The sequence below is a fragment of the Terrabacter tumescens genome, from assembly GCF_014646815.1.
GTDB classification, from domain to species: Bacteria; Actinomycetota; Actinomycetes; order Actinomycetales; family Dermatophilaceae; genus Terrabacter; species Terrabacter tumescens.
In genome coordinates, this window is record NZ_BMNZ01000005.1 from 414,444 (window position 1) to 472,114 (window position 57,671).

The following is a 57,671-nucleotide window of genomic DNA, read 5'->3' on the forward strand; positions in this document are numbered from 1 at the left end:
GTCTCGAACACCGCGGTAGAGCAGTGAGTTCGAGACCGAACGCCGCGTTCGATGAGTGCGGTGAGGGACGGTCAGGGGGCGGCGGGCAGGAGGAGGCTGAAGGTCGTGTCTCCCGGGCGGCTGTCGAGCTCGACACGTCCGCCGTGGGCCTTGCTCACGGCCGCGACGATCGACAGGCCCAGACCCGTGCTGCCACTCGCCCGCACCCGTGCCCCGTCACCTCGGGCGAACCGCTCGAAGACGTTGGGCTGCAACGACTCCGGCACGCCGGGTCCGTCGTCGTGGACGGCCACACGCACCCACTCGCCCTCGGGTCGCACCGACGTCGTGACACGGGTGCCGTCGGGGGTGTGCGTGCGCGCGTTGGCCAGCAGGTTGGCCACGACCTGGTGCAGCCGGGCCCCGTCGCCGGTCACCTCGACCGGCTCGGGCGGCAGGTCAAGGTCCCACCGGTGGCCGGGTGATGCGGCGTGGGCGTCGCTGACGGCGTTGATGACGAGCATCGACATGTCGACCGACGCCGCCTCCAGCGGGCGTCCGGCGTCGAGGCGCGCGAGAAGGAGCAGGTCCTCGACGAGCGAGCTCATGCGGTTGGCCTCGGACTCGATGCGGCCCATCGCGTGCGTGACTGTCTGCGGGACGACATCGGGCTCGCGCCGTGACAGCTCGGCGTAGCCCTTGATCGAGGCGAGCGGCGTGCGCAGCTCGTGCGAGGCGTCGGCGACGAACTGGCGCACCCGCTGCTCGCTCTGGTGCCGGGCGTTGAGGGCCTCGTCGACGTGGTCGAGCATCTCGTTGAAGGCGGCCCCCACCTGCCCGACCTCGGTGCGTGTGTCGGTGTCCGCCGGGGCGACGCGCTCGCCCAGGGCGACCCGACCCGACGCCAGCGGCGTCTGCGAGACCTTCGTGGCCGTGGCCGCGACCCGGCGGAGCGGCTCGAGGTTGCGCCGCACGAGCCAGGTGCCGAGCAGGGCCACGAGGATGATGCCGGCCGCGACGGTCGCGATCGCGATGACGATCATGCGCCCGACGATGACGTCGGTCGGTCCGGTCGAGATGCCGGCCACGTAGGTGCCGATCACCTGGTCGCCGGTCTGGAGGTTCCGGATCGGCCGGGTGGCCGCGACCGTGCGGTAGCGGCCGATCTCGCCGCCGAGGTCGAGCGTCTTCGGCGTCGACCCGAGCCCGGCCGCCTTGACGAGCGCGATCTGGGAGCTCGTCAGACTGGTGCGCACCCCGGATCGGTAGACGTAGCCGGCGTTTCCGTCCGCCGTGAGGTAGACCTCCATCCGGTCCGCCCCCGGGCCGCCACCCGGGCCTCCGTCGTCGTCACCACCCCGGCTGGGGCGGTTGAGGGAGTCGGACAGCTGCTGGTCGACCTGGCCGATGAGGGCCTGGTTGAGCGCGGTCACCGTGAACACGGCGGTCATCATGCTGAGCACGGTGAACAGGGCGAGCATCGAGGCGACGAGCTTGGCGCGCAGGGACCACGCCGACCACGGCCGCACCCGCTCGCGCGTCGAGTCCCACCGCTCGCGCAGCGTCGGCCCGCCCGTGTCCCTCGGACCGGACTTGGACGTGGCCCCGGCCGACCCGGCAGGTGCGGCGGCAGCGGTGCCCGGCGACACGGCATACGCCATCGTGTCGTCGGTGTCGCGAGCCGTACGGCTGTTCTCGTCGGTGAAGCCGACCCCGTCCGCGAAGAGGTCGGGCGCTGCGGAGCCGTCGGCCTCGGGGAGGTCGGCGGGGTCGGGGAGGTCCGTGACGGCGTGGCCGATGTCAGACGGCCGGCTTGAGGACATACCCAGCTCCTCGCATGGTGTGGATCATCGGCTCCCGTCCCGCGTCGATCTTCTTGCGCAGGTAGGAGATGTAGAGCTCGACGACGTTGGCCTGGCCGCCGAAGTCGTAGTTCCAGACACGGTCGAGGATCTGCGCCTTGGACAGCACCCGCTTGGGGTTGCGCATGAGGTAGCGCAGGAGCTCGAACTCCGTTGCGGTCAGGTGGATCTCCTCGCTGCCGCGCATCACCTCGTGGCTGTCCTCGTCGAGGGTGAGGTCGCCGACGACGAGCATCGAGTCCGAGGACGAGACGGCGATCGTCGTGCGGCGCATGAGCGCACGGACGCGGGCGACGACCTCCTCGAGGGAGAACGGCTTGGTCACGTAGTCGTCGCCGCCGGCGGTGAGCCCCGAGACGCGGTCCTCGACGGCATCCTTGGCGGTGAGGAAGAGGACCGGCACGTTGCTGTTGTCGGCGCGCATGCGGCGCAGCACCTCGAGCCCGTCGAAGTCGGGCAGCATCATGTCGAGCACGACCGCGTCGGGGTCGAACTCGCGCGCGGCGCGCACGGCCTCCATGCCGGTGCCGGCTGCGCGCACCTCCCAGCCCTCGTAGCGCAGCGCCATGCCGAGCAGCTCGGTGAGGTTGGCCTCGTCGTCGACGACGAGCACCCGCACCGGGGAGCCGTCGAGCCGCTGGAGTCGCGCTGCTGCGGGCTTGGTCTTCTCGCTCATGTCATCCAGTGAAACCCGAGGGCCTGTGCGATGACCAGTACCTCCCTGTGTGATTCCTGTGGAGCCTCTGTCCCGGTCGGCGCCAAGTCCCAGCCCTCCGACGGCTCTGCCACAGCGCTCGCACAGGCAGCCGCCGGACCGTGATCCCCATGAGCAACGAGTCCATGCCCCAGGTGCCGGCGGAGCAGCCGAAGCCGGCGCTCCCGCAGTTCGACCCGAGCGGCCCGGAGACCGCGGACGACACGCAGCACCTGCCGACGGCGGCGACGAGCGAGATCCCCGTGACCCCGCCGTCCACGCCGTACGCGTATGCCGTGTCGCCGGGTGCCGCGGCCCCCATCGCCGGGCCGGGTGTGCCGCTCTCGCCCACCGGCCTGCCTGTTCGCGAGAACGGGAACTCGGGCGACGGGTCGCGCTGGAGCGCGAAGAAGACGGCCGTGACCGCCGGGCTCGCCCTCCTGCTGACGTCGGCGGGCGCCGTCGCCGCGGCCGCCGCGATGCCGTCCGGTTCGACCGGGGACGACGGCGGCTTCCGCGGTCCGGGCGGGGGCCGCAACTTCCAGTTCCCGGGTGGTCAGCGTGGCCTGCAGAACCAGCAGGGCCAGCAGGGCCTCCAAGGCCTGCAGAACCAGCAGGGCACGACGCCGCAGCAGCTGCCGAACCTGCAGAACGGCGGGGGCCTGAACGGCATCGACCCCAACCAGCTGAGCCAGCTCGACCCGCAGGACCTGCTCCAGCAGCTGGGCCAGGGCGGACCAGGTTCGGACCCGTTCTCCGACGACCAGGACCAGGACGACTCCGGCTCGAGCACGCCCGACAGCGCCAGGACGACCTGACGCCAGGACCACGGCAGCCAGCCGCACACCCTGCAGCCAGCGGCACGCGGTGCACGGTGTGCCGCTGACCCGGCCGTGTGTCGGCCCGGACCTGCGGAGCAGGCGCGCCCCCGGTCTGGAGGCGACTCTCAGGAGGAGGCGCGCAGCGACCGGGCGTAGTGCTCGAGGGCGGTGACGGCGTGATCCGCCTCCTCGTCGAGGCGCGACAGCAAGGCGTCGTCGGCGAGCTGGCCCGCGGCGCCGAGGTCCTCGATGCTCAAGCACACCTCGGCGAGGGCCGTCGCCCCGAGGTTGGCCGCAGTTCCCTTGAGCGCGTGGGCGATCCGACCCTGGGTGCCGGCATCACCTGAGGCGCGCGCGTCGCGCAGCTCGGTGACCCGCTGGCGGGCGCCCACCCCGAACCGGTCGATGAAGCGCAGCAGCATGGATGGATCGCCGGGGTCGAGGTCGAGCAGCTCCTCGAGCCGTCCGTGGTCGAGGACTCCCGCGCCATCGCCCTTCTCGGGGGCATCGACGGGACCGTCGACGGACGCGGCTTGGTCGGGCGCACCGGGCGCACCGGGCGCACCGGGCGCACCGGGCGCACCCGTCGCATCGGTCGCGGCGCCGACAGCCGTCCGTGATCTCGGCCCGGCCTCGCCACCGGTCCACCGACGCAGTGTCGCCGCGAGCAGCGCGACGTCGATCGGCTTGGTGAGGAAGTCGTCCATACCGGCCTGCAGGCAGCGCTCGCGCTCGCCCGCGATGGCCGACGCCGTCATGGCGATGACCGGCACGCGCCGACCCGTCTGCTCGCGCTCGCGGATGGCGCGGGTCGCCGCGTAGCCGTCCATCTGCGGCATCTGGCAGTCCATGAGGACGGCGACGAAGTCGTCGCCGTGCGCACGGTGCGCCTCGACGCCCTCCACCCCGTTGCCAGCGAGCACGACGGCGTAGCCGAGGCTCTCGAGCACGCCTTGCGCGACGAGCTGGTTGACCTCGTTGTCCTCGACGACGAGGACCGTGCCGAGGTGCCCGTCGGACCCCGGCGAGGCGACCACCGGCCGCACCGTCTCGGCCGCGAGGTGCCGACCGGCGACGTCTGCCATGGCGTCGAAGAGCGAGGACGGCATGACGGGCGCCGTCAGGACCGCGTCGACCCCGGCCTCTCCCGAGCTCGCCGCGTCGGGTGGGGGCACGTGCGCGCAGACGAGCACGACGCGTACGCCCGCGAAGCGCTCGTCCGAGCGGATCATCCGCGCGACCTGGAGCCCGGCGGCGCCCGACGCCGGGTCGTCGAGCACGACGACGTCGACAGGACTGCCGCTGCGGTCGGCCCGGTCGAGCTGGACGAGGCCGTCGACCCCGGAGGCCGCCGACGTCACCGTCATCGCCCACGTGGTCAGCTGCTCCTCGACGCGTGCGCGGTGCAGCACGTCGGCCCCGACGACGAGGACCCGCAGCCCCGACACGGCGGCGGTCTGCGAGGCGGAGCGTCCGGCGGTGCGCGTCGAGGCCGTCCCGAAGCCGGCGGTGAACCAGAAGGTGCTGCCACGGCCCGGCTCGCTCTCGACCCCGATCTCGCCGCCGAAGGCCGTGACGATCTGGCGGCTGATCGCGAGGCCGAGGCCGGTGCCGCCGTACTCGCGCGTCGTCGATGAGTCGCCCTGCGAGAACGACTCGAACAGCCGCGAGCGCACCTGCGGAGCGATCCCGGCGCCGGTGTCGGTGACCTCGACGCGCAGCACCGGGCCCGTGGCCGTCATCCGCTCGAGGCCCAGGTGGATGGTGACGCTGCCCGCGTCGGTGAACTTCACGGCGTTGGTCGTGAGGTTGGCGACGACCTGCCCGAAGCGCACCGGGTCGCCCGACACCATGTAGGGCACGTCGGGACCGTGGGCGACCGAGAGGTCGAGGGACTTGGCGCGGGCCCGCTCGGCGAGCAGCGCGACGCTGCGCTCGAGCACCGCCGCGGGGTCGAAGTCGACGGCCTCCAGCTCGAGCCGACCGGCCTCGATCTTGGACAGGTCGAGGATGTCGTTGACGAGCCCGAGCAGCACCCGCCCGGCCTGGTCGATGCCGTCGGACAGGCGGCGCTGGTAGGTCGTCAGCTCGGTGCGTCCGAGCAGCTCGGCCAGCCCGATGACGCCGTTGAGCGGCGTGCGGATCTCGTGGCTCATCGTCGCGAGGAACTCCGACTTGGCACGCGAGGCCTCCTCGGCGGCGTCGCGGGCCTGCTCGAGCCGCTCGGCCGTCCACTCCCGGTCGACGACGCGCGCGAAGAGGGACGTGATCTGCGAGATCGTCGCGGCGTCGGTCTCGACCGGCGGGGCGGCGGTGCGCATGTCGAGCACGACGACGCAGGCCACGCGGCCCTCGTTGACGACGGGCACGGCGACGATCGTCGAACCCTCGTGCGACGGCCCGGCGACGACCGACGCGCTCGACACCGCCCGGGTCGCGAACTCCAGGCCCGCAGCGACGGACAGGCTGCTCACCTCGACGTCCTCACCCGGCCGGATCGGGTCGGCGAGTCGGCCCTCGACGTCGACGACCGAACCGAGCACCGGCCGCCACGTCGTGTGCCGGGCCACCTCCCGGAGGATCGCGGGGATGGCTTCGTCGAGCGTCGCGGACTCGTTGGCCGCGGTGGCCATGGCCGTCACGAGGCCGAGCGCCTGCTCGGCGTCCTTCTTCTCCGTGATGTCCTGCGTCGTGCCACCCATCCGGATCGCGCGACCATCGGGGTCCCGCGTGACGCGTCCACGACCACGGATCCACGCGATCTCGCCGTTGCTCTGCACGACCCGGGCGTCGAACTCGAAGGAGTCCTGGGACTCCAGCGCGGCGCCGACGACTCGTGCGACGAGGGCCCGGTCGTCGGGGTGGATGCGCGCGAGGAAGCCCTCGTAGGTCGGCGTGAGGTCGGTGCGGTCGAGGCCGTAGATGCGGTAGAGCTCGTCGGACCACGACACCCGGTCGGCGCCGACGTCCCACTCCCAGCTGCCGACCTTGGCGATCGACTGGGCCTCGGCCAGCTGGTCGAGCAGCCTGCGCTGGTCGCTGTGCTCGCTGACCCGGTGCATCCAGCCGCGTCGCGTGCCCGTCTCGTCGAGCAGCGGGGTGTGCGACACGAGCGCCCAGAAGCGGTTGCCGTGGGCGTCGAGCAGGCTGCACTCGATGTTGTCGCCCGCCACGCCCTGCTTCGCGAGCTCCTCGAGGTGGTGGCGGAACTGCTCCTTGCCGATGTCGTCGACCGCGTCGAAGACCGAGAAGCCGACCATGTCGTCGGGGTCGCGGCCGAGCAGCTCGGCCATCCGCCCGTTGGCGAAGAGCGTGTGGCCCGCCTCGTCGAAGACCCAGAGCCCGTCGGGGGAGGCCGCGACCATCCAGCGGTAGAGGTCGTCCCCCACCGTGCCGTCCTCGCCCCGAACGCCCGACATGTCCTGATCCTCGCGCATGTCGGGGCGCCGCGCGAATGTCGCCGTCATCGGCCCGGCCGGGTCGTCAGGTGAGCCTCACCTACCGTGACACCCCAGGGGCCGGGTGCGACGATCAGGGTCGAGCCAGCCTCACGCCAACGTCCCGCTGCCCGTCAGCGACCCCCAGTGAAACAGCGATCGGAGCATCACCCATGTCCGAGGTCCGCGCGTCCGAAGAGCCGACGCCCACCGACTCGAACCACGACCGCGCCGAGCCCCACGACGCGAACGTGGGCAGCCGGCTCAACTGGCTGCGGGCCGGTGTCCTCGGCGCCAACGACGGCATCGTCTCGACGGCCGGTGTCGTCGTGGGTGTGGCCGGTGCCACCGCGGACAAGGGCGCCATCGTGCTCGCCGGGATCGCGGCGCTGTCCGCCGGCGCCATGTCGATGGCCGCGGGCGAGTACGTCTCGGTCAGCACCCAGCGCGACTCCGAGCGCGCCCTCATCGAGCTCGAGACGCGCGAGCTGCGCGAGGACCCCGAGGGCGAGCTCGAGGAGCTGACCCAGATCTACGAGGCGAAGGGGATGCGCCGCGAGCTCGCCGAGGAGGTCGCCGGCGAGCTCACCGCGCACGACGCGCTCGCCGCGCACGCCGAGGCCGAGCTCGGCATCGACCCGAACGACCTGACGAACCCGTGGCACGCGGCCGGCGCCTCGATGCTGGCCTTCGTCGTCGGGGCCATCCTCCCGATGCTGACCATCACCTTCAGCCCGGCGACCTACCGCATCCACGTCACGGTCCTCAGCGTCGCCGCCGCCCTCGCCCTGACGGGCTGGGCCAGCGCGCGCCTCGGGCGCAGCCCCGCGACGCGAGCCGTGCTGCGCAACGTCGGTGGCGGTCTGCTCGCCATGGGCGTGACGTATGCCATCGGCGCGCTCGTCGGGGTCAACCTGGGCTGAGCGCGCCCTCCGTCCACGGCGCGCGCGGCACGGCCACACGGCATACGGCCCGATCCGTGCTGACGGGGCTGTAGAGTCGAGGTGTCCCAGCGCCCGTCCGTGGCGCGTCCGCCGGTCCGGCGCTCGGGGCATCGGGCGCGCGATGGCGCGTCCACCGGGACTCGAGCCGAGTCCGCCGCCGACACCCGCGTCAGGGTGTCGCCCGGGGGCCAGCCCGCTCGACGTCCTCCGCGTCATCAGGAGGAACATGGCAACGCGCGTCCGCCGCCGACCGACCGACGGCCAGGGCCCCAAGCAGGGGTCGAAGCAGGGCTCCAAGCAGGGCCAGAGTGCCGGCCCGCGCAAGACCACGCAGCGCCGGGACGAGCCGGCCCCGCTCATCCCCGTGCTCGCGCGCCGGGTCCGCGAGGTCGAGGCCCGGGTCTCGAGCAAGGGCAAGGCCAGCCCGACGAACCGGACGAAGTTCCTCGTCGTGGCGCTGCTCATGCGCTCGGAGCGCTCCCGCGTGCGTGAGGACACCTCGATCCCGTCGGCCACGCGCGCCGACCTGCTCAAGCGCCTCGACGGCATCGCGACGATCCTCGCCCAGGTCGCCGCCCGGGACACGAGCCTGCTGACGCTCCTCGACGCCAACGCCAAGCCGGGTCCCGCCGCGCAGCAGATGCGCCGCGACTGGCTCCTCGAGTCGGGCGCCGAGCTCGCCGAGGAGGACCTCGTCATCCAGGCCCCCGAGCCCCCGCGGCCGGTCGTCCCGCCGCAGATCGCCGCCCGCCAGGTCACGCCGCAGTCGGTCCCGTCCCGCGCGCTCGCCAACCCGTTCCTGACGCCCGACCTCACCCGCGGGCACAAAGACTACCTCCCCGGCCGCCTCGCCGGGTGGGACCTGCTCAGCCCGCTCTACCGCGCCTTCGAGCAGGGCGCCGGCGGCGAGGCCGCGTCGATGGAGCTGCCGCCGACGCCGCAGATCGACCGCTTCTCCCCGCCCGGCTCGCAGCTCATGGTCCACCAGTCCCGCTTCCTGCAGAGCGTCCAGGAGGGCCACCGCACCTTCCTGCTCGCCGACGAGCCCGGCCTCGGCAAGACGGCCCAGTCGGTCATGGCCGCCTCCATCGCAGGCGCCTACCCGATGCTCGCCGTCGTGCCCAACGTCGTGAAGATCAACTGGGCCCGCGAGGTCGAGCGCTGGACGCCGCAGCGCCGCGTCACGGTCATCCACGGCGACGGCAACGACGTCGACGCGTTCGCCGACGTCTTCGTCGTCAACTACGAGATCCTCGACCGGCACTTCGGGTGGCTCTCGAGCTTCGGCTTCCGCTCGATGGTCGTCGACGAGGCGCACTTCATCAAGAACCTCAGCTCGCAGCGCTCGCAGCAGGTGCTCGCGCTCGGCGACCGCCTGCGCGAGACGACGCCCGGCGGCGACCCGTTGCTCATCGCCCTCACCGGCACGCCGCTCATCAACGACGTCAAGGACTTCGACGCGATCTGGCGCTTCCTCGGCTGGATCAAGGACGGCAAGCCGACCGCCCCGATCCTGCGCCGCCTCGACGAGACCGGACACACACCGGCCGACCGCGCCTTCTACCCCGAGGCCCGCCGCGCCGTCATCGACATGGGCATCGTGCGCCGCCGCAAGGTCGACGTCGCGAAGGACCTGCCCGACAAGCGGATCGCCGACATCACCGTCGAGCTCGACGACGACCTCGGCCGCTCGATCCGCGAGGCCGAGCGCGCCCTCGGACGCCGTCTGGCCGAGCGCTACCGCGCCCTGCTGGCCCAGGGCGAGGGACGCGAGGAGGACGACGAGCCCGACACGGACCTCATGCGTCGCGTCGCCGCCGCCGAGCTGCGCTCGACCTCGGCCGAGAAGGGCACCGACAACGTCTTCTCCCTCGTGCGCCGCATCGGCCAGGCCAAGTCGACGCTCGCTGCCGACTACGCCGTGCAGCTGTCGCACTCGGTCGGCAAGGTCGTCTTCTTCGCCAAGCACATCGACGTCATGGACGCGGCCGAGCGGGTGCTGGCCTCGGCCGGACTGCGCACCGTGTCGGTGCGCGGCGACCAGACCTCCAAGCAGCGGCAGGAGGCCATCGACGCGTTCCAGAAGGATCCGGAGGTGGCCGTCGCCGTCTGCTCGCTGACGGCTGCCGGAGTCGGCCTCAACCTGCACGCCGCCTCCAACGTCGTGCTCGCCGAGCTGTCGTGGACCGCGGCCGAGCAGCAGCAGGCCATCGACCGCGTGCACCGCATCGGCCAGGACGAGCCGGTCACCGCCTGGCGCATCCTCGCCTCGGGCACCATCGACTCCAAGATCGCCGAGCTCATCGACGCCAAGCAGGGGCTCGCCGCTCGCGCCCTCGACGGCAGCGACGAGGACATCACCGCGGGCGACACCCTCCAGCTCGAGGCGCTCGTGCAGCTGCTGCGCCAGGCCCTGGAGTCGCCCCGCTGACGCCCGGCACCCCCCGGCGTGACCGGCGTGACCGGCGCGCCCGGCACGCCCGGCACGCCTGACCGGCCAGCTGCTGCCCCGGGCGACGCAGTGCCGCGGCGGTGATGTCGCTCTGCTCGCGCAGCTGCGCGTACGTCAGCTCCGCCGTCGGCGCCGTGCGGGCCAGGAAGCGGACCGCGACGGCGTGGGCGAGCTCGCCTCGCGCATGCCGGTCGACGGCCTCGTGGGCCATGTTGAGGTGGCCCTCGGCGTCGCCCTGCAGCCAGTCGCGCGCACCGTCCCAGCTGAAGGTCCGCCGCCGCTCCACGTAGTCGCCGACGAGCGGCGGCAGGGAGGGCACGTGCTCGATCGGCTCCCGCTGCGCGGTGCGCCCCTGCACTGCCATGTCGCCCATGAGACCACGGTCCCGCCGGGTCCCGAGGGCAGGTAGGGACCAACGGCCCTGTTTCTCGGGACTCTCGCCGACGTGCACTGGTGATGGCGCCGCGGATGCCGTGCGGCGCGACGACGAGGAGGAGACATGAGCACGAACACCGGGTCGAAGGCCCCTGAGCGCCGGGCCGTCCAGCCGCGGCCGGAGCCGTTCTCGTGGGGCGAGCTGGGACCGTGGGCCGGTCGGATGCAGGACCTCATGGAGCAGATGTGGTCGCCCGGCCTGGGCGTCGGCGACTTCGCACCCGGAGGCGAGCTGCGCGAGACCGACGACGCCTTCACGCTCGAGCTCGACCTGCCGGGCGTGGACAAGAAGGACATCACCATCGACTTCTCCGGTCGCCGGCTCAGCGTGCGCGGCACGAAGTCGACGGAGAAGGAGGGTCGGGGCACCCTGCGCCACACGACGCGCACGTCCGGCAGCTTCATCTACGAGGCGGTGCTGCCGGTCGCGGTCGACGAGTCGGCCGTGGCGGCCTCGCTCGCCGACGGCGTGCTGATGGTGACGATGCCCAAGGCCACCGAGGCCAAGACGACGCACGTCGAGATCAGCTGATCGCCATGGCCTCCAACGGATCCGTCATGCAGGCGCTCGTCTACCACGGCCCGGGCCAGAAGGCCTGGGAGCAGGTGGCCAAGCCGATGATCGAGGACGACACGGACGCGATCGTCAAGGTCGACACCGTCACCATCTGCGGCACCGACCTGCACATCCTCAAGGGTGACGTCGCCGCCGTGACCGACGGTCGCATCCTCGGGCACGAGGCGGTTGGGACCGTCGAGCAGGTCGGCGCCGGCGTCAAGAACGTCAGGGTCGGTGACCGCGTGCTCGTCTCCTGCATCACCGCGTGCGGTGCGTGCCGCTACTGTCGCGAGGGCAGCTACGGCCAGTGCATCGGTGGTGGCGGCTGGATCCTCGGCCACAAGATCGACGGCACACAGGCGGAGTACGTCCGAGTCCCCTTCGCGGACACGTCGACGTATGCCGTCCCCGAAGGAGTGACTGACGAGGAAGTACTCATGCTCGCCGACATCGGGCCCACGGGCTACGAGGTCGGTGTGCTGAACGGCCGGGTCCGTCCCGGTGACGTCGTAGCGGTGGTGGGCGCCGGCCCGGTCGGCCTCTCCGCCATCATGGGTGCCAAGCTCTTCAGTCCGGCGCACGTCGTGGCCATCGACCTGGCCGATGCCCGACTCGAGGCGGCCAAGCAGTTCGGGGCCGACATCACGGTGAATCCCTCGCGCGAGGACGCCGTCGCGATCCTCCGGGACCTGACGCAGGGTCTCGGGGCCGACGTCGCCATCGAGGCGGTCGGAGTGGCACCGACGTTCGAGCAGTGCACCGCCCTCGTCCGTCCGGGTGGCACTGTCGCCAACGTGGGGGTCCACGGCGGCCCGGCCACCCTGCACCTGGAGGAGCTCTGGATCAAGAACGTCACGATCACCACGGGACTCGTCGACACGTACTCGACCCCGACCCTGCTGCGGCTGCTGGCCGCCCACCACATCGACCTGGCGCGGTTCGTCACGCACCGCTTCCCGATGGCCGAGTTCATGGACGCCTACGACACGTTCGCCCGGGCGGCGGACACCGGCGCCCTCAAGGTCGTGCTGACGAGCTGAGCCCAGCTCGTCAGCCGGTCGACCCTCAGAGGTCGACGTGCATGATGCGCAGGCCCACGCGCTCCCCGCTCGGGAGCTCGTGGGCCCGCGGCACGGTGCCGACGACGGTGAAGCCGAGGCTCTCGTAGAGCTTGACGGCACCGGTGTTGGTGGCGACCACCGCGTTGAACTGCATTGCGGCATAACCGGACTCGCTCGCCCAGTCGAGGGAGTCGACGACGAGCGCACGCCCGGCGCCGCGTCCGCGCGCCTCCGCCGACACCATGTAGCTTGCCGTCGCGACGTGCGAGCCGGGCCCGGGGCGGTTGCGCCCCATCTTCGCCGTGCCGAGCACGCGGTCACCGTCGACCGCGACGGTGACACGGCCACCGGGGCCGTTCTCGAGCCAGATGGACCGGGCCTCCTGCTCGGTGAGGTCGAGGGGGAACGGGAAGGTGTCGCCGGCCCGGACGACCTCCTCGATGACCGGCCACACGGCGGGCCAGTCGGCGTCGTCGTAGTCGCGGACGATGATCTTCGATGCCACTCGGATCGCCTTACTTCTCAGGGACGTTCGCGTCGAGCTCGTTGAGCCACGCGACGGAGGTCGCGTCCGACGGCATGCGCCAGTCGCTCCGTGGGGACAGCGACCCGCCGGCGACGACCTTGGGACCGTTGGGCAGCGCGGAGCGCTTGAACTGGTTGGCGAAGTAGCGCTTGACGAACACCTCGAGCCAGTGCCGGATCGTCGCGAGGTCGTATGCCGTCCGCTCGGCCTCCGGGTAGCCCGCGGGCCACTCCCCCGCCTCGCTGTCACGCCACGCGTTCCACGCGAGGTAGGCGATCTTCGAGGGGCGGTAGCCGCGCCGGAGCACGTGGAAGAGCGTGAAGTCCTGGAGGGAGTAGGGGCCGATGACGGCCTGCGTGCTCTGGGGCTTCTCGCCGTCCTTGGACGGGACGAGCTCGGGGCTGATCTCCGTGTCGAGGATCGAGGTCAGGGTCTCACCGACGTGGTCCTCGAACTGGCCGGACGAGACCACCCAGCGGATGAGGTGCTGCATCAGAGTCTTGGGCACGCCGGAGTTCACGCCGTAGTGGCTCATCTGGTCGCCGACGCCGTAGGTGCACCAGCCGAGGGCCAGCTCCGAGAGGTCGCCCGTGCCGAGCACGATGCCGCCGCGCTGGTTGGCGATGCGGAAGAGGTAGTCGGTGCGCAGCCCGGCCTGGACGTTCTCGAAGGTGACGTCGTAGACCTCCTCGCCCCGGCCGAACGGGTGACCCATCCCCTGGAGCATCTGGGTCGCCGCAGGGCGGATGTCGAGCTCCTCCCACGTGACGTCGAGGCTCTCCATGAGGGCGATGGCGTTGGCCTTCGTGTGGCCGCTCGTGGCGAAGCCGGGCATCGTGAACGCGAGGATGTCGCTGCGCGGCCGGTCGAGCCGGTCCATGGCCTTGGCCGCGACGATGAGCGCGTGGGTGCTGTCGAGGCCGCCGCTGACGCCGATGACGACCTTGGGCTGGCCGATGGCACGCAGCCGCTGCTCGAGGCCGGAGACCTGGATGTTGTAGGCCTCGTAGCAGTCGAGCGCGAGGCGGTCCGCGTCGTCGGGGACGAAGGGGAAGCGGTCGACCTTGCGGAGCAGTCCGAGGTCGCCCGTCGGCGGGTCCAGCTCGAGCTCGACGGTGCGGAAGCCGTCGGTCCGGGCGGCGAGCGTGCGGCGGTTGTCGTCGAACGTGCCCTGGCGCTGCCGCTCCTGGCGCAGCAGGTCGAGGTCGATGTCCGCCACCGAGGCGCGAGCCCCCTCGGGGAAGCGCTCGCTCTGCGCGAGGAGGGCGCCGTTCTCGTAGACCATCGTCATGCCGTCCCAGGAGAGGTCGGTCGAGCTCTCGCCCTCGCCGGCTGCGGCATACAGGTAGGCCGCGAGGCAGCGGGCGGAGGCGCTGCGGGCGAGCAGGTGGCGGTCCTCGGCACGCGAGACCGTGATCGGCGAGCCGGAGAGGTTGGTCAGCACCGTGGCGCCGGCGAGCGCGGCCTCGTGGCTCGGCGGGACCGGCACCCACATGTCCTCGCACACCTCGACGTGCAGCACGAAGCCGGGCACGTCGGTCGCGCGGAAGAGCAGGTCGGGACCGAACGGGACCCGGTCGCCCGCGACGTCGATCGTCTGGCCGCGCTGGTCGTCGCCCGGCGCGAAGTGCCGCCGCTCGTAGAACTCGCGGTAGGTCGGCAGGTAGGACTTCGGGGCCACGCCGATGATGCGACCGCGATGGATCACGACGCCGCAGTTGTAGACGCGCGAACCCTTCTCGAGCGGCGCGCCGACGACGACCACGGGGCGCACGTCGGCGGTGGCCTCGGCGATGCGGGCCAGGGCGTCGTCGACGGCGTCGAGCAGCGTGTCCTGGAGGAACAGGTCGTCGATGGCGTAGCCCGACAGGCACAGCTCGGGGAAGATCGCGAGCCCCACGCCGTCGTCGTCGAGGTCGCGGAGCTGGGCGATGACGGCGTCGGCGTTGCGCTCGGGATCGACGGCGACGATCGGCAGCGTGCACGCTGCGACCCGCGCGAACCCCTGGGCCCACGAGCTGTAGAAGTCCATGGGCACAGTCAATCGCACGCCTCGTGTGACAGGGGACTCGTCACACGGCCGGGTGCGTCGGACGCAGTTGTTACTACCATGGGTAGTAGCCAGGCAGTCGCCATTCGGCATACCAAGGAGGTCGCCATGACTGACCACGACCCGGTCCACGTCCTTCACCCGGAGGAGTCCTGGGGCTTCCTGCGGTCGCACGAGTTCGGCCGGCTCGCCTTCCACCTCGTGGGCGAGGTGCACATCACCCCGATCAACTACGCGGTCGACGGGGACCGCCTCGTCTTCATGACCGCCGAGGGCAGCAAGCTCTTCGGCGTCACGGCCAACACCGACGTCGCCTTCGAGGTCGACGAGATCGTCGGCGAGCGCGCGACGAGCGTCATCTGCCGCGGGCGTGCCCGGACGCTCGAGGGGCAGGCCGCATACGTCGTCGAGCGCCTGCCGGTCCGCCCGTGGGTCGACACCCCGAAGTCCGTCGTCATCGCCATCGAGGTCGACGAGATCTCGGGACGCCGCTTCGACCTGACACGGCCCTGGCTGCGGGACCTGCCCACCGGCTGAGCCGGCTGAGCCGGACCGAGCCGGTCAGCCGACGGCGTCCCGGGCCGCGACGAACGCGTCGACGCACGCGCGCACGTCGGCCTCGGAGTGCGCGGCCGAGAGCTGCACGCGGATGCGAGCCTTGCCGCGCGGCACGACCGGGAAGCTGAAGGCGATGACGTAGACGCCGTTGCCGAGCATGTGGTCGGCGATCTGGGCGGCCTGCCGGGCGCCGTCCTCGCCGGGGAACATGACCGGCCGGATCGGGTGCGTGCCCGGCAGCAGCTCGAAGCCGGCCTCGGTCATGAGCGAGTGGAAGAGCGCCGTGTTGGCCTTGAGCGTCTCGCGCTTCTCGGCCGAGTTCTCGACGAGCTGGAGGGCGGCCATCGAGCCGGCCACGACCGACGGCGCCACGGAGTTGCTGAAGAGGTAGGGCCGCGAGCGCTGGCGCAGCAGGTCGACGATCTCCTGGTGCGAGCTGACGTAGCCGCCGGAGGCGCCGCCGAGCGCCTTGCCGAGCGTGCCGGTGAGGATGTCGACGCGGTCCATGACGCCGAAGAGCTCGGGCGTGCCACGCCCGCCGTCGCCGACGAAGCCGACGGCGTGCGAGTCGTCGACGAAGACGAGGGCACCGAACTGGTCGGCCAGGTCGCAGATCTCGTCGAGCGGGGCATACGACCCGTCCATCGAGAAGACGCCGTCGGTGACGACGACCTTGCGCTTGGCGCCCGCAGCGACAGCGGCCTCGAGCTGGGCGCGAAGGTCGGTCATGTCGGCGTTCCTGTAGCGGTAGCGCATCGCCTTGGACAGCCGCACGCCGTCGATGATCGAGGCGTGGTTGAGCTCGTCGCTGATGATCGCGTCCTCGGCGCCGAACAGCACTTCGAAGACACCGCCGTTGGCGTCGAAGCACGAGGAGTAGAGGATCGTCGCCTCGGTGCCGAGGAACTCGCTGACCTGGCGCTCGAGCGAGGTGTGCAGCGTCTGGGTGCCGCAGATGAAGCGGACCGACGCCATGCCGAAGCCCCACTCGTCGAGCGCCTTCTTCGACGCCTCGACGACGGTCGGGTCGTTGGCCAGGCCGAGGTAGTTGTTGGCACAGAAGTTGAGCGCCTCGGCCTTGAGGGTCGTGACGTGCGCCGACTGCGGCGAGGTCAGCTCCCGCTCGTTCTTGTAGAGGCCGGCGTCCTTGATCTCCTGCAGGGTCGCGGCGATCTCGTCCTTGACTGAGCCGTACATCGGTGTCCTTCGCGGGTCGGCGTGGAGGTGGCGCCACCCAGCGTATGCCGTGTGGCGTGGTCCTCAGCGGCCTGCCATCGCGAGCAGGTCGTCGAGGATGTCGCCCATCCGCATGAGCAGCGACACGTGTCCCTCACCCTCGACGAGGTGCGGTCGGGTGCCCGCGACGTGGGCCGCGAGCCACTGCGCGTGGGCGAAGGGGACCATGAGGTCCTCGGTGCCCTGCCAGACCGCCGTCGGCACCCGGACCGCGGCGAGGTCGAAGCCCCACGGGCGGGTGTGGGTGAGGTCATCGTCGCGCCAGCCGACGATGCCCTGGGCGCCGGCGTGGCGCGAGGCCGCGGCGAGGTACTCGCCGAGCTCACCCGTCATGGCGGCCCGGTCGACCGGCGGGAGCAGCCCACTGAGCTCGTCGACGATCTCGTCGGCGGTGGCCCGCAGGACCGGCAGGCCGTGCTCCTCGAGGAAGGCCGTCAGGGCGTCGGGGCCGGCGGCCACCGCGGCGTACTCCGCGACGTTCTCGGGTCCCATGCCCGCCGTGAGGTCGAGCCCCTCGGCGTCCGGCGGGGCGATGCCGACGCCGGACGTCGCGGCCAGACAGCGGCCCGGGAGCATGGCCGCGCACGCGAGCGCCCGCGGGCCACCCCCTGACCAGCCGAGGGTGACGAACGTGTCGTGGCCGAGGGCGTCGAGCACGACGGCCGTGTCGGCCGCGTCGTCCGCGACGGTCGCCGTCGTGGCCGCGTCGGCGCGCGGGGTCGAGCGTCCGTAGCCCGGCCGCGAGCTGGTGATCGTCCGCAGACGACGCTCGGTGGCCGGCCGCTCGAGGATGCCGAAGGGCACCGCAGCCTGCGGGGTGCCGTGGTGGAAGACGAGCGCCAGCCCGTCCTCCGGGCCGGTCACGAGGACCTCGAGGTCGCGGCCGTCGGGGGTGCGGACGAGGTGCCTCTCGTGCGTCTCGGGGGGCTCGTGCGTCTCGGGGATCGACATGTCCTCATGCAACCACGCCGGGCCTAGGCTCGGGCAGGTGGACGAGGACGCGCGGGCGCGGTTCGCGGCGGCACGGGTGGCGCGGCTCGCGACGGTGCGCCCCGGCGGGCGGCCCCACCTCGTGCCGATCGTCTTCGTCGTCAGCGGCGACGTCGTGTGGAGCGCCGTCGACGACAAGCCCAAGTCCACGCGCGCGCTGCAGCGGCTCGCCAACATCGAGGCCAACCCCTCCGTCGCCCTGCTCGTCGACCACTACGACGACGACTGGACGCAGCTGTGGTGGGTGCGCGCGGAGGGCCGGGCCGAGGTCGTCGAGCTGGGGGCCGCCGGGACGGCGGCGGCCCTGGACTCGCTCGCGCAGAAGTACCCGCAGTACGCCGCGCACCGGCCCGCCGGTCCCTTCGTGCGCGTCAACGTCACGCGGTGGTCGGGATGGAGCCACGGCCACTCCTCCTGAACCGGATGTATCAGCGGGCGGGGAGGAGAACACTGGTTCGCAGGGGCCGTCGCGCCTGCCGCACGGCCGCGGGTCGAAGGAGCTCACCATGTCCAAGCGCGCCCTGCTCATCGGCGTCAACGAGTACGCGATCCCGGGGGCGAACCTCCGCGGCTGCGTCAACGACGTGAACGACGTCGCCGCCGCCCTGACCGAGCTCTACGGCTTCGCCGAGTCCGACATCACCACGCTGCTCGACGGCGCGGCGACCAAGGCCGCGATGACCGGGGCGATCAGCGACCTCGTCGACTCGGCCGGACCGGGTGACGTGCTCTACCTGCACTACTCGGGACACGGGTCCAACGTGCCCGACACCAACGGTGACGAGACGACCGACGGCCGCGACGAGATCCTCTGCCCCCACGACCTCGACTGGAACGACCCGCTCACCGACGACTGGCTCCGGACGACGATCGACCGCCTCGACCCCGGGGCCTCGCTCACCGTCGTCATGGACTGCTGCCACTCGGGCAGCAACACCCGCGCGCCGGTCCGCCCGGACGCACCACCGCCCGAGATCCTCCCGCGCTTCCTGCCGAACCCCGACGACGAGGAGCGCGGCGGCGAGCACACGGGCACCCCTCGCCGCAGCCGGAGGCGTCGCCGCCAGGAGGACGTCCACGTCGTCGACATGCCCGAGACCCTCGTGAGCGGCTGCCGCGACGACCAGACCTCGGCGGACGCCTACATAGGCAGCACGTACAACGGCGCCCTCACCTACTACCTCGTGCGCGCCATGCGGGAGGACCCGCAGGCGACCTACCGGCGCCTGCACGCCCGCACCCTCGCGGGCCTCACCGGCAGCTACGACCAGGTGCCGCAGCTCGAGGGCCGCGCCCCGCGCCTCGACCAGACCTTCCTTTCCGCGGGGGACTGAGCCGTGTCGACCCTCGTGGGCGGCCCGTCCCCGACGCAGCCCGAGCCGTATGCCGTCACGCCACCCGAGGGAGCACCCGTCCTCCCCGAGCAGCTCCATCCCGAGCCCACCGAGCAGGCCGAGCTGTCGGAGCCGACCGGGGCGACGGAGCCTGATGGGCTCGCCAAGCTGCCCGGGGAGCGTGGGCCGAGGCCGGTGCCACCCGCGCTTCCGGCCCCAGCGGCTCCACCGCCGCCCGCGCCCCCGGCCGCAGCGGCTCCGCCCCCGCCACCTGCTGCTCCCCGGTCGTCCCGCCTGCCGCCCCCGCTCCTGCTCCGTCGGTGGCACCACCGGCCCGGACCGCGCCGGCGACCGAGGAGGTCGACCCCGACGCCGACCCGTCGCGACCCCTGACCCGCGTGCGGATCTCGCACGGCGACCTGCGCTTCGCCCGCCACCACGTCCTCGTCGGCCACTACCCGGGCAGCACCCTCGTCGGCGGCGAGGGGGCCCTCGACGAGCTGCTCGACGGCCGGCTGTCCCGCGCCGCGACGCTTGGGATCTACCCCGGGCCGATCGAGACCTGCCAGGTCTTCACCGACCCCGAGCAGTGGACCCGGCCGCCCGGCGCCGTGGTCGCGGGCCTCGGCCCGATCGGAGGCCTCAGCGCGGCGACGCTCGCACGCGCCGTCGCACATGCGTCGCTGACCGCGGCGCTCGGCCACCTCACCGGCGGGGCGTCCGCCACCCACACCGAGGTGCTCCAGCTGCGCCTCTCCAGCCTGCTCATCGGCACCGGTCAGGGCGGCCTGCCCGTGCGCGACAGCGTGCAGGCCCTGCTCACCGGCGTGCAGCGTGCCAACGACCGGCTGGCCGACACTCAGCTGGGTGTGCACATCGCCGAGCTCGAGGTCATCGAGCTGTGGCAGGACCGCGCGCTCCAGGCAGTCGAGGCGCTGGGGTCGTCCCTGACGAGCAGTGAGCTCGCCGACTCCTTCACGGCCGACCTTCGGCTCGAGGAGCGCCCCGGACGGCAGCGCCGGCTGCTCTTCTCCGAGCCATCCGGCTGGTGGCAGCAGGTGCGGGTGCGCAGCGAGGCCGACGGGAGCCTCACCTTCGAGGCCTCCACTCGCCGGGCGGGCACCCCGACGCGCACCGTCCCGACGCAGCGGGCCCTCGTCGACCGGCTCGTCGAGTCGCTCGTCGACTCGCCGTCGCCCGACCCGTCGGCGGCGCGGACCCTCTTCGAGCTGCTCTTCCCCAACGACCTCAAGGCGCAGGCCCCCGACACCGACAACCTCGTGCTCCTCGTCGACCGCGGCTCCGCGCACTACCCGTGGGAGCTGCTCGACGACCAGGGCACGCAGGAGGACCGCGAGCCGCTCGGCGTGCGCCGTGGCCTCGTGCGACAGCTCGAGGGCTCGTCGATGCGCAGCCACGTGCTCTCCGCCACGAGCAGCCGCGCCCTCGTCGTCGGCGACACGGCGAGCGGCCTCAGTGCCCTGCCGGCCGCCCAGAAGGAGGCGCGCAACGTCGCAGAAGCGTTGCGGGCCAGCGGGTTCGACGCCGAGCCGCTCATCGCCGAGAGCGGCACCAAGGTCGTCCAGGCGCTCTTCGCGTCGTCCTACCGCGTCGTCCACCTCGCCGGCCACGGTGTCTACGAGTGGCCGCTCGGCGACGGCACCGACGCCACGGTCACGGGCATGGTCCTGGGCAACGGGATGTACCTCACCGCGGGCGAGGTGGGCCAGATGAGGCAGGTCCCCGAGCTCGTCGTCGTCAACTGCTGCCACCTCGGGTCGATGGGCCCGGCCGCCCCGATCGGGGCCGTCGGCACCGGCGGCCCCGGCGGTCCCGCCGGCCCGGGAGGCGTGCCGGGCCCGGGTGGCACGAGCGGCCCGGCGCCGCGCACGGGCAACTACCACCGGCTCGCAGCGAGCTTCGCGACCGAGCTCATCGACATCGGTGTCCGCGCCGTCGTGGCCTGCGGCTGGGCCGTCGACGACGGTGCGGCGTCGACCTTCGCGACGACGCTCTACGACCGGATGCTCTCGGGACTGACCTTCGGCGAGGCCCTCGGCGCGGCCCGGTGGCAGACGTGGAACGACTACCCGGCCGTCAACACGTGGGGCGCCTACCAGTGCTACGGCGACCCGGACTACCGGCTGGCGCCCGACGCCGTCGTGCACCGGGCCACCACCGTCCGGCGGGCGCCCGCGAGCGCCGAGCAGGCGCGGGTCGAGATCGAGAACCTCAGCCAGTCGGTCGACGTCAGCCGCAACACCCGCTACGGCCTCGACCGCCTGCGCGAGCTCTACGAGGCGCTGACGCCCGAGGACCGCGAGGACGACGCGCTGCAGGTGCTCATCGCCCGGACCTACAACAAGTTCGGCGACTTCGCCCACGCCACGCAGTACTTCGAGCAGACCCTCGAGCGCGGTGGGACCGCCCTGACGGTCCGCGACTTCGAGGTCTGGATCGACCAGGTGGTGCGGGCTGCGGCCACGAGCGAGGACGCCGTCGACGACGCGGTCGCCACGATCGAGTCGGCCATCGAGCGCCTGCGCGCCCTGCTCGACAACCCGGCATCCCTCGTCCTCGGTGCCCACGCGCCGGAGCGGACGGCCTTCCTGCCGGGCGACACCCACCCGTCGCCCGGCGGGGTCGGCATCGACCGGCTGTGGCGGGTGGCCAGCGCCTACAAGCGGCTCGCGCTCGTCACCTGCCCCGAGCGCCCGGGCGGCCCGCACACCGGCGACTGGACGCAGACCCACCAGGCCCTCGTCGCGATGTCGGAGTGGTACGCCGCGGCGCGCACCGCCTCGGGGGCCACCGACCGGCGTCGCCACGGCGCGCTCGCCAACTGGCTGGCCGCCGAGCTGGCGCTGCGCTGGCGCCCGGTCGAGGGCCGGACGGCGCTCGACCGGTCCGAGGCCCGCGACCTCATCGACGACGCCCTCGAGGCGGCGCGCGAGGAGGCCTACCTCGCCCCGACCTTCTGGACCGTCGCGGTCTACGCCGACCTGCTCGTGCTCGCAGCCCTGTGGAGCCCGCGCGCCACGGCGGACGAGGCGCAGCAGGCCCTCGACCTCTACCGCCGCGCGAGCGAGCTGGGCAGCGAGGAGCAGCTGCGCCAGGTCCGCGACCAGGTCGACTTCCTGCTCGTCATGGCCGGCACCGAGGCGCACCGGCGCGTCGCCTTCCTGAACACGCTCCACGACGGACTCGTCGCCCTCGACACCCCCACCGACGGCACGACGGAGCCTGCGGACGGGGAGGGCGCGGAGGTCGCCGGGGGCACGGTCACCGCCTGACGGCATACCTCACGTACGTCGTGCCGCCCGCGAAGCGGCGCTCGTCGAGCAGCTCGAGGTCGAGGCGTATGCCGTCCGGCAGGGCCCGCGTGCCCCCGCCGACGACGACGGGCACCGTCAGCAGCTGCAGCTCGTCGACGATGCCGGCGCGCAGGGCCTCGGCCGCCAGCGTCGGGCCGCCGATGCTGACGTCGCGGTCGGCCGCGGCGACGAACCGGGCGACGGCCGTCGGGTCGAGGTCGCGCTCGAGCGTCGTCCGCTCGCTCGCGACCGCGTCGAGCGTGCGGGAGTAGACGACCTTGTCGGCGGCCTGCCAGATCCGGGCGTAGTCGTGCCCGATGTCGTCGTCGGGGTCGCCGGTGTCGTCGGTCGGGGCGGTCTCCCAGTAGACCATCGTCTCGTAGAGGCGCCGACCGCAGAGGTAGGTGCCGACGTCGCGCTCGAGGTCGTTGACGAAGGCGTGCACCTCGGCATCGGGTGCGGCCCAGGCGAATCCGCCCGACGCGTCGTTGACGTAGCCGTCGAGGGAGGCGATCGTCGTCATGCGCAGCCGGGCCATGTGTCGACTCTGTCACTCCCGCACGCTCAGGGGCACCCTTTCGAGTGGGGCCCGGGCGGCGCTGCCCTCTAGAGTTGTCGGCGCTCGCGTCCCGACCACCTCCGGGCGCGACCCCTCCATCCCCCACCCTCAGGGAACGCTCTCGTGCTTCGACGTCTGCTCCTCGCCTGCACCACGGCGACCGTCGCCCTCCCCCTCGCCGCCTGCGGCGCCAGCTCCCCGGCCTCCTCCCCCGAGGCCGGCGCGCACCCCACCTGGGCCGTCGTGGCCGAGCTCGTCTGCCCGTCGAGCGGAGACTCCGAGGGCTCGCTGGCCGACCACAAGATCACCTGCGCGAGCGCCGACGGCAAGCCGCTCGAGGCCGCCTTCTACGACGAGGCCGTCCAGCTCGACCGCCGGGTCAGCACGTTCGAGTGCAAGACCGGCACCAAGTCGGTGGCCGGCAAGGACTGGATGGTCCCGGCCGTCACCGACGAGAAGGTCGTCGCCAAGCTGCTCGACGCCGGCGGCATCAACCTCTGCTGAGCGCCCGGCTGGTCGACGGTGCCCGCGGGACGCCGGAGCGAGGCACTCAGTCGAAGTCGCGCAGGGCCCGGTTCTCGATGTCGCGCAGCACCTCGTCGGCGCTCACCGCGGCGACCTCGCCACGCCTCCGGGCGGTCAGCACGAGCTGGCGCTCGACGTCGCTGGCCCGACGCAGGACGGCCTCGAGCTCGCGGCCCGGCTGGCCGGGCTCGTCCGACGCCCCCGTGCGGGTGCGCACGATGGTCTCCTGGGCCGCGATGTAGCCCTGGTACTGGGCGATGGCCGCGCGGCGCACGGCCCCGTCGAGCTCGGGCCCCTCGCTCCTGATCTGCTCCAGCGCCGCCCGGCTGGCCCGCAGCCTCAGGCCGGAGATCTCAGCCCTCTCGTCGACGTCGCTGCCGACGTGGAGGTATCTCGTGAGGGGGGTCAGCGTCAGTCCCTGGACCACGAGCGTCAGCAGGACGGCGATGAGCGCGACCGTCACGACCTCGTCGCGGTAGGGCAACGCATCGCCGCTGGCGACGACCGTCGGCAGGGCCACCGCCGTCGCGACGGTGACGACGCCACGCATCCCGGCCCACGCGACGACGGTGGACTCGCGCCATCCCGTCGGGACGGGCACGTCGCGGCGCCGCGCTCGCAGGCGGCTCAGCCACGCTGCGGGATAGACCCAGGCGGCCCGGAAGACGACGAGGGTGCCGACGACGAGCAGCGCCAGCCTGATGGTGCCGGCATCCGTCGCGGTCGACCTGATCACCGCGACGAGCTCGAACCCGAGCAGGGTGAACACCAGGCTCGTGATGAGGAAGTCGGAGTAGGACCAGACCGCACGGCCGAGCAGCCAGCCGCCCGACGTCGTGGCGTCGTGGGCGTACGTGCGCAGGTACAGACCGAGCACGAGGACCGCGAGGACACCTGAGCCGTTGACCTGCTCTGCGCCGACATAGGCCACGAACGGCACGAGCACGGTGACCGTCGTCTCGGCATGGCCGTCGTGGATGCGGGACAGCACGAAGCGGGAGATGAAGCCGAGCAGGAGGCCGACGCCGAGCCCCAACCCCACCGCCTCCACGAGCTCGAGCGCGATGTCGCCGCCCGTGATGTCTCCCGTGACGGCCGCCACGATCGCGACCTTGTAGGCCACGAGCGCGGTCGCGTCGTTGAACATCCCCTCGCCCTCCAGCACCGTCACCAGACGGTGGGGCAGGCGCAGGCGCCGGGCCACGGCGGTCGCGGCCACGGGGTCCGGCGGCGAGACGATCGCACCGAGGATCCAGGCCATCGACCACGACAGCCCCGCGGCGTGGGCGACGATCGCGACGACCGCGACCGTGGCCAGCGTGAGGCCGACGGCGAGGACGAAGACGGCACCGGCGTGCTCTCGGAACTCGTTGACCGTGGTGCGCTGGGTGGCGGCGAACAGCAGGGGAGGCAGGACGACCGGCAGGATGAGGGCCGGGTCGAGGTCGAGCGGGTTGGCGGGGGTCGCCAGGGCGATCGCAAGACCGAAGATCGTCAGCAGCACCGGCTGGGGCACGCGGATGCGGTCGGCCACCGGAGTCAGCACGATCACGCCCAGCACCATCACGAGAGCCAGCACGAGTCCGTTCATCTTCGAGACCCTAGGCCAGCCGGTCGTGGCTGCGCAGCCGGGCGAACTCCCCCGTCCGTCAGGAGCGCCCGCTCACGGCTCCGGCCCGTCGAGGAAGGCGTGCGTGAGGTCGGCGAGCTCGCGCGCCGACTCGGTGTTGACCAGCGGTCCGGCACCGTCGATGACCTGGACGCGCGCATCGGGCAGCTGCTGCGAGAGCTCTTGTGCCGCAGCGACGCCCGCCTTGTCCTTGGACCCGGCGACGACGAGCGTGGACGCCGTGACCGAGCGCAGCGACTCCGTGCCGTCGAAGCCCTTGAGGGCGTCGAGCACCGCGAGCATCCGGGGGCGAGAGACTCCGGCGTCGACGAGCTTGCTCTCCGGCACGAGCCGCATCGCGAGCCGCTGCACGCGCAGCGCGCCCTTGGACGGTCGCACGAGCGCGCCGGCGAGCACGAGGCGCCCGACGAGCTCGGGCCGCTCGACCGCGAGGCGCAGCGCGACGCTCGCCCCGACCGACACCCCGACGAAGTCGGCCTGCCGCACCCCTTGCAGCTCGAGCTCGTCCGCGACGCCGGAGGCCGCGGCCCCGAGGTCGAAGCCGACGGGGTCCTTGGGCTTGAGGCCCTTCATCCACGGGGCCGTCATCGGGCGGCCGGCGCCGTAGGCCGAGACGAAGTCCTGCCACGCGATCGGTGACTGGCCGAGGCCGTGGAGGAGGACGAGCGGACGGGGACGATCCTGCGGGTCGGGAGCGGACGGCATACGAAAGCCCTTCAGCTCCAGTCGAGGACGACCTTGCCGCACTGGCCGGACCGCGCGGTCTCGAAGGCCTCCTCCCACTGTTCGGCCGGGAAGCGGTGCGTGATGACCTGCGAGACGGCCGACCGGAAGCGCTCGGACGTCGCGATCATCTGCGACATGGCGTACCAGGTGTCGTACATCTCGCGGCCGTAGATGCCCTTCAGCGTGATCATGTGGGTGATGACCTTGCCCCAGTCGAGCTCGTAGGACTGGTGCGGCAGCCCGAGGAGCGCGATGCGGCCGCCGTGGTTCATGTTGGCGATCATGTCGCTCACGGCCGGCGCGGCACCCGACATCTCGAGGCCGATGTCGAAGCCCTCCTTCATGCCGAGGTGGGCCTGCGCGTCGGCGAGGCTCTCGCGCGTCACGTTGATCGTCAGGTCGGCGCCGGCGTGCTCGGCGAGCCCGAGCCGGTAGTCGCTCGCGTCGGTGACGACGACGTAGCGGGCGCCGGCGTGGCGCGCGATCGCCGCGGCCATGACACCGATCGGCCCGGCGCCGGTGATGACGACGTCCTCGCCGACCATCGGCCACTGCAGCGCCGTGTGGGTCGCGTTGCCGAGCGGGTCGAAGACGGCGCCGAGGTCGGGGTCGAGGTCGGCGGGCTGGACCCACGCGTTGCTCGCCGGGATGACGACGTAGTCGGCGAAGGCGCCGTCGCGGTTGACGCCGATGCCCTGGGTGCGGATGCAGAGGTGGCGCCGACCGGCACGGCAGTTGCGGCAGCGACCGCAGACGATGTGCCCCTCGCCGGACGCGCGGTCACCGATCGCGACACCCGTCACGTCCTCGCCGACCTCGACGACCTCGCCGTAGAACTCGTGGCCGATGACGAGCGGCGGCTTCACGGTGGCCGCCGCCCAGTCGTCCCAGCCCGCGAGGTGCAGGTCGGTGCCGCAGAGGCCGGCCCGCATGACGCGGATCTTGACGTCCGCAGGCCCGCACTCGGGCTCGGGGCGGTCGACGAGCGAGAGGCCGGGGCCTGCGGTCAGCTTGGTGAGTGCGCGCACGGGGAGAGTCTGCCACTGCCGATAATGGGCAGGTGTCCCCGTCCCCCGAGAGCGCGCGCGACAGTTCGCGCGACAGCGCGCCCGACACTGCCCGCGTGGCCGGCGCCGTCTCCCGGCTGCGGTCCGCGGGTGAGCGCGTCACCCCGGCGAGGTATGCCGTCCTGCGCGTCGTCGACGCCGCCGACCTCGCCGACGAGCACCTGACGGCCGAGCAGATCGGCGCGCGCGTGGCCGACGTCGAGCCGACCGTGCACCGGGCCACCGTCTACCGCACCCTCACCTCGCTCGTCGAGACCGGCGTGCTCTCGCACGTGCACCTCGGCGGCGCGGCCACGGTCTACCACCTCACCGAGGCGCCGGCGGGCCACGACCACGACGCCGCCCACCAGGCCCACCTGGCCCACCACGCGCACGTCCAGTGCCACACGTGCGGTCGCGTGCTCGACGTGCCGCCGCACACGTTCGACGCGGTCGCGGCGCAGCTGCGGGAGCAGCTCGGCTTCGTCCTCGACACCGGGCACGCGGCCCTGCTCGGCACGTGCCGCGAGTGCGCCGACGGAGGCATCGCTCACACCTGAGCGCCGGGCCTCTCGGCACGGAGTTGACTGGAGGGGAGGCGCGCTCGCGCCCAGCAGCGCGCCACGCGGTCGACGGGATCGGGAGGCGAGGAGCATGGCCGCCATCGAGGTGCGCGGGCTACGCAAGGTCTACGGGGAGGTCGCCGCGGTCGACGGCATCGACCTGACGGTGCAGGAGGGCGAGGTCGTCGCCCTGCTCGGCCCCAACGGCGCGGGCAAGACCACGACGGTCGAGATCCTCGAGGGCTACCGGGCCCGAGACGGCGGCACCGTGTCGGTGCTCGGGCACGACCCGGGCTCCGGCGGCCGGGCCTTCCGCGAGCACATCGGGGTCGTGCTGCAGGAGGCTGGCTTCGAGGACAGCTTCACTCCCCGGGAGCTGCTCCGGCTGCACGCGGGCTACTACCCGCACCCGCGGCCGGTCGCCGACGTCATCACCCTCACCGGCCTCGAGGAGAAGGCCGACGCGCGCGTGCGCACCCTCTCGGGTGGCCAGCGGCGCCGACTCGACCTCGCGCTCGGCATCGTCGGCGACCCCGACGTGCTCTTCCTCGACGAGCCGACGACGGGCTTCGACCCGTCGGCCCGGCGGCGGGCGTGGCAGCTCGTCGAGGGACTGCGCGACCTCGGCGCGACGATCCTGCTGACGACGCACTACCTCGACGAGGCGGAGCACCTCGCGGACCGCGTCGTCGTCATCGACCACGGCAGGGTCCTGGCCGAGGGCACCCCCGACGAGCTGGCGGCGGCCGCCGGCGCGGCGACGGTCATCTCCTTCCGCCTCCCGACCGGCCTCGAGCCCGACGACCTGCCCCCGCTCGGCCTCGAACGCCGCGTCGCGGGCAGCGTCGTGGAGGTGCGCACCGAGACCCCGACGGCCGACGTCGCGGCCCTCGCCACGTGGGCGCTCGGCCGCGGCCAGGAGCTCGAGGCCCTGACGCTCATGCGCCCGCGGCTCGAGGACGTCTACCTCGACCTCGTCGGTGAGGCCGGCCGGAACGGTACCGAACCAGACCCCGACCCCGGCTCCGGCTCCGGCTCCGGCTCCGGCTCGGCAGACTCGGCCGACCCGGCAGACCCGGCCGTGCCGCTCACGCGAACCGGGGCCCGCACGGAGGCCCGGTCATGACCGCCCTCGCCGCGCGACCCGGCGCAGGCACCGGCACCGGCAGTCCGCACGTCGCGGAGGCCGCCATGCTCGGGCGCCAGACGCGGCACGAGCTCGTCAGCCTCGTCCGCACGCCGGTCACGCTCATCCTCAGCATCGGCCTGCCCCTGCTCTTCTTCGTCCTGCTGTCGGCGCTCATCGGCAACGAGGTGCTCGACCCGGTGCAGGGCGTGCGCCTCGTCCAGTTCCTCGCACCGGGCATGGCCTCGTTCGGGGTCGTCATGGCGACGTTCTCGTTCCTCGCCGTCGGGCTCGCCGAGGCTCGCGCCACCGGCGTCGTCAAGCGCCAGGCCGGCACGCCGGTCCCGCGCTGGGTCCTCGTCGGCGGCCGTGTCTGCGCGGCTCTCGTCCTCGGGCTCGTCGCCGCCGCGCTCGTGCTCGTGACCGGGGTCCTCTTCTACGGCCTCGTGCTGCCCGGGCGCTCGATGGTCGCGGTGCTCGTGACGATGCTGGTCGCGTCGGCCAGCTTCAGCGCGCTCGGACTCGCGCTGGCGACGGCCCTGCCGACGATGCAGCTGACGCTGGCCGTGAGCAACGGCGTCGTCATCCCGCTCGCCTTCGTCAGCGACATGTTCATGGTCGGCGCGCAGATGCCGCCGGCCCTCTCGACGCTCGGGTGGATCTTCCCGCTCAAGCACCTGACCGCGATCTTCTCCGACGCACTCAACCCCTACCTCACGGGCTCGGGCTTCCAGCTCGGCCACCTGGCCGTCATCGCGCTCTGGGGGCTGCTCGGGGCGGTGGTGGCCACGGCGCTGCTGCGCCGCGACGAGGACCGCAGCACCGCACGCGGTCGGCGCGCGGCCGACGCGACCGGCGCCCACGCGGACGCGAAGGTGGGTGCGCACGTGGGCGCCCGGGCCCGCCGCCGGGCTGCGGACGCCGTCCCCCGTCGCAGCGGATCGCCCTCTGTCGTCGAGCTGCTCGTCGACCAGCTGCGGCACGCGCAGGCGCTCCTGTGGCGCGATGCATCGGCCGTCTTCTTCGCGGTGGCGTTCCCCGTCGTGCTCGTCGCCATCATCCCGTCCGTCAACGGCGGCGGTGACCGGCTGATGGCGAGCGGACTGGCGCTCGGCACGTTCTACGCCGGAACGATGGCGGTCTACGGCGCGGCCGTGACGGCCTACGTCAACATGCCGCAGGGTCTGGCCGAGGACCGCGAGCGCGGCGTGCTCAAGCGCACCGGCGGCACTCCCCTGCCGGCGGCGGCACTCGTCACCGGGCGCGTCGCCGGAGCGGTCGGTGTCGCCCTCGTGACGGGTCTGGCCATCGCCGTGCTCACCGCGCTCGCCTACCGGCCCGCGTGGCCGCCTGGACTGGCGGCGGCCGTCCTGACCCTCGTCGTCGCCACGGTCTGCTTCGCCGTCGTCGGCCAGGCCGTCATGACGTTCGTCCGCTCGGCCCAGGCGGTCATCGGGGTCACCCTCGGCACGCTCCTGCCGCTCGCCTTCGTCTCCGACATCTTCGTCGTCGGAGCGAAGTTCCCGACCGTGCTCGAGTGGGTCTCGTGGATCTTCCCGTTGCGGCACGCCTCGGCGGCCATGGCCGAGGCGCTCGCGCCGGACGTCACCGGCACGGGCCTGGCGTTCGGCCACCTCGGCATGCTCGTGGCGTGGACCGCCGTTGCCGCCGTGGTGCTGTCACGCCGATTCCGCTGGGAGGCAAGGGAGTCCGGTCACACCGCCCGGACGTCGAGGAGGTAGCCCTGGGCCGGTCCGACGACCGGCACGGGCAGCCCCACGCCGACCAGGACCGAGCCCGGCACGACGAGGCCCTCGTCGGCGAGCGCCAGGTCCCACCACGGCGGACCCTGGTGCTGCACGACGGCGGGGAGCCCGGCCTCGGCACGGACGCGGACGGCATACGACCGGCTGGGGTCGAGGCCCGGGAGCGGCAGCGAGCCGGTCACCGCGTCGCGGCCCGTCACGAGCCGGGCGATCGTGTATGCCGCGTGGCTGCGGTCCGCGTCGACCGTGCCCGTCACGAGCACCGTGCCGTCAGGGCTCTCGGAGCGCACGAGGTCACCGGTGTGGAGCAGCGGACGCAGCTCGCGCGCGAGCGACGTCCACCTCGTGAGCGCCTCGAGCTCGTCGTCGGAGCACGTCGTGATGTCCCACTCGAGGCCCGGGTGACCCTGGAGCGCCATGAGCATGCGGAAGCCGAGGTCCACGGTGCGGTGCGTCGTGTGCGCCGTCCCCGGGCCGATGTGCGTGCCCATGAGCTCGGCCGGCACGAGCAGGCTCGTCCAGCGCTGGATGTTCGCCCGCTCGAGCGCGTCGTTGCAGTCGCTCGTCCAGATGCGGTCGGTGTGGTCGAGCACCTCGAGGTCGACGCGTGCGCCTCCGCTGCTGCACGACTCGATCTCGAGCCGCGTGTGACGGGCCCGGAGGTCGTCGAGGAGGCGGTAGTAGGCGAGCGTCTGCTCGTGGACGGCGACGGCGTCGATCCGCCGACCGCCGGGGGCACCGGGGTCGCCGACCGTGTGCACGGCCTCGAGGAGGTCGCGGTTGTGGTCCCACTTGATGTAGTCGATGCCGAGGTCGGCGACGAGTCCGCTGATCCGCTCGAGCAGCTGGTCATAGGCGGCGGGGTTGGTGAGGTCGAGCAGCTGCTGCCAGCGCCACTCGCGCGGCGCACCGGCGGCCGGGCCGAGCACCCACTCCGGGTGCTCGCGCACGAGGTCGCTGTCCTCGTTGACCATCTCCGGCTCGAACCACAGCCCGAACTCGAGGCCGAGTCCCTTGACGTGGTCGACGAGGGGGTGCATGCCCTCGGGCCACACGTCGGTCGAGACGACCCAGTCGCCGAGCCCGGCGCGGTCGTGCCGCCGGCCGCCGAACCAGCCGTCGTCGAGGACGAAGCGCTCGACCCCGATACGGGCGGCCTTGTCGGCCAAGGCCTTCAGCTGGTCGAGGTCGGTCTCGAAGTAGACGGCCTCCCACGTGTTGAGCACGACGGGTCGCGGTCGCGAGGGGTGTCCGGCTCGAGCGCGGAGGCTGCGGTGGAGGCGGCGCGAGAGGCCGTCCAGACCGTCGGTGGAGTGGACGAAGACGACCGTCGGGGCGGCATACGACTCCCCCGGCGCGAGACGGACCTCGCCGGGTGCGAGCAGCTCGCCGCCGCCGATGACGGCGTGGTGGCGGCCCGCGCCCTCGGGGAGCGCCTCGACGAGGTGCTCGTGGTTGCCGCTCCACGCGGTGTGCACGGCCCAGACCTCGCCACTGCCCCAGTCGAACCCGCGGGTGCCGGCCATGAGGAGCAGGGTGGCGTCGTGGCCGGTGCGACCACGACGGCTCGCCCGCAGGTGGGTGCCGTGGTCGAGGGCGCTGCGCTGCGGCGAGCGCTCGCGGCACCAGCGACCCGTGAGGTCGAGGATCTCGTCGGCGCGCAGCGGCAGCGGCAGGAGCGCCCGCAGCGCGGCGACGTCGAGCGGGGCGGAGTCCTCGCCCGTGTTGGTGACCGACGCGTCGACGCGGAGCACGCCGTGCTCGTCGAGCGCGTGCCGCAGCTCGAGGCGTATGCCGTCCGGCGAGCTCGCGCGCGTCACGATCGCGCCGCCCTCGGCCACGCAGGTGACGTCGTTCCAGCGCACGGCGCCGGCGCTGCCGGCCCGGTGGCCCGCCCAGCCGGGCGTGCCCTCCCAGCCGTCGGCCTCGCCCGGCAGCACCGTGAGCGGCCACGGCTCGTCGAGCGAGCTCGGGGGCCGCGGCGCCGTCGTGAGCGCGGCCAGGGCGGCATAAGCGCTCGCCCCGCCCTCGAGCACGGGACCCCAGTGGAGCACCTCGGGCAGGCCGGAGCCGCCGGGGCGCGGCTCGAGCACGAGCGCGGTCCCGGCGGACTCCAGGTGGACGATGGGCTGGTCGAACAGGTCTGTCACGTCATCCCTTGGTCGCGCCGAGCGTCAGGCCCGCCACGAAGTGTCGTTGGAGCACGAAGAAGATCACCAGGGTGGGGATCGCGATGATCATCGACCCTGCCGCAACGAGGTTGTTGTCGGTGAAGAACTGTCCCCGGAGGTTGTTGAGCGAGCTCGTCACCGGGTACTTGTCGCCCTGCTGGAGCAGCACCGTGGCCCAGAAGAACTCGTTGTAGATCCACGTCGTCTGCAGCACGGCCAGCGCGGCGAGGGCCGGACGGCAGAGCGGCAGCGTGATCTGGAAGAACTGCCGCGTCACGCTCGCGCCGTCGATGACGGCCGACTCGTAGAGCTCCTTGGGCAGCGCCTTCATGTAGTTGCTGAGCACGAAGGCGCAGAAGCCCGTCTGGAACGCGACGTTGACGAGGATGAGGCCCTGGAAGCTGTTGAGCAGCGTGCCCGACTCGCTGAACCAGAACGGCACCTCGATGGAGCGGAACATCCGGTAGACCGGGATGAGCAGCGCCTGGGGCGGCAGCAGGTTCGCGGCCATGAAGAAGCCGAGGAGCGCGAGGTTGATCTTCCACGAGAAGCGCGCGACGACGAAGGCGACGCAGGCCGATAGGAACAGCGTCAGCAGCACGGCCGGGACCGTGATGATGAAGGAGTTCCAGAAGTGCAGGCCGAAGTCGCCCTGGCTCCAGGCGTTCTTGTAGTTGTCGAGCGTGAACCCGCCCCACGAGATGTAGCCGTTCTTCGCCGTGAACGCGTAGTCGCGGAAGGAGTTGACGAGTGCGAGCAGCAGCGGGAACAGCCAGATGAGCGAGATGACCGTGAGGATCACCGGCAGGAACCAGCGACGCCCCGACTGCGGACCGCCCTCGCGAGGCTTGAGCAGCGCCTGCGTCCGGTCCTCGACCGGGTCGGCAGTGACGGACATGTCAGTCCTCCTTCATGGCGATGCGCAGGTAGATGAAGACGAGCACGCTCGAGATGGCGAGCATGATCGTCGCGAGCGCCGACCCGAAGCCGATGCGACTCGCCTCCCCGACGACGTTCTGGGTGACGAGGGTCGAGATGAGCTCGAGCCCGTTGCGGCCCTTGTTGATGACCCACACGAGGTCGAAGGCACGCAGCGACTCGATGAAGGTGACGACGAGGACGATGATGTTGATCGGTCGCATGACCGGGAAGACGACCCGGAAGAAGGTCGTCGTCTCGCTCGCGCCGTCGATCTTGGCGGCCTCGCGCAGCGACGGGTCGACGCCCTTGAGGCCGGCCAGGTAGAGCAGCATGATGTAGCCGGAGTGGCGCCACGTCGCCGCGACGAGGGCCGCCCACAGGTTGACGTCCGGGTCGCCGTACCAGTCGGTCGTGCCACCCGTGATCGCGTTGAGCAGGCCCTGGTCCCGCGAGTAGATCAGCTGCCAGATGAAGCCGATGAGGGCCAGGGACAGCACCACCGGGAGATAGATGCTCGTCTGGTAGAACCGCGTCCCGGCCACCCCGCGGTCCACGAGGATCGCGAAGAGCATGCCGAGCGGGGTGGCGATGAAGAACATCACCGCCAGCCAGATGAGGTTGTGCTGGATCGCCGGCCAGAACGGCGGATAGATCGTCGCGATGTCCCGGTAGTTCTGCAGCCCGACCGACTTGATGCCGGAGAGCGGCCCGATCCCGTCCCAGTTGGTGAAGGAGAGCAGGACCGAGCCGATCGCCGGAAGCCAGACGAGCCAGAGGACCAAGAGGGTCGGCACGACGACCATGAGCGCGACGACGATCTTGTCGCGTGCGGAGAGCTGGTCGATGCCTCTGTACCTGCGCTTGCTCGCCATGGTCAGTCGCCTCCCGTCAGGAACCGAAGATGCTCTTCTTCTGGGCCTGGATGCTGGTGCACAGGCCGTCGATGTCCTTCGGGTTCTTGATGAAGCTCTGGATCGCCGGGATCATGACCGTCGAGGCGAAGTCCGGACGCGTGTCGCGGTCCATGAACTGCGTGATCGACTTGGCGGACTTCACGAACTCGGCGGACTTCTTCTGCAGGGCCGTGTAGCCGCTCGTGTCGGCCTTGTCGTTCGTCGCGATGACGCTCGGGTCGGCCTTGAGGGCGAGGAGCTGGGCCTCGGGCTGCGAGATGTACTGGAGCAGCTTCTTGGCGGCCGGCTCGTTCTTGGGACGGGCGCTCATCATGTAGCCGTCGATCGGGGCCTCGACGGCGTCGGTGCCGATCGTCGAGTCGATCTCCGGGAAGCCGAAGAAGTCGAGGTCGTCCTGCTCGGCGCCCTTGGTGAACTGCTGGGCGAGGAACGAGCCGAGGACGTACATGCCGGACTTCTTCTGCTGGAGCGACTGCGCCGCCTCCTGCCACGTGCGGCCGAGCGAGTCGGACTGGTGCAGCGGGAGGATGCCTGCCCAGGTGTCGAAGACCTTCTTGACCTTGGGGTTGGTCCAGTCCTCCTTGCCGGCCATCAGGCTGACGTGGAAGTCGTAGCCGTTGACGCGCAGGTTGATCTGGTCGAACGTGCCCATGGCGGGCCAGCCGTCCTTGTCACCGAAGGCGATCGGGTCGAGACCGTCCTTCTTCATCTGCGCGCCGAGGGCGTTGAGGTCATCGAGGGTCTTGGGGACCTCGTAGCCCTTCTCCTGGAAGACGCTCTTGCGGTAGAAGACCGCCCACGGGTAGTTCGTCATGGGCACGAAGTACTGCTTGCCGTCGGCGCCCGTCGACGCCTTCTTCAGCGCGTCGCTCATGCCGGTGATGTTGGCCCACACGTCGGAGATGTCCCCGGCGAGGCCCTTCTCGGCGAAGAACTGCATGCGGTAGCCGGCGAACCACGTGAAGACGTCGTCCGGCGAGCCCTGCAGGTAGTTGTTGATGTTCTCCTGGAAGGAGTTGTGGTCGACGGTGTTGATCTTGACCGTCGTGCCCGAGTTGGCCTTCTGGAAGGCGTCCATGTACGCCTGGACGGCGGCCTTCGGGACGGCGTCCGACTGGTTGGACCCGACGGTGACGGTGCCGGTCACGGCACCCGTCGGGACGCCGGTGCCGCCGCCGTCGCTGGAGCCGCAGGCGGCGAGGCCGCCGGCTCCGAGGAGGGCGCCGACGCCGAGGGCGCCGCGCAGCAGGGTCCGGCGGTCGACGCCGCGGACGGAGGGGGGAACCATGCGGGCCAGGTACTCGGCCTCGTTCGAGGGGCGGGTCATGTGCGGTCTCCTTTGACGCTGTGCCGGGTTCGTTGTGGGCGAAGGGGACAGAGTCGAACATCCGTCACCAGAAACCTCCAACAACAAACAGAGGATGTCGGCGCGCGGTGGCGCTGTCAAGGGATTCGTCGAGACCCACAGAGGTCCGCGACCGAACCGAGACCTACCGTTCCGGGCACCTCGCGGATTTACACCGTTGTAAACGGAATTCGTGCACAAACGCGGGCATCGGGGCCTTCCGGCCGCTCCCGGCGGTGGCGCGGAGCGGTCGCCACTACGCCCTCCGTGCCACTCGTCGCCTGACCCGTGCAGGCGCGGGACACGCCGCGACGAATGTGTTTGAAAATGTTGACATCGCGCCGAGCGAGGCGACACCCTGTGTCCCATGCGCTCATGGCCGACGAAGACCCTGGCACTCGGTGGCGACTACAACCCCGAGCAGTGGCCCCGCCCTGTCTGGGACGAGGACATCGAGCTGATGCAGCGAGCCAACATCTCGTTCGTCAGCCTCGGGATCTTCTCGTGGAGTTGGCTAGAGCCGGCCAAGGGCGAGTACGAGTTCGAGTGGCTCGACACGATCCTCGACAAGCTGCACGCGGGCGGCATCGCCGTCGACCTCGCGACCGCGACCGCGACCCCGCCGCCGTGGCTCTCGGCCGCGCACCCCGAGATCCTCCCCGTCGACGTCGACGGCCACACGCTCTGGCCGGGCAGCCGCCAGACGTGGTGCCCCACCTCGCCCGTCTTCCGCGAGTACGCCGTCGCCCTGACCCGGCAGCTGGCCACGCGCTACCACGAGCACCCGGCCCTCGCGATGTGGCACGTCTCCAACGAGTACGCCTGCCACAACCTGCCCTGCTACTGCGACGAGTGCGCGCGCCACTTCCGCACCTGGCTCCAGCGCCGCTACGAGGGCCTCGACGTGCTCAACGACGCGTGGGGCACGGCCTTCTGGAGCCAGCGCTACACCGACTGGGAGCAGATCCTGCCGCCGCGCCGGTCGACGACGTTCAACAACCCCACCCACGTCCTCGACTACAAGCGCTTCAGCTCCGACGCCCTGCTCGAGCACCTGCGGGCCGAGCGTGCCGTCCTCGACGAGCTCTCCCCCGGCGTGCCGGTCACGACGAACTTCATGACGCTCGACCACTTCCGTCACCTCGACTACACGCAGTGGACGCCCCTCGTCGACGTCGTCAGCACCGACCACTACATCGTCGACGCGCTGCCCCACCCGCGTGCCGAGCTCGCCTACAGCGGCGACCTGACGCGCGGTCTCGCCGGCGGCGCCCCGTGGATGCTCATGGAGCACTCGACGAGCGCGGTCAACTGGCAGCCGACCAACCACGCCAAGGACTTCGGCCAGACGATCCGTGACGCGCTCGCGCACGTGGCCCGCGGCGCCGACACGATCGGCTGGTTCCAATGGCGCCAGTCGCGGGCCGGCTCGGAGAAGTTCCACAGCGCCGTCGTGCCCCACGCCGGCGCCGACAGCGCGCGCTTCCGCGAGGTCGAGGAGCTCGGTCGCATCGCCGGCCGTCTCGGCGAGCTCGTCGGCAGCCGCGTCGAGTCGCGCGTCGCGATCCTCCACGACTACCAGGCGATCTGGGCCGCCGAGGGCCCGTGCATGCCGAGCTCCGAGCTCGACGCCCTGACCGCCGCCCAGGCGATCCACCGGGCGCTGCACGACCGCGGGGTCACGGCGGACGTCGTGCACCCCTCGGCCGACCTCACGGCATACGCCGTCGTCGTCGTGCCGCAGCTCTACCTCGTCACCGACGAGCACGCGGCTGCCGTCGCGGCTGCGGCCGCGGCGGGCGCGCAGGTCGTCGTCACCTACTTCTCCGGCATCAGCGACGAGAACGACCACGTGCGCCTGGGCGGCTACCCCGGCGCGTTCCGCGACCTGCTCGGCGTCCGCGTCGAGGAGTTCTTCCCGCTCGGCCCCGACGGGACCGTCGCGCTCGCCGACGGCACCGGCACGTGGTGGAGCGAGGACGTGACCGCCCTCCCGGGCACCGACGTCCTGACGACGTATGCCGCAGGCCCCCTCGTCGGCCGCCCCGCGGTGACGCGCCGGGCGGGCGAAGGCGACGCCGGATCCGCTTGGTACCTCAGCACGCTCCCCGACGACGCGACCCTCGGAGCCCTGCTCGACGACATCCTCGCCGCCGGCGGCGTCGAGCCCGCGGTGGCCGACCTCCCGCGCGGTGTCGAGACGACGCGGCGCAGCGACGGCCCCCGGTCCTGGCTCTTCCTGCTCAACCACACCGACGCGGAGCAGGTCGTTGCGGCGAACGGGTACGACCTCGTCGCGGACGCCCCTGTCGACGGCCCGGTCCGTCTCGCCCCCGGTGGCGTGGCCGTGCTCAGGGAGGACTGACGATGCTCGCCAGCCAGCGGCGCTCCGTCATCCTCGAGCTCGTCGAGGAGTCGGGGGCGGTCAAGGTCTCCGACCTCGTCGAGCGTCTCGGCGTGTCCGACATGACGATCCGCCGCGACATCGAGCGCCTCTCGAGCGACGGCCTGCTCGAGCGGGTGCACGGCGGCGCCCTGGCGCTCGGCGACGCGCGCAGCAGCGAGGAGCCGGGCTTCTCGGCGAAGTCGCTGCTCCAGCTCGCGCAGAAGCAGGCCATCGCGCGTGCCGCCGCGCAGCGCGTCGAGGTCGGCAGCGCCATCGGCATCTCGGCCGGCACGACGACCTACGAGCTCGCCCGTGCGGTCAAGGACATCCCCCAGCTGACCGTCGTCACGAACTCCGTCCCCGTCGCGCAGCTGCTCCACGAGTCCGGCGCACCCGGGCAGACGGTCGTGCTGACGGGCGGCGTGCGCACCCCGTCCGACGCCCTCGTCGGCCCCGTCGCCGTCGCGGCCCTGCGGGCGCTGCACGTCGACCTGCTCTTCCTCGGCGCGCACGGCGTCGACGACCGCACGGGCCTGACGACCCCCAACCTCGTCGAGTCCGAGACCAACCGGGCGCTCGTGTCGTCGGCCCGCCACGTGTGCCTGCTCGCCGACTCCTCGAAGTGGGGCACCGTCGGGCTCAGCACCTTCGCCGACCTGGCCGACGTCGACCTGTTCGTCACCGACGACGCCTTCCCGGAGCGCGCCCGCGCCGCCGCGCGCGAGGTCGTCGGCTCCCTCGAGATCGCGGAGGCATGATGTCCATCCCCAGCCGGACCAGCATCCGCTTCACGTCGCGCAGCCTCGCCGACGGTCGCGAGATCATCTACGTCGACGAGCCGGGCACCCCCGAGCGCACGGCGCAGGACCCGCGCCCGGTCGAGCCGCGGGTCCAGTCGGGCGAGCTGCGCCACGACGCGCTCGTCGACGACTGGGTGGCCGTCGCGGCCCACCGCCAGCACCGCACCTTCATGCCGCCGAAGGACGAGTGCCCGCTCTGCCCGGCCGGGCACGGCTCGGTGCCGTCCGAGATCCCCGAGAGCGACTACCAGGTCGTCGTCTTCGAGAACCGCTTCCCGTCGTATGCCGTCACCTCGGTCGGCGCCGACGTCCCCGACCCGACGGGGATCTTCGGCACCCGCCCGGCCGTGGGTCGCTGCGAGGTCGTGTGCTTCACGAGCGACCACGAGGCCTCGTTCAAGGACCTGCCGGTCGAGCGGGTGCGCACCGTCATCGACACGTGGGCCCAGCGCACCGAGGCCCTCGGCGCGATCCCCGAGGTCGAGCAGGTCTTCGCCTTCGAGAACCGTGGCAAGGAGATCGGGGTGACCCTGCCGCACCCGCACGGCCAGATCTACGCCTACCCCTACGTGCCCGACCGCACCAAGGCCCTGCTCGAGGCGGCCCGCCGCCACCACGATCGCACCGGCCGACTGCTCGGCGCCGACATCCTCGCCGCCGAGCGCGCCGACGGCTCGAGGGTCGTCGTCTCGGGGACGCACTGGACGGCATACGTCCCCTTCGCCGCGCGGTGGCCGGTCGAGGTGCACCTCGCCCCGCACCGGGACGTGCCCGACCTCGTCGCCCTCGACGACGACGAGCGCGACGAGCTGGCCGTCATCTACCGCGACCTGCTCGGGCGGCTCGACCGCTACTACGTCAACGAGGACGGTTCGCCGGTGAAGCTGCCCTACATCGCCGCGTGGCAGCAGGCGCCGGCGCGGGTGGGGCGTGACGTGTCCCGGCTCCACCTGCAGCTGATGTCGGTGCTGCGCGGCCCGGGGCGGCTGAAGTTCCTCGCCGGGTCCGAGTCGGGCGTGGGCGGATGGGTCAACGACGTGGCCCCCGAGCGGGCCGCCGCCCGGCTGCGCGAGGTGGCCCTGTGAGCGAGCGCACCCCCGGCGAGGTCGTCGACGCCGTGACGTCCGCCTTCGAGGCGGCCTTCGGAGCCGCTCCCACCGGCGTGTGGTCGGCGCCCGGCCGGGTCAACCTCATCGGCGAGCACACCGACTACAACGGCGGTCTGTGCCTGCCGATCGCCTTGCCGCACAGGACGTATGCCGCCGTGTCCCGACGCGACGACGACGTCCTCCGGATGGCCTCGGCGCAGCAGGACGGCGTCGTCGAGGTCGCGCTCGACGACATCTCGCCCGAGCAGCCCGGCGGCTGGGGCTCCTACGTCGCGGGCGTGCTGTGGGCGCTGCGGCGCGACGGCCTGCCCGTCGGCGGTTTGGACGTGCTCGTCGACTCCACCGTGCCGCTCGGGGCCGGGCTCTCGAGCTCGGCCGCCCTCGAGTGCGCCGTGGCCGCAGCCGCGAGCGACCTCTTCGACCTCGACCTGCTCGGCACCGCCGAGGGTCGGGCCCGGCTCGCGGCGCGCTGCGTCGAGGCCGAGAACGAGATCGCGGGCGCCCCGACCGGTGGCATGGACCAGTCGGCGTCGCTGCTGTGCGACGAGGCCGCCGCGCTGCTGCTCGACTGCCGGTCGGGCGAGACCCGCCAGGTGCCCTTCGACCTCGACGCCGCCGGCTACGTCATGCTCGTCACCGACACCAGGGCCGAGCACGCGCTCGTCGACGGGCAGTACGCCGCCCGGCGCGACGCCTGCGAGGCGGCAGCGCGCGACCTCGGCGTCGGGACGCTGCGCGAGATCGACCCGTCCGGGCTCGACGCGGCGCTCGAGCAGCTCGGCTCCGACGAGGTGCGCCGCCGCGTGCGCCACGTCGTCACCGAGATCGAGCGGGTGACTCAGGCGGTCGCCGCGCTGGAGGCCGGTGACCTCGACGAGGTCGGCCGGCTCTTCGACGCCTCCCACGCCTCGCTGCGGGACGACTACGAGGTCTCGTGCGACGAGCTCGACGTCGCGACGGCGACCGCGCGGTCGAAGGGCGCCCTCGGTGCCCGCATGACCGGCGGCGGCTTCGGAGGCTCGTGCATCGCCATCGTGCGCGCGTCTGAGGCCGACGCCGTGGCGGACGCGATCACGGCGGCCTTCGCCGAGGCCGGCTTCACAGCGCCGGCATCCTTCACCGTCACCGCCTCGGGCCCCGCCCACCGGGACGCCTGACGTCCGGGAGTGGGCACTCGACGACACGCCCGTCGAGTGCCCACTCCCCGACGCGGCACGGCTGCCGACGCGGCATGACTGCCCCGACGCGGCACGACTGCTCTCCCGGTGACCGAGTGACGCGGCATACCGGAGCAGTCGACCGGTGACCGGGCAGTCGACGGATGGCCGGGCACTCGGGCGCCGACCCGGCAGTCGACGGATGGCCGGGCACCCGGGCGCCGGCCGGTCAGTGGGCGAGGGCGCGAACCGGGTCCACGGCGAAGCGGCCACCCGGGTGCGCGCACTCACTAGGGTGCGGGCATGACCTCGGCGACGACGCCGGCCTCGAGCCCGCCCCTGCCCGCCTCGGTGCGCCGCGGCTACGGCCTCGGCTCCGTTGCGACGGGGTCGTTCGGCACCGTGCCGGGACTGCTCCTGCTGCCTTACCTCACCGACCGGCTCGGGGTGCCCGCAGCCGCGGCGGGCGTCATCGTCTTCGCCCCCAAGGCGTGGGACGTCGTGCTCAACCCCGTCGCGGGCCGCATCAGCGACCGCTCGACCCACCCGGACGGCCGTCGACGTCCCTTCCTCATCCGGGCCGGGCTGCTCCTCGCCGCGGCGTTCGCGCTGCTCTTCCTCGGCCCCACCGCGCCGCAGTGGCTGGCCGCCGGGTGGGTCGCCGTCGCCTACCTCGCCTGCGCGACGGCCTACAGCTTCTTCCAGGTGCCCTACGTCGCGATGCCGGCCGAGATCACCGACGACTACGACGAGCGCACCCGGCTCATGACGTGGCGGGTCGCGATCCTCGCGCTCGCGATCCTCGTCAGCGGCGGCGCCTCACCTGCGATCCGTGACGCGCTCGGCCCCGAGTGGGGCTATCGCGCCGTCGGCTTCTTCGTCGCCGGGCTCATCGCGCTCGGCGCGTGGGGAGCCTGGCGCAGCACCAGGTCCGCGGTGGTCCGCACCGGCGTCGTCACGAGTGCGACCTTCGGCGACCAGCTGCGGATCATCCGCTCCGACAGGCCGTTCCGGCTCCTGCTGACGACGTTCGTGCTCCAGGCCCTGGCGACCGGCGCGATGCTCGCCGGCGTCGACTACGTCGCACGCTGGGTGCTCGGCACGCCGCTGTCGGCGACGCTGCTCTTCGTCTGCTTCGTGGCGCCCGCCCTCGTCGTGACGCCGCTCTGGCAGCGCTTCGGCACCGCCCGGGGCAAGAAGCCCGGCTACCTCGTCGCGTCGCTGCTGCTCGGTGGTGGCGCGCTCGCCCTCGTGCTGCTGCGAGCCCTGCCCGAGCCGGCCGTCTACGCCTGCGTGGCGGTCGTCGGCATCGGCTACGCCGGCGCGCAGATGTTCCCGCTCGCCATGCTGGCCGACGTCGCGAGCCGGACCGCCGAGGCCCGCACCCGCGTCGGCCTCTACACCGGCGTCTGGACGGCTGGCGAGACGCTCGGCCTGGCCCTGGGACCTGCCGTGTATGCCGCCGCGCTGGCCCTCGGCGGCTACGAGTCCTCGGGGGCCGGCTGGGTCGCGGTCCAGGGCGAACGCACCCTGACCGCCATCGTCCTCGGCTTCTCGCTGGTGCCGGCGGTCCTCGTCGCCGCCTCCCTCCTGGCCCTCCGAGCCTTCCCCTCCCCCGCCCACCCCTCCCCCGGTTCGAGGTGATCCCGGCGGCCGCCCCGGTGTCGGCATCACCTCGAACCTGCCCCGGAAAGGACGTCAGGAGCGCATGACGATGGACCACGACGAGATCCGGAACGCCTTGCAGGCCATGCGGGCCCGCGACCTGCCGACCCACGGTGGTCGCACGCTGGCCTACGTCTACGACTCCGGCCTGGCCTCGGCCGACGCCATCGGTCGCGAGGCCCTCGCCGCCTTCGCCTCGACCAACGGCCTCGACCCGACCGCCTTTCCCTCCCTGCTGCAGATGGAGAACGACCTCGTCGGCATCGCCGGCCGGCTCGTCGACGCCCCGGACGGCTTCGCCGGCGTCGTGACCTCGGGCGGCACCGAGTCGATCCTGCTCGCGGTGCTCGCAGCCCGCGATGCCCGCCCCGACGTCGCCGCGCCGCGGATGGTCCTGCCGACGACGGCGCATGCCGCCTTCCACAAGGCGGCCCACTGGCTCCGGGTCGAGCCGGTGCTCGTCGACGTCGACCCCGCGACGAAGCGCGCCGACCCGGCGGCGATGGCGGCCGCGATCGACGACCGGACCGTGCTCGTCGTCGCCTCGGCGCCCTCCTACGCCCACGGCGTCATCGACCCGGTCGAGCCGATCGCGGCTGCGGCCGCTGCCGCCGGCGTGCGCTGTCACGTCGACGCGTGCATCGGCGGGTGGGTGCTGCCCCACCTGCGCGACTCGGAGGCGGGCCAGCTGCCGTGGACCTTCGGCGTCGAGGGCGTGACGAGCCTGTCGCTCGACCTGCACAAGTACGCCTACACCCCCAAGGGCGTGTCGGTCCTGCTGCACGCCTCCGCCGAGCTGCGCCGCACCCACCTCTTCGCGTCGGCCCGGTGGCCGGGCTACACGATGCTCAACACGACGGCCCAGTCGACGAAGTCGGGCGGTCCGGTCGCCGCCGCGTGGGCCGTCGTGCACCACATCGGGGCCGACCGCTACACCTCACTCGCCCGCGACGCACGCCAGGCCACGCTCGACCTCGCGACTGCGGTGGACGGCATACCCGGTCTGTCGGTCGCGGCTGCCCCGGACTCGACCCTGCTCGCCCTCGTCACCGACGACTCGTGCGACGTCTTCACCATCAGTGACGAGATGCTCGAGCGCGGGTGGTTCGTACAGCCCCAGATGCGCTTCCGCGACCTGCCGGCCACGCTGCACCTCACCTTCAGCGCGGCGACCGCCGCGTCGTCGGACCTCATCGCCACCGACCTCGCCGACGCGACGGCGGCGGCCCGCGCCGCCGGACCTGCCGCCCTGCCGGCCGAGCTCGTCGCGATGGCCTCGGCGATCGACCCGGCCACCCTCGACGAGGCGACGTTCACCGGGCTGCTCGCCGCGGCCGGGCTCGCCGGCGGCGACGGCGAGCTGGTGCTGCCCGAGCGGATGGCCCCGGTCAACGCCCTGCTCGACGCACTGCCGCCCGAGCTGCGCGAGGTGCTGCTGCTCGGCGTCGTCGACCGCCTCGCCCGCCCGACCCCACCGCGCTGACCGACTGCTCCCACTCCTGACGACTGCTCGCCCGGTGACCGGGGGACACGGCATACCAGAGCAGTCGCACCAGCGCAGAGCAGTCGGTCCCACACCGGGCACGGGTCCCTCGCGTCGCCTAGCATCCGGGCATGACGCGTACACAGGGGATCACAGCACGCGCGCTCGGACTCGCCGTCGCAGCAGCCCTGCTCACGGGGTGCACCAGCGCCACCTCGTCGCCGCCCACCGCGACGCCAACCTCGACCCAGCCGCTGAGGAGCACGTCACCCGCAGGGGGTCCGTCGCCGGCGACCGACGCGGGCACGGCCACGGCGCTGGCCTGCGGCACGGCCCCGAATGCCCTGATCGACCGGGCCGGCGTGTCCCTCGCCGCGCATCCGGGCGCCATCATCGGGACGACCTACGTCTTCGCCGCCACGACCGACACGGGCGACTGGTACGTGCTCGGTGTCGACCGGGCGTACGTGCACGACGACGGCACCCCAGCCATGGGCCCTGAGGGCGGCGAGTCGCGGACGCTAGCCCTGACCAACCCGGCGCGAACGACTGACGGCTCGGTGGCGATGATCCCCCTGACCGTGGCTGTCTCGGAAAAGCTGCCGGTGTCGTGGGAGCGCGTCTCGTGGACCGGCGACACGCTCGCGGCCGGCAAGCGTGCCGCGGCACGCGCGCAGGACTGCCTCGACGCACAGCGCCGGACATGACGAAGGGCGGGCACCGTCGGGCGCCCGCCCTTGTCGTGTCGGTCGTGGTGACCGGGATGCTCAGGCCGGGAGGATGAGTCCCTTGGTGGCCTTGGCGCGCTCGAGGCGGGCGGCGACGTCCTCCCAGTTGACGACGTTCCACCAGGCCTTGACGTAGTCGGCCTTGACGTTCTCGTACTGCAGGTAGAAGGCGTGCTCCCACATGTCGAGCTGGAGCAGCGGGATCTGGCCGACGGGGATGTTGCCCTGCTGGTCGAACAGCTGCATGATGTGCGGCCGCTCGGCGATGGTGTCCCACGCGAGGATCGACCAGCCAGAGCCCTGGATCGCGTTGGCGTTGGCGTTGAAGTGCGCCTGGAACTTCTCGAACCCGCCGAAGTACTCGGTGATCGCCGCGGCGACCTCACCCTCGGGCTGGCCACCACCGTCGGGGCTCATGTTCTTCCAGAAGACCGAGTGGTTCGTGTGACCACCGAGGTGGAAGGCGAGGTTCTTCTCCACACCGTTGAGGGCGGCGTAGTCGCCCGACTCGCGCAGCTCCTCCAGCTTGGTGACGGCGGCGTTGGCGCCGTCGACGTAGGCCTTGTGGTGCTTGCTGTGGTGCAGCTCCATGATGCGAGCGCTGATGTGGGGCTCGAGGGCGGCGTAGTCGTAGTCGAGCTCGGGAAGCGTGTAAGCCACTTGTCGTTCCTTTCTGGAGACCATCCGGCTCCGTCCACTCTATGCCGCGCCGTCGGGGCGCAAACAGGGGTGTCCGTGAGCAGGGCTGTGGGTCACGTACCCACTTCAGCCACCCTCCGACTTCAACCCCGGTTGAGGTCAAATCGACAGGGGCTCAGGCGCGGTCGCGCGCGAGGAAGGCCTCGAGGGTCTCGACGACGAGCCGGTGGTCCTCGCGCTGCGGCAGGCCGGACACGGCGATCGTGCCGATGCAGCCGACGCCGCGGACGATGACGGGAAAGGCACCACCGTGCGCGGCGTAACGGCCCGGGTCGAGCCGCGAGCTGTCCTCGAAGGCCTTGCCGCCCGCACGGAACTCCGCGCCGACGTAGAGGGAGGAGTGGCCGTAACGGTCGACGACGGCGCTCTTGCGCTCGAGCCACCCGTCGTTGTCGGCGGTCGCGCCCGGCAGGGCCGTGTGGAAGAGGCGCTGTCCGTTGCGCCGGATCGAGATCGCCACGGGCGCCTTTGCGGCAGAGGCGGCTTCGCGCAGCGCGACACCGAGCTCCCACGCGGTGTCGTCGTCGAAGCGGTCGAAGACGAGCCGGGCCTCCTGGGCCGCGAGCTCGTCGAGGGTCGGGTGCTCGGTCACCGCCCGATTGTCCACCCGGACCGTCAGGACGTCACGACCACGTCAGTCACGACCACGTCAGTCACGACGACGTCAGTCACGCCAGCGTCAGCAGGTCGCGCACGTCGTCGGCCGTGATGGCGCCCGAGAGCGAGCCGCCCTCGTCGACGACGCGCTGGAAGAGGTCACGCTTGCGCTCCTGGAGCCCCACGACCTTCTCCTCGATCGTGCCCGCCGACACGAGGCGGTAGACGGTGACCGGACGGTTCTGGCCGATGCGGTGGGCACGGTCGATGGCCTGCGACTCGGCGGCGGGATTCCACCACGGGTCGAGGACGTAGACGTAGTCGGCCTCGGTGAGCGTCAGCCCGAAGCCGCCGGCCTTGAGGCTGATGAGGAACGCGACCGCGTCACCCTCACGGAAGCCGCGCACCACCGACTGCCGGTCGGTCGTCGACCCGTCGAGGTATGCCGTGTGGAGCCCCGCGCGCGTCAGCGCGGCCTCGACGATGCGCAGGAAGCCGGTGAACTGGCTGAAGACGAGAGCCCGGTGCCCCTCGGCCGCGAGCTCTCGCAGCTGGTCGACGAGGAAGTCGATCTTGGCGGCCGTCGCCTTACCGGCATGGACCTCGTCGACGAGGACGGGGTCGAGGGCGAGCTGCCGCAGCCGGGTCAGCGCGGCAAGGATGGCGACGCGGTTGGCCTCCGGGTCGTCGAGCAGGCCCAGGACGCGCTGGCGCTCACGCTGCAGGTGCTGGTCGTAGATGTGCCGGTGGACCGGGTGCGGGTCGAGGGACATGACCTGGATCTGCTTGGGCGGCAGGTCGACCGCCACCTGCTCCTTGGTGCGGCGCAGCATGAGCGGCCGGATGCGCCGCCGGAGCAGGTCGAGCAGCTCGGGCCGCTCGCCCGACTCGATTGGCTTGCGGTAGCTCTTGGTGAAGACGTCGGGTCGCGGGTAGAGCCCGGGCGCCGTCAGCGAGAGCAGCGACCAGAGGTCCATGAGGGAGTTCTCCAGCGGGGTGCCGGTGACGGCGATGGTGAACGGGGCGCCTAGCCGGCGGACGGCGACGTGGGTCTTGGCCTGCCGGTTCTTGACGAACTGCGCCTCGTCGAGCACGACCCCACCCCACCGGACGCCGTGGAAGGCGGCGTCGTCGAGGCGCAGGACGGCATACGAGGTGATGACGACCTCGGCGTCGGCGACGACCTCGGCAAGCGGCACTCCCCGCTTGCGCTCGGTGGCGGTGACCGCGACGGCGCGCAGATGCGGCGCGAAGGTCTCGAGCTCGCCCATCCACGTGCCGACGACGCTCGTGGGCGCGACGACGAGCACCGGCCCCCGCGCGTCGGGACCGTCGCTGCCGAGCTCGCCGCGGTCGTGCGCACGGACGAGCGCCGCGATGACCTGGAGCGTCTTGCCCAGGCCCATGTCGTCGGCGAGGATGCCGCCGATGCGGGCGTCCCAGAGGCGGGCGAGCCAGCGGTAGCCGTCGAGCTGGTAGGGGCGCAGCGTGGCCCGCAGGTCGGGCGGGACCTCGGCGAGCGGGCCGGACTCGAGGGAGCCGAGCGCCTCGACGTTGGCCGCCCAGCGGGCGCTCTGCTCGTCGACGACGCCGAGGGCGACGAGCTCGTCCCAGAGGTCGGCGTGGTGGGCGCTGAGGCGCAGGCCGCCGGTCTCGGGGTCGGCGATGTCGCGGGCCTCCTCGATGAGATCGCGCAGCCGGTGCAGCTCGGGCCGGTCGAGGCGGAAGAAGGCGCCGGAGTCGAGCAGCATGATGTCGTCGCCGCGGGCGAGTGCCCCGAAGAGCGGCTCGAAGGGGACCTCCTCGCCGTCGACCTCGACGGAGACGCGCAGGTCGAACCAGTCGCCGGGCTCCGTGTCGCGGCGCTCGGACCGCGCGCCGTCCCCACCGGCCCCACCGGCCCCACCGTGCGAGGCCTCGGTCGCGCCGAGGCGCACGACGGGCGCCGAGGTGACCTCCTCGTAGGCGGGGACGTCGCCGTCGACCTCGACGGTGACGTGCTCGTCGGCCTCGAGCAGGGGCAGGGTGTCGGCGACGAACCGGGCCGCGGCGAGGCCCTTGAGCACGAGGCGGGGCACAAGGTAGGCGTGCCCGACGATGTCGGAGCGCAGCGCGCCCGGCACCGACTGCAGCGACGTCGCGGCCTGGACGGCTGCGGCCTCGGCGTCGCGGTCGCGCCCGCCGACGGTGCCGAACCGGGCCGTCGTGAACGGTCGGGGTGTGCCGTCGTAGGCGTGCCCGAGGTCGAGGCGCAGCTCGCCCGGCACGTCGCTGACGACCTTCACGTGCACGGTGACGACTTCGGGCTCGGCCTCGTCCGACGGCTCGGGCGCCGGAAGCGGCACCTCCGAGCGGACCCGCAGCCGCTGCCGCAGGCCCGGCACGACGGAGCGCAGGAACCGCCCGCGCTCGTCGGCGGGGACCCGCAGCCCGGCGAGCGCCGACGCGAGGGCGTCGGGCCCGAGGTCGAGCTCCTGGTCGAGCGGCACGAACGTCAGCGACCCGTCGTCGCCCTCGACCGCCACGGCGTGCACGGGGTCGCCGAGGTAGAGCCGCTCGCCGGTGACCTCCGGGGGCAGGCCGTCGAGCTCGACGTCGAGGTCGAGGTCGCCGCTGCCGTCGGCGGCGCGCTTGACGAGCAGCACGAGAGAGGCCGCGTCGTCGACGACGTGGACCGGACCGGTGACACCCTCGCCGGGCATCACCTCGATGCCGGCAGCGCGGGCCTCGCGCAGCAGCCCCCACACGTCGGGGCTCGCGTCGAGCGAGAGCGGGGGCGTGGCGGAGAAGTACGTCGTGCCGCCGGACCCGTGCCGCGCGACGTCGTGCAGGCGCCCCATGATCCGCTCGTGCTCGGGCAGGAAGCGGATGCCCGGCCGCCACTGGGGCAGGGCGTCGTGCCACGAGAGGGTGCGGTGCCAGGTGCCGGCGCGGGTCCACCGGGTCGGGCGCAGGCCGTAGCTGAGCTCGGGGACGCCGCGTCGACCGCGCTGGTCGCGATAGACGGTGTCGACGAACAGGCCCGCCGGCATGAGGTCGCCGCGCGGCTCGGGACGGGCGGGCGCCGAGGTCGCCTCGACCGGGCGCGGACGGACGTGACCGAAGACGTCGGCCCAGTGCGGGGGCACGACGAGCGGCGCCGCCTCGGCCACGGCCTGCGCCTCGGCGCCCTCCGCCTCGTCGGCGGCGCGCGGCTCGACGACCTTGCCCTGCGCCACGTCGCGCGCGGTCAGCATGAGCGCGACGACGTGCTTGCAGTCGGCGGCCACGGGGCAGCTGCACCGGCCGCTCCACAGGTGCGAGCGCCCCTTCGGGTGCGGCCGCGCCTCGATGATCGTCTGGTAGGTCTCGCTGCCGCTGCCCTCGATGGTGCCGAGCAGCATCATCCCGTCGGGGCGCGTGGCGAGCGAGCGCACCCGCCGCTCGAGCGCGTACGCCCTCCCCCGGTCGAAGGTGCGCGTGCCGACCTGCTGCGCGATGTCGGGGTCGGTGACCTCACCCACCCACGTCGCCCGACCCACGCTCCATGCCACTCCAGAACTCTACGTTCGCCCGCCGACACCGAGGCCCGCCGTCCACAGCGTCCCCGCGTCACGGCATACGCCGTCGGGCAGGATGGGCGCATGCCGAGCACGCCCGACCCCCGTGACCTGACGCTCGCCGACTTCCCGGTGCACCGGCCGGTGACGACGCGGTGGTCCGACAACGACATGTACGGCCACCTCAACAACGCCGTCTACTACGAGCTGTTCGACTCGGCGATCAACGGCTGGCAGGCCGAGCACGTCACGGTCGACCCGATGACCGATGCGACCCAGGGCGTCGTCGCGGAGTCGTCGTGCGCCTTCTACGCCGAGGTGGCCTTCCCCGCGCCGCTCGTCGTGGGGGTCCGCGTCGTGCGGCTGGGGCGCAGCAGCGTCACCTACCAGCTCGGCCTCTTCGTCGACCCGGAGCGCAGCGCCGTCCCCGACCCGGCGATCAAGGCGCTCGGGCACTGGGTTCACGTCGAGATCGACGCCGCCACCCGCCGCCCGACCCCCATCCCGGACCACCTGCGCGCGCTCATGGAGACCGCGGTCGTGGAGGTCCCGGCATGACCGACGGCCCGCTCGAGGAGTCGTGGGAGGCCTGGAGCGCACGCATCGGCGCCGACCTCGCGGCCCTCACCGAGGACGACTGGATGACCTTCACGGTCCACGTGCCCTCACAGACCACGAGTGCGTATGCCGGCACGCGGGCTCCGCGTGGATGGCGCCGGTCGGGTGGTCGGTCGGGTGCTCGGACCCGCGTGCCCGACGTCTTCGTGCAGGCGCGCCGCCTCGACGGCGTGCTCGCGCTCGAGTGCATCGGGGACACGGAGTTCGAGGGCGTGACCGACCTCAGCCCGGAGCAGCAGGCGGCGCTCGCCGAGCTCGGCTGGGAGCGGGAGGGCCGGGACCCGGAGTTCAGCCGCACCTTCACCGACGGCCGCGAGGCGGCCGACCTCGTGCACGTGAGCCTCACCGAGGTGCTCGGCGCCGCGACGCCGGCGGACGTCGACCTGCGGCGCGCGCCCCGGCCGTGAGCGCGCCCGGCCGTCGGTTTCTGCGACGGCCGGTGCGGCGCCCGGCGCCGGCGTGTTCCGCCCGGCGCGCCTAGACCGCCCGGGCCACGAGCACCGCGTGCGGCCGTCGCTCACCCTCGTGCCCACGCTGACGGCGCTCGACCTCCACGAAGCCGGCCGCCGCCAGGCGAGAGGCCATCTCGTCCACGGGCCACCGGTAGGCGTGGATGACCTTGTGGTCGAAGGCCTCGCGGACGGGTCCCTCGAAGAAGCCCACGACCACGGTGCCGTCGGGCGCGACGACCCGGCGGATCGCGGCCAGCGCGGCATCGAGCTGGTCGGGGTCGAGGTGGATCAGGGAGTACCACGCCAGCACGCCGGCCAGCGAGGAGTCCGGACGGCTCGCATCGGTCAGCGACCCCACCTCGAACTCGACTCCCGGATGCGCCTGCCGAGCATGGGCGACGAACTCGGGCACGAGGTCCACGCCGCTCACCTCGCACCCGATGGAGTCGAGGAAGCCGGTCAGGTGGCCGGGGCCGCAACCCGCGTCGAGGACCGGGCCGTCGACGGAGCCGAGGTGGCGCTCGATGAGCCGGAGGTCGTCGGGGTGCACGATCTCCACCGACCCGAGCCGCTCGATGTAGAGCTGCGAGAGCAGCGAGTAGGCACGCTGCACGTCGACCGGACCGGTGGCCGCGGGTCCGGCCGTTGCGCCTGCCGCCCCGGCGTCCGGGGCCGTCTCGTCCACGTTCACTGGCCGGTGCGGCCGTCGACGCACTCGCGGAGGAGGTCGGCATGTCCGCAGTGCCGGGCGTACTCCTCGACCAGGTGCACGACGACGCCGCGCACCTGGTACGGCTCTTCGAGGTCGGTGTAGCGGGTATAGACCTCGCGCGAGTGGGCGACCTCGCGACGCCACGACTCCCAGGCGTCGGCCACGCACTCCTCGGTGCCGACGGCGGTCTCGAAGTCGAGGTCCGGCTGCCCCTCGGCCTCGTAGAGGACCGGCAGCGTCGACTGGCCCTCGAGCGTGCGCCGGAACCAGTGGTGCTCGATCTTGGCCAAGTGACGCACGAGGCCCAGCAGGCTCATGGTGCTCGGCGGGACCGACCGGGCGGCCAGCTGTTCGGGCGTCAGGCCGTCGCACTTCATCTCGAACGTCATCCGGTAGTGGTCGAGATAGTGGGCCAGCGTCGCCACCTCGCCGACCGGGGGCGCCGTGAGGTTGCGCGGGTCCGTGTCGGGGTCGACCCAGAAGGCCCGGCGGGGGTCTGCGGTCTGGCCTGTCGGCTCGTCGGTCACGGGTGGCAGCACATCAGGCAGGGGTCGGTCCGGCAAGCCGGGCGCCGCCGGGTCATGGACGGTCACCCGGCGAGGTGGGCCCAGCGCTGCGACAGCTCGCGCCAGGGTGCCGTCTCGACGACCCGGCCCCGCTCGAGCACGACGACGCGGTCGGCCTGGGCCAGGGCAGCAGCCTTGCTCGTCGCGCCGATGACGGTGGCCCCACCGGAGCGCAGCGCGGCCCACAGCTCGATCTCGGTGGCCGCATCGAGCGCCGACGAGACGTCGTCGGCGAGCAGCAGGTCCGCCTCGCACGCGAGCGCGCGAGCGAGTGCCAGACGCTGCACCTGACCGCCGGAGAGCCGGACGCCGCGGTGGCCGACGAGCGACTCGGGTCCGCCGGCCTCGGCGACGTCTCGCTCCATGCGGGCCGTCGCGAGCGCCGGCTCGACCTGCCGGTCGGGGTGGTCGAGGGCGATGTTGCCGGTGAACGTGCCGGAGAGGACCCGCGGCACCTGGGCGATGTGCGAGACCCGACCGGGGCGCAGCTCGACCTCGGGCTCGGTCAGGGCACGCCCGTTCCAGAGGACCTCACCGGTGTGCGACGTGAGCCCGGCCAGCGTCGAGAGCAGGCTGGACTTGCCCGAGCCGACCTGGCCCAGCAGGAGCACCAGCTCGCCCGCGCCGACGGTGAGGTCGACGTCCTCGACGCCGATGGTCCCGTCGTCGTGCACCGCCGTCAGCCCTCGCAGGGTCAGGCTGCGCAGCGGCTCGCGCGACCCGGGCTCCGGGTCGTCGGCCGTGCCGTGCACCAGGTCCATGCCCCAGGGCAGGTCCATGAGGTCGCCGCCGCCGGCGAGCTCGCTCGTGGCGTTCATCCAGGCCCGCACGCCGGGGGCCTCCGTCACGACCGAGCCGGCGACCCGGCCGAACCAGTCGAAGCCGCTGACGGCGTTGGCGACGAGCAGGGTGACGGCGAGGGGCCACGTGCCGTGCAGGAAGCCTGCCCACGCGGCGACGACGCCGCACTGGACCATGACGACGGGCACGCCGTCGAGCAGGGCCTGGACGCGGTGCTCACGGACGGCGGCGTCGACGCGTCCACCGTCGACCTGGTGGAGGTGCCGGTGCACCTGGGGGGTGGCCGCGGCGAGCTTGACCGTGCGGATGGACTCGAGGGCGGAGACCAGCGAGCGGCCGAAGTCGGCGCGGGCCGTCGAGGCCGCGGCTGCCGAGCGCCCGGCCACGGGCCGCCCGAGGGTGGAGGCCAGCGCCGAGGTGACCATGACGACGAGCAGGACGGCACCGGCCAGCCAGGTGCCGGCGATGAGAGCCGTCAACGACGCGACGACGAGCCCGTTGGTGAAGTCGACCCAGCGGTCCGTGTAGCGGGCCAGTCGGTCGGCGTCCATCGTGCGGGCGACGACCTCGCCGGGCGGGGTGCGCACGAGTCGGCGCTGCGAGGTCTGACCCGCGAGGACGGCGGCGCGCACCCGCAGCCGGACCTCGATCCACCAGTGCGGGTAGGAGCGGAAGGCCTGAGAGAGCAGCAGCGGACCCACGAGGAGTGAGGCGACGAGGGCCGCGGTGACCCAGCCGGGGTTCTCCCCGGCCTGCAGGCGCGTGACGACCAGGCCCCAGGTCCAGCCGGTGAGGGCGCCGAACGCACCGGTCAACGACGCGAGGAGGAAGAGCGAGGCCCCGAGCAGGCCCCAGCGGGGCTGGATGCTCACGGCGTGCAGGACCTGGCGCGCCAGGCTCGGGCTCGGGGCCAGCACCGGCGGCGGCGGCGGGGCGGTGCTGCGCCGCACCGAGCCGATCGCGGCGTCGTCGTGGTGGTGCTCCTCGACGGCGACCTCGTGCGCGGCTGCCTCGAGCAGGCGGCGGAAGGGGCCGTCGGCTGCGGCCAGCTGGCCGCGCGGGCCGTGCTGGACGACGCGGCCCGACTCGAGGACGGCCACCTGCTCGGCCCGCTCGGTCGTCGACAGGCGGTGGGCGACGAGGATGCCGGTGCGCCCGGAGATGAGCCGGTCGGCGGCCCGGACCACGCGCGCCTCGGTGACGGGGTCCATGCGGGCCGTCGCCTCGTCGAGGACGACGACGCGCACGTCGCGCACGAGCAGCCGGGCGAAGGCCACGAGCTGCTCCTCGCCGGCCGAGAGCGTCGTCCCACCCGGGCCGAGCATCGTGTCGAGGCCGCCGGGGAGGCCGGCCACCCAGTCGGTCAGGCCGAGCTCGGCGACCGCTGCCTCGACGCGGGGGCGGGGCACGTCGCCGAAGAGCGTCATGTTCTCGGCGAGGGTGCCCGCGAGCACCTCGGTGCGCTGGGTCACGACGCCGACCGCGGCCCGGAGCTGCTGGAGGTCGAGGTCCCGGACGTCGGTGCCGCCCAGCAGCACGGTGCCGTCGGGCGGTTCGACGGCCCGTGAGAGCAGCGAAGCGAGCGTGGACTTGCCGGAGCCCGTGCGGCCGACGAGGGCACACGTGTGCCCAGCGGGGACGACGAGGTCGACGTCGCGGAGCGCGAACGTGCCTGTGCCGTAGCTGAACTCGAGACCCCGGAACTCGACGTCGAGCGGCCCGTCGGGCAGCGGCAGACCGCCGACGGGCTCTGCCGGGGATGCGAGCATGGCGCGCAGCCGCAGGACGGCGCCGAAGCCCTCCTGCAGGTCGGGCAGGTGACGCGCCAGCATGTCGACGCCGCCGACGAACATCGTCGTCACGAGGAAGAGGGTGACCAGGCGAGCGGTGGTCATGTCGTCGGCGAGCACGAGCGCGGTGCCGACCACGGCGACCGCGGCCAGGGCGCCGTGGAGCAGGCCGCCACTGCGACGGGTGATGCGGACCTCGACCTGGAGCACCCTGTCGAGGGCCGCGTGGACCGTGGCGGCGAGGCGGGCGTTGCGGCGCAGGACGTGCGCCTGGCCCAGGGCGGTGCGCAGGTCGTCGCGGGCGGCGACGCCCTCCTCGGTGGATGCCGCGTGGTCGGTCCAGGCGGCCTCCTCCACGACCTTGCGCTCGGCGACCTGCGGCAGCAGGCGGCGCACGACCCAGTAGGTCGCGAGACCCGTCAGAGGGAAGAGCACGGCCGCGGGCCACCACGCGAGGCTGGCGACGACCCAGAGCGGCCCGGAGGCGAGGAGGGTGCGCACGGCCTGCCACACGCCCCACCGCATCAGCTGGCCGACCTCCCAGGTGTCGTCGTCGATGCGGTCGAGCACCTCCCCGACGGCCTGCTCGGACAGCTCGGACAGGGGCTGGGCCATGGCGGCGTCGAGCAGGTCGGCGCGCAGCCGCCCCTCGGCGCGGTCGCAGACCGTCGCCCACATCGTCTTGGCGACGGTGTCGATGACGGCTCCGCCGACGACACAGAGGGCGAGCAGCACGACGAGCATCGAGGTGGCGTGCTCGGCCAGACGGCCGGCGACCATGGACCCCAGCGACGCAGCGATGGCTCCGAAGAGGGACATCGTGAAGCACACGATCGTGAGCGGGCGACGGACCCGGCGCCAGTCCACGGGGACCCGACCCTGCGGCATACCGCCACCGCGTGGAGCGCCGTCGTGCGTCGTTCCCCGTGCGTCGTCGTGCCCCACCGTCGTCATCGTCACAATCACTGGACGGTACCGACCGGCACCGACACCACGCCTCCTGTTTTAGGCCCCCCCGCCGGCTGCAACCTGAAGAAGCGGACCCACCCGATGGAGCAGCGGCTTCAATGGGGACCGTGACGACGACGAGGCCGACCCTGTTCCTGACCGTGGGGCTCCCGGGCACCGGGAAGACCACGGCGGCGCGAGCCATCGAGGCGGAGGAGAACGCTCTCCGTCTGACGAAGGATGAGTGGGTCAAGGCCCTGTTCGGACCGGCGAATCCTCCCGCGGCCTCGGACGTGGTCGAGGGACGGCTCATCGACATCGGGCTGCGCGCTCTGCAGCTCGGCATCAACGTCGTGATCGACTACGGTCTCTGGGGCAGGGACGAGCGCTCGGCCCTACGAGCCCTCGCCGCCGACCTCGGGGCTGCGGTGGAGCTGCGCTACTTCGAGCTCACGCCGCCCGAGCAGCGCCGACGGCTCGACCGGCGACAGGCCGAGGAGCCCCACACGACCTGGCACATGTCGGACGCCGAGCTGGCCACCTGGGCCGAGATCATCAGCATCCCGACGGCCGGAGAGCTGGACGGCACCGAACCCGTCGATGACCCGCCGGCGGGTTTCCCGACGTGGGAGCAGTGGCGCAGGCACCGCTGGCCCTCCTCGATCGGGTGACATGACACGACCTCAGCGGCCTGCTGCCACCCGCTTCGCCGCTCGCTTCATGACGGCTGTGTAGGCGGGTCGGGCGAACCGCTTGGCGCGCCACGCGATCCGGCCGTCGCGATCGGTGAGGATGACGTCGCGTCGGGCGTCGATGCCGCGCACGACGATGTCGGCGACCTGCTCGGCCGAACGCTTCGAGCCGCTGACCATCTTCTTGCCCGCGGTCTCCATCTCGGTGTCGGCGCCCTGGAACGACGAGCCGAGGTTGGTGCGGAAGAACGACGGGCAGACGACCGACACGTCGATGCCGTGCGGGGCGAGCTCGTGCGACAGCGTCTCACTCAGGGCGACGACGCCGGCCTTGACGGTGTTGTAGGCGGCCATGCCGGGTGCGTGGACGAGCCCGGCGAGCGAGGCGGTGTTGACGATGTGGCCGCTGCGCTGCTCCTTGAAGAGCGGCGTGAAGGTGCGACAGCCGCGCACGACGCCGAGCAGGTTGATGTCGACGATCCAGTGCCACTCGTCCATCGTCGCGACGTCGATGCGCCCGCCCGCGGCGACGCCGGCGTTGTTGACGAGCAGGTCGAGGCCGCCCCACGTCTCGCGCACGTGGGCGAGCGCTGCCGCCCACGCCTCGTCGCTGCGCACGTCGAGGGGGAGGTATGCCGCAGCCTCGGGGAGTGCGTCGGGCCGGTCGGTCTGCACGTCGGTCGCGAGCACGTGGTCACCCCGGGCGACCAGGGCCCGCACGAGTGCGAGCCCCAGCCCGGAGGCACCGCCCGTCACGAGGACGCGCCGGGGGGACGTCGGGGCGGACGAGCGAGCGGACGCGCGGAGCGGCAGGGACGGCATACGCCCCAACCTACTGGCGGACGGTGAGGGTCACCTTGCCCTGGGCGCGTCGCTCGTCGATCTCGGTGAGCGCCGCGGCGATGTCGTCGAGCGGGTGGCGCGAGCCGATGGGCGGGGCGAGCGCGCCGGACTCGAGGAGCGGCAGGATCGACTCCCACTGCGTGCGGAGGTAGGAGGGGTCGGGCATCCAGAAGGCGCCCCACCCGACACCGACGACGCTGATGTTGTTGAGGAGCAGCCGGTTGACCTTGACCTCGGGGATCTGGCCGGCCGTGAAGCCGATGACGAGCAGACGCCCCTCGGGAGCGAGGCTGCGGAGGCTGTCGGTGAAGCGGTCACCGCCGACCGGGTCGACGACGACGTCGACCCCACGTCCGTCCGTGAGCTCCTTTGCGGCAGCGAGGAACCCGTCGGCGAGCACGACGTGGTGGGCACCAGCGGCGCGGGCCGTCTCGATCTTGTCCTCGGACGAGACGACGGCGATGACGCGGGCGTCCATGGCCCGCGCGAGCTGGATCGCGGCGGTGCCGATGCCGCCGGCCGCACCGTGGACGAGAACGACC

47 protein-coding genes (1 of these 47 only partly in view) are annotated in these 57,671 nt (G+C 72.6%); 23 read left to right on the forward strand and 24 right to left on the reverse strand.

Features of this window, described 5'->3' with window-relative positions; translation table 11 throughout:
- Positions 1-71: 71 nt before the first annotated feature.
- On the reverse strand, positions 72-1,802 hold the full coding sequence (locus IEY30_RS15090) for a sensor histidine kinase (RefSeq protein WP_030198720.1): 1,731 nt from the start codon (positions 1,800-1,802) through the stop codon (positions 72-74).
- On the reverse strand, positions 1,780-2,517 hold the full coding sequence (locus IEY30_RS15095) for a response regulator transcription factor (RefSeq protein WP_030198718.1): 738 nt from the start codon (positions 2,515-2,517) through the stop codon (positions 1,780-1,782). The genes IEY30_RS15090 and IEY30_RS15095 overlap by 23 nt, the downstream gene beginning before the upstream one ends.
- Before the next feature lie 149 nt (positions 2,518-2,666).
- Between IEY30_RS15095 and IEY30_RS15100 the strand changes: the two genes are divergently transcribed.
- Positions 2,667-3,353 carry a hypothetical protein gene (locus IEY30_RS15100; protein ID WP_030198714.1) on the forward strand — a complete coding sequence of 229 codons (687 nt, stop codon included), beginning with the start codon at positions 2,667-2,669 and terminating at the stop codon, positions 3,351-3,353.
- 128 nt (positions 3,354-3,481) lie between these two features.
- Here the strand turns inward: IEY30_RS15100 and IEY30_RS15105 are convergent, their stop codons facing one another.
- Positions 3,482-6,775, reverse strand: a complete 3,294-nt coding sequence (locus IEY30_RS15105) for a PAS domain-containing hybrid sensor histidine kinase/response regulator (protein ID WP_162181006.1) — start codon at positions 6,773-6,775, stop codon at positions 3,482-3,484.
- A gap of 191 nt (positions 6,776-6,966) precedes the next feature.
- On the opposite strand from IEY30_RS15105, the gene IEY30_RS15110 reads away from it, so the two are divergent.
- Together IEY30_RS15110 and IEY30_RS15115 are read left to right on the forward strand one after the other, a co-directional pair.
- On the forward strand, positions 6,967-7,716 hold the full coding sequence (locus tag IEY30_RS15110; RefSeq protein WP_030198705.1) for a VIT1/CCC1 transporter family protein: 750 nt from the start codon (positions 6,967-6,969) through the stop codon (positions 7,714-7,716).
- Positions 7,717-7,963: 247 nt separating this feature from the next.
- Positions 7,964-10,168, forward strand: a complete 2,205-nt coding sequence (locus IEY30_RS15115) for a DEAD/DEAH box helicase (RefSeq protein WP_043416842.1) — start codon at positions 7,964-7,966, stop codon at positions 10,166-10,168.
- Here IEY30_RS15115 and IEY30_RS15120 read toward each other — a convergent pair.
- Complete coding sequence (locus IEY30_RS15120) at positions 10,095-10,562, reverse strand: hypothetical protein (RefSeq protein ID WP_030198693.1); 468 nt, start codon at positions 10,560-10,562, stop codon at positions 10,095-10,097. The two genes, IEY30_RS15115 and IEY30_RS15120, sit on opposite strands and share 74 nt — an antisense overlap.
- A 126-nt stretch (positions 10,563-10,688) precedes the next feature.
- Between IEY30_RS15120 and IEY30_RS15125 the strand changes: the two genes are divergently transcribed.
- Complete coding sequence (locus IEY30_RS15125; RefSeq protein ID WP_052358566.1) at positions 10,689-11,156, forward strand: Hsp20/alpha crystallin family protein; 468 nt, start codon at positions 10,689-10,691, stop codon at positions 11,154-11,156.
- Between the two features lie 26 nt (positions 11,157-11,182).
- The gene (locus tag IEY30_RS15130; RefSeq protein ID WP_188960155.1) at positions 11,183-12,223 is read left to right on the forward strand and encodes a zinc-dependent alcohol dehydrogenase family protein; all 1,041 of its coding nucleotides are present in this window, start codon (positions 11,183-11,185) and stop codon (positions 12,221-12,223) included.
- A 25-nt stretch (positions 12,224-12,248) separates the two neighbouring features.
- Here the strand turns inward: IEY30_RS15130 and IEY30_RS15135 are convergent, their stop codons facing one another.
- Together IEY30_RS15135 and IEY30_RS15140 are read right to left on the reverse strand one after the other, a co-directional pair.
- Complete coding sequence (locus IEY30_RS15135) at positions 12,249-12,749, reverse strand: GNAT family N-acetyltransferase (protein ID WP_229675022.1); 501 nt, start codon at positions 12,747-12,749, stop codon at positions 12,249-12,251.
- A gap of 10 nt (positions 12,750-12,759) precedes the next feature.
- The gene (locus IEY30_RS15140; RefSeq protein WP_030198678.1) at positions 12,760-14,802 is read right to left on the reverse strand and encodes an NAD(+) synthase; all 2,043 of its coding nucleotides are present in this window, start codon (positions 14,800-14,802) and stop codon (positions 12,760-12,762) included.
- A gap of 126 nt (positions 14,803-14,928) precedes the next feature.
- Between IEY30_RS15140 and IEY30_RS15145 the strand changes: the two genes are divergently transcribed.
- Positions 14,929-15,357, forward strand: coding sequence for a pyridoxamine 5'-phosphate oxidase family protein (locus IEY30_RS15145; protein ID WP_030198674.1), 429 nt, complete (start codon positions 14,929-14,931; stop codon positions 15,355-15,357).
- 24 nt (positions 15,358-15,381) lie between these two features.
- On the opposite strand, the gene IEY30_RS15150 is transcribed toward IEY30_RS15145, so the two are convergent.
- Positions 15,382-16,575, reverse strand: coding sequence for a glycine C-acetyltransferase (locus IEY30_RS15150; RefSeq protein WP_030198671.1), 1,194 nt, complete (start codon positions 16,573-16,575; stop codon positions 15,382-15,384).
- Positions 16,576-16,638: 63 nt separating this feature from the next.
- Positions 16,639-17,565, reverse strand: a complete 927-nt coding sequence (locus IEY30_RS15155; protein WP_052358565.1) for an alpha/beta fold hydrolase — start codon at positions 17,563-17,565, stop codon at positions 16,639-16,641.
- Between the two features lie 37 nt (positions 17,566-17,602).
- On the opposite strand from IEY30_RS15155, the gene IEY30_RS15160 reads away from it, so the two are divergent.
- The 3 genes from IEY30_RS15160 to IEY30_RS15170 all read left to right on the forward strand — a co-directional run bounded on the left by IEY30_RS15160 (position 17,603) and on the right by IEY30_RS15170 (position 22,231).
- Positions 17,603-18,022: a TIGR03668 family PPOX class F420-dependent oxidoreductase gene (locus IEY30_RS15160; RefSeq protein WP_030198663.1), complete on the forward strand. Its 420-nt coding sequence runs from the start codon at positions 17,603-17,605 to the stop codon at positions 18,020-18,022.
- Positions 18,023-18,110: 88 nt separating this feature from the next.
- Positions 18,111-18,938, forward strand: a complete 828-nt coding sequence (locus IEY30_RS15165) for a caspase family protein (protein ID WP_030198662.1) — start codon at positions 18,111-18,113, stop codon at positions 18,936-18,938.
- A gap of 320 nt (positions 18,939-19,258) precedes the next feature.
- Positions 19,259-22,231, forward strand: coding sequence for a CHAT domain-containing protein (locus tag IEY30_RS15170; RefSeq protein ID WP_030198661.1), 2,973 nt, complete (start codon positions 19,259-19,261; stop codon positions 22,229-22,231).
- Here IEY30_RS15170 and IEY30_RS15175 read toward each other — a convergent pair.
- Positions 22,221-22,790 (reverse strand): dihydrofolate reductase family protein, encoded by a 570-nt coding sequence (locus tag IEY30_RS15175; RefSeq protein WP_030198660.1) that lies wholly within the window; start codon positions 22,788-22,790, stop codon positions 22,221-22,223. The genes IEY30_RS15170 and IEY30_RS15175 overlap by 11 nt on opposite strands.
- A 144-nt stretch (positions 22,791-22,934) precedes the next feature.
- Here IEY30_RS15175 and IEY30_RS15180 point away from each other — a divergent pair, with 144 nt between their 5' ends.
- Complete coding sequence (locus tag IEY30_RS15180; RefSeq protein ID WP_030198658.1) at positions 22,935-23,315, forward strand: hypothetical protein; 381 nt, start codon at positions 22,935-22,937, stop codon at positions 23,313-23,315.
- Between the two features lie 46 nt (positions 23,316-23,361).
- On the opposite strand, the gene IEY30_RS15185 is transcribed toward IEY30_RS15180, so the two are convergent.
- From IEY30_RS15185 to tdh, 3 genes are all read right to left on the reverse strand, one after another.
- Positions 23,362-24,927 carry a cation:proton antiporter gene (locus tag IEY30_RS15185; protein WP_030198654.1) on the reverse strand — a complete coding sequence of 522 codons (1,566 nt, stop codon included), beginning with the start codon at positions 24,925-24,927 and terminating at the stop codon, positions 23,362-23,364.
- Positions 24,928-24,999: 72 nt separating this feature from the next.
- Positions 25,000-25,671 (reverse strand): alpha/beta fold hydrolase, encoded by a 672-nt coding sequence (locus tag IEY30_RS15190; RefSeq protein WP_030198651.1) that lies wholly within the window; start codon positions 25,669-25,671, stop codon positions 25,000-25,002.
- Between the two features lie 11 nt (positions 25,672-25,682).
- The gene (tdh, locus tag IEY30_RS15195; RefSeq protein ID WP_030198646.1) at positions 25,683-26,720 is read right to left on the reverse strand and encodes an L-threonine 3-dehydrogenase; all 1,038 of its coding nucleotides are present in this window, start codon (positions 26,718-26,720) and stop codon (positions 25,683-25,685) included.
- Positions 26,721-26,752: 32 nt separating this feature from the next.
- On the opposite strand from tdh, the gene IEY30_RS15200 reads away from it, so the two are divergent.
- The 3 genes from IEY30_RS15200 to IEY30_RS15210 all read left to right on the forward strand — a co-directional run bounded on the left by IEY30_RS15200 (position 26,753) and on the right by IEY30_RS15210 (position 30,169).
- Positions 26,753-27,298 (forward strand): Fur family transcriptional regulator, encoded by a 546-nt coding sequence (locus IEY30_RS15200; RefSeq protein ID WP_229675023.1) that lies wholly within the window; start codon positions 26,753-26,755, stop codon positions 27,296-27,298.
- A 94-nt stretch (positions 27,299-27,392) separates the two neighbouring features.
- A complete protein-coding gene (locus IEY30_RS15205) occupies positions 27,393-28,427 on the forward strand; it encodes an ABC transporter ATP-binding protein (protein WP_081920499.1) in 1,035 nt (344 codons plus the stop codon).
- The gene (locus IEY30_RS15210; RefSeq protein WP_030198636.1) at positions 28,424-30,169 is read left to right on the forward strand and encodes an ABC transporter permease; all 1,746 of its coding nucleotides are present in this window, start codon (positions 28,424-28,426) and stop codon (positions 30,167-30,169) included. The genes IEY30_RS15205 and IEY30_RS15210 overlap by 4 nt, the downstream gene beginning before the upstream one ends.
- On the opposite strand, the gene IEY30_RS15215 is transcribed toward IEY30_RS15210, so the two are convergent.
- The 4 genes from IEY30_RS15215 to IEY30_RS15230 are packed head-to-tail and all read right to left on the reverse strand — an operon-like array spanning position 30,142 to position 35,526.
- Positions 30,142-32,343: an alpha-galactosidase gene (locus IEY30_RS15215; protein WP_030198633.1), complete on the reverse strand. Its 2,202-nt coding sequence runs from the start codon at positions 32,341-32,343 to the stop codon at positions 30,142-30,144. The genes IEY30_RS15210 and IEY30_RS15215 overlap by 28 nt on opposite strands.
- A 1-nt stretch (position 32,344) precedes the next feature.
- Positions 32,345-33,262 (reverse strand): carbohydrate ABC transporter permease, encoded by a 918-nt coding sequence (locus tag IEY30_RS15220; RefSeq protein WP_030198629.1) that lies wholly within the window; start codon positions 33,260-33,262, stop codon positions 32,345-32,347.
- 1 nt (position 33,263) lies between these two features.
- On the reverse strand, positions 33,264-34,157 hold the full coding sequence (locus IEY30_RS15225; RefSeq protein WP_030198626.1) for a carbohydrate ABC transporter permease: 894 nt from the start codon (positions 34,155-34,157) through the stop codon (positions 33,264-33,266).
- A 16-nt stretch (positions 34,158-34,173) separates the two neighbouring features.
- Positions 34,174-35,526, reverse strand: a complete 1,353-nt coding sequence (locus tag IEY30_RS15230) for an ABC transporter substrate-binding protein (protein ID WP_030198622.1) — start codon at positions 35,524-35,526, stop codon at positions 34,174-34,176.
- A gap of 385 nt (positions 35,527-35,911) precedes the next feature.
- Between IEY30_RS15230 and IEY30_RS15235 the strand changes: the two genes are divergently transcribed.
- The 7 genes from IEY30_RS15235 to IEY30_RS15265 all read left to right on the forward strand — a co-directional run bounded on the left by IEY30_RS15235 (position 35,912) and on the right by IEY30_RS15265 (position 44,851).
- Positions 35,912-37,909: a beta-galactosidase gene (locus IEY30_RS15235; RefSeq protein ID WP_030198620.1), complete on the forward strand. Its 1,998-nt coding sequence runs from the start codon at positions 35,912-35,914 to the stop codon at positions 37,907-37,909.
- Positions 37,910-37,911: 2 nt separating this feature from the next.
- Positions 37,912-38,688 carry a DeoR/GlpR family DNA-binding transcription regulator gene (locus IEY30_RS15240; protein WP_030198613.1) on the forward strand — a complete coding sequence of 259 codons (777 nt, stop codon included), beginning with the start codon at positions 37,912-37,914 and terminating at the stop codon, positions 38,686-38,688.
- Positions 38,688-39,815 (forward strand): galactose-1-phosphate uridylyltransferase, encoded by a 1,128-nt coding sequence (gene galT / locus IEY30_RS15245; RefSeq protein WP_030198610.1) that lies wholly within the window; start codon positions 38,688-38,690, stop codon positions 39,813-39,815. The genes IEY30_RS15240 and galT overlap by 1 nt, the downstream gene beginning before the upstream one ends.
- Positions 39,812-40,996: a galactokinase gene (gene galK, locus IEY30_RS15250; RefSeq protein ID WP_043416840.1), complete on the forward strand. Its 1,185-nt coding sequence runs from the start codon at positions 39,812-39,814 to the stop codon at positions 40,994-40,996. The genes galT and galK overlap by 4 nt, the downstream gene beginning before the upstream one ends.
- 303 nt (positions 40,997-41,299) lie before the next feature.
- Complete coding sequence (locus tag IEY30_RS15255) at positions 41,300-42,640, forward strand: MFS transporter (RefSeq protein ID WP_052358562.1); 1,341 nt, start codon at positions 41,300-41,302, stop codon at positions 42,638-42,640.
- 64 nt (positions 42,641-42,704) lie between these two features.
- A complete protein-coding gene (locus IEY30_RS15260) occupies positions 42,705-44,144 on the forward strand; it encodes a pyridoxal phosphate-dependent decarboxylase family protein (RefSeq protein ID WP_030198605.1) in 1,440 nt (479 codons plus the stop codon).
- Positions 44,145-44,275: 131 nt separating this feature from the next.
- Positions 44,276-44,851, forward strand: a complete 576-nt coding sequence (locus IEY30_RS15265) for a hypothetical protein (RefSeq protein WP_156035293.1) — start codon at positions 44,276-44,278, stop codon at positions 44,849-44,851.
- Positions 44,852-44,911: 60 nt separating this feature from the next.
- Here the strand turns inward: IEY30_RS15265 and IEY30_RS15270 are convergent, their stop codons facing one another.
- From IEY30_RS15270 to IEY30_RS15280, 3 genes are all read right to left on the reverse strand, one after another.
- Positions 44,912-45,532 (reverse strand): superoxide dismutase, encoded by a 621-nt coding sequence (locus IEY30_RS15270; RefSeq protein WP_141822755.1) that lies wholly within the window; start codon positions 45,530-45,532, stop codon positions 44,912-44,914.
- 154 nt (positions 45,533-45,686) lie between these two features.
- Positions 45,687-46,163, reverse strand: a complete 477-nt coding sequence (locus IEY30_RS15275; protein WP_030198599.1) for a heme-degrading domain-containing protein — start codon at positions 46,161-46,163, stop codon at positions 45,687-45,689.
- 76 nt (positions 46,164-46,239) lie between these two features.
- Positions 46,240-49,701, reverse strand: a complete 3,462-nt coding sequence (locus IEY30_RS15280) for a DEAD/DEAH box helicase (RefSeq protein ID WP_030198596.1) — start codon at positions 49,699-49,701, stop codon at positions 46,240-46,242.
- Between the two features lie 90 nt (positions 49,702-49,791).
- Between IEY30_RS15280 and IEY30_RS15285 the strand changes: the two genes are divergently transcribed.
- Both IEY30_RS15285 and IEY30_RS15290 read left to right on the forward strand, forming a co-directional pair.
- Complete coding sequence (locus IEY30_RS15285) at positions 49,792-50,265, forward strand: acyl-CoA thioesterase (protein WP_030198594.1); 474 nt, start codon at positions 49,792-49,794, stop codon at positions 50,263-50,265.
- Complete coding sequence (locus IEY30_RS15290) at positions 50,262-50,732, forward strand: TY-Chap domain-containing protein (protein WP_030198591.1); 471 nt, start codon at positions 50,262-50,264, stop codon at positions 50,730-50,732. The genes IEY30_RS15285 and IEY30_RS15290 overlap by 4 nt, the downstream gene beginning before the upstream one ends.
- 70 nt (positions 50,733-50,802) lie before the next feature.
- Here the strand turns inward: IEY30_RS15290 and IEY30_RS15295 are convergent, their stop codons facing one another.
- From IEY30_RS15295 to IEY30_RS15305, 3 genes are all read right to left on the reverse strand, one after another.
- Positions 50,803-51,462 carry a class I SAM-dependent methyltransferase gene (locus tag IEY30_RS15295; RefSeq protein ID WP_081920498.1) on the reverse strand — a complete coding sequence of 220 codons (660 nt, stop codon included), beginning with the start codon at positions 51,460-51,462 and terminating at the stop codon, positions 50,803-50,805.
- Between the two features lie 2 nt (positions 51,463-51,464).
- Positions 51,465-52,016: a DinB family protein gene (locus tag IEY30_RS15300; RefSeq protein ID WP_052358561.1), complete on the reverse strand. Its 552-nt coding sequence runs from the start codon at positions 52,014-52,016 to the stop codon at positions 51,465-51,467.
- Between the two features lie 62 nt (positions 52,017-52,078).
- Positions 52,079-55,600 carry an ATP-binding cassette domain-containing protein gene (locus IEY30_RS15305; protein WP_030198580.1) on the reverse strand — a complete coding sequence of 1,174 codons (3,522 nt, stop codon included), beginning with the start codon at positions 55,598-55,600 and terminating at the stop codon, positions 52,079-52,081.
- A gap of 122 nt (positions 55,601-55,722) precedes the next feature.
- On the opposite strand from IEY30_RS15305, the gene IEY30_RS15310 reads away from it, so the two are divergent.
- A complete protein-coding gene (locus IEY30_RS15310; RefSeq protein WP_229675024.1) occupies positions 55,723-56,265 on the forward strand; it encodes a P-loop nucleotide/nucleoside kinase family protein in 543 nt (180 codons plus the stop codon).
- 12 nt (positions 56,266-56,277) lie between these two features.
- Here IEY30_RS15310 and IEY30_RS15315 read toward each other — a convergent pair whose 3' ends face one another.
- Positions 56,278-57,108 carry an SDR family NAD(P)-dependent oxidoreductase gene (locus IEY30_RS15315; RefSeq protein WP_030198569.1) on the reverse strand — a complete coding sequence of 277 codons (831 nt, stop codon included), beginning with the start codon at positions 57,106-57,108 and terminating at the stop codon, positions 56,278-56,280.
- A gap of 10 nt (positions 57,109-57,118) precedes the next feature.
- A protein-coding gene (locus tag IEY30_RS15320) for an NADPH:quinone oxidoreductase family protein (protein WP_030198564.1) crosses the window boundary here: on the reverse strand, positions 57,119-57,671 show its 3' portion. The gene runs 419 nt beyond the window's last position; 553 of the gene's 972 nt are visible here — the last part of the coding sequence; its start codon lies off the right edge, out of view; its stop codon occupies positions 57,119-57,121.

Bases quoted from the DNA above. Each gene is read 5' to 3' on its own strand.
- IEY30_RS15105 (WP_162181006.1), bottom strand. From the start codon at position 6,775: ATGTCGGGCGTTCGGGGCGAGGACGGCACGGTGGGGGACGACCTCTAC.
- IEY30_RS15125 (WP_052358566.1), top strand. From the start codon at position 10,689: ATGAGCACGAACACCGGGTCGAAGGCCCCTGAGCGCCGGGCCGTCCAG.
- IEY30_RS15190 (WP_030198651.1), bottom strand. From the start codon at position 25,671: ATGCCGTCCGCTCCCGACCCGCAGGATCGTCCCCGTCCGCTCGTCCTC.
- IEY30_RS15210 (WP_030198636.1), top strand. From the start codon at position 28,424: ATGACCGCCCTCGCCGCGCGACCCGGCGCAGGCACCGGCACCGGCAGT.
- IEY30_RS15110 (WP_030198705.1), top strand. From the start codon at position 6,967: ATGTCCGAGGTCCGCGCGTCCGAAGAGCCGACGCCCACCGACTCGAAC.
- IEY30_RS15145 (WP_030198674.1), top strand. From the start codon at position 14,929: ATGACTGACCACGACCCGGTCCACGTCCTTCACCCGGAGGAGTCCTGG.
- IEY30_RS15155 (WP_052358565.1), bottom strand. From the start codon at position 17,565: ATGTCGATCCCCGAGACGCACGAGCCCCCCGAGACGCACGAGAGGCAC.
- IEY30_RS15235 (WP_030198620.1), top strand. From the start codon at position 35,912: ATGCGCTCATGGCCGACGAAGACCCTGGCACTCGGTGGCGACTACAAC.
- IEY30_RS15175 (WP_030198660.1), bottom strand. From the start codon at position 22,790: ATGGCCCGGCTGCGCATGACGACGATCGCCTCCCTCGACGGCTACGTC.
- IEY30_RS15240 (WP_030198613.1), top strand. From the start codon at position 37,912: ATGCTCGCCAGCCAGCGGCGCTCCGTCATCCTCGAGCTCGTCGAGGAG.
- IEY30_RS15255 (WP_052358562.1), top strand. From the start codon at position 41,300: ATGACCTCGGCGACGACGCCGGCCTCGAGCCCGCCCCTGCCCGCCTCG.
- IEY30_RS15100 (WP_030198714.1), top strand. From the start codon at position 2,667: ATGAGCAACGAGTCCATGCCCCAGGTGCCGGCGGAGCAGCCGAAGCCG.
- IEY30_RS15260 (WP_030198605.1), top strand. From the start codon at position 42,705: ATGACGATGGACCACGACGAGATCCGGAACGCCTTGCAGGCCATGCGG.
- IEY30_RS15305 (WP_030198580.1), bottom strand. From the start codon at position 55,600: ATGACGACGGTGGGGCACGACGACGCACGGGGAACGACGCACGACGGC.
- IEY30_RS15130 (WP_188960155.1), top strand. From the start codon at position 11,183: ATGCAGGCGCTCGTCTACCACGGCCCGGGCCAGAAGGCCTGGGAGCAG.
- IEY30_RS15290 (WP_030198591.1), top strand. From the start codon at position 50,262: ATGACCGACGGCCCGCTCGAGGAGTCGTGGGAGGCCTGGAGCGCACGC.
- IEY30_RS15115 (WP_043416842.1), top strand. From the start codon at position 7,964: ATGGCAACGCGCGTCCGCCGCCGACCGACCGACGGCCAGGGCCCCAAG.
- galT (WP_030198610.1), top strand. From the start codon at position 38,688: ATGTCCATCCCCAGCCGGACCAGCATCCGCTTCACGTCGCGCAGCCTC.
- IEY30_RS15140 (WP_030198678.1), bottom strand. From the start codon at position 14,802: ATGGACTTCTACAGCTCGTGGGCCCAGGGGTTCGCGCGGGTCGCAGCG.
- IEY30_RS15165 (WP_030198662.1), top strand. From the start codon at position 18,111: ATGTCCAAGCGCGCCCTGCTCATCGGCGTCAACGAGTACGCGATCCCG.
- IEY30_RS15220 (WP_030198629.1), bottom strand. From the start codon at position 33,262: ATGTCCGTCACTGCCGACCCGGTCGAGGACCGGACGCAGGCGCTGCTC.
- IEY30_RS15120 (WP_030198693.1), bottom strand. From the start codon at position 10,562: ATGGGCGACATGGCAGTGCAGGGGCGCACCGCGCAGCGGGAGCCGATC.
- IEY30_RS15285 (WP_030198594.1), top strand. From the start codon at position 49,792: ATGCCGAGCACGCCCGACCCCCGTGACCTGACGCTCGCCGACTTCCCG.
- IEY30_RS15315 (WP_030198569.1), bottom strand. From the start codon at position 57,108: ATGCCGTCCCTGCCGCTCCGCGCGTCCGCTCGCTCGTCCGCCCCGACG.
- IEY30_RS15265 (WP_156035293.1), top strand. From the start codon at position 44,276: ATGACGCGTACACAGGGGATCACAGCACGCGCGCTCGGACTCGCCGTC.
- IEY30_RS15150 (WP_030198671.1), bottom strand. From the start codon at position 16,575: ATGTACGGCTCAGTCAAGGACGAGATCGCCGCGACCCTGCAGGAGATC.
- IEY30_RS15095 (WP_030198718.1), bottom strand. From the start codon at position 2,517: ATGAGCGAGAAGACCAAGCCCGCAGCAGCGCGACTCCAGCGGCTCGAC.
- IEY30_RS15230 (WP_030198622.1), bottom strand. From the start codon at position 35,526: ATGACCCGCCCCTCGAACGAGGCCGAGTACCTGGCCCGCATGGTTCCC.
- IEY30_RS15205 (WP_081920499.1), top strand. From the start codon at position 27,393: ATGGCCGCCATCGAGGTGCGCGGGCTACGCAAGGTCTACGGGGAGGTC.
- IEY30_RS15090 (WP_030198720.1), bottom strand. From the start codon at position 1,802: ATGTCCTCAAGCCGGCCGTCTGACATCGGCCACGCCGTCACGGACCTC.
- IEY30_RS15225 (WP_030198626.1), bottom strand. From the start codon at position 34,157: ATGGCGAGCAAGCGCAGGTACAGAGGCATCGACCAGCTCTCCGCACGC.
- IEY30_RS15185 (WP_030198654.1), bottom strand. From the start codon at position 24,927: ATGAACGGACTCGTGCTGGCTCTCGTGATGGTGCTGGGCGTGATCGTG.